This is a genomic window from Streptomyces sp. NPDC048504, assembly GCF_043200035.1.
Lineage (GTDB): Bacteria > Actinomycetota > Actinomycetes > Streptomycetales > Streptomycetaceae > Streptomyces.
The window spans coordinates 168819-223752 of the sequence record NZ_JBICXA010000009.1 but is presented as its reverse complement, the minus strand read 5'-3'; the positions used below and the strand labels follow the sequence as shown (position 1 = coordinate 223752).

54 protein-coding genes, 1 pseudogene and 1 riboswitch (1 of these 56 running past the window's edge) are annotated in these 54934 nt (G+C 70.5%); of the genes and pseudogenes, 26 read left to right on the top strand and 29 right to left on the bottom strand.

The features are described 5' to 3' along the window. Positions 1–320: 320 nt before the first annotated feature. Complete coding sequence (locus tag ACGFY9_RS23690) at positions 321–1343, bottom strand: peptidoglycan-binding protein (RefSeq protein WP_393757081.1); 1023 nt, start codon at positions 1341–1343, stop codon at positions 321–323. Positions 1344–1500: 157 nt separating this feature from the next. Here ACGFY9_RS23690 and ACGFY9_RS23685 point away from each other — a divergent pair, with 157 nt between their 5' ends. Continuing rightward, a complete protein-coding gene (locus ACGFY9_RS23685; protein ID WP_393757079.1) occupies positions 1501–3582 on the top strand; it encodes a DHA2 family efflux MFS transporter permease subunit in 2082 nt (693 codons plus the stop codon). Here ACGFY9_RS23685 and ACGFY9_RS23680 read toward each other — a convergent pair. Both ACGFY9_RS23680 and ACGFY9_RS23675 read right to left on the bottom strand, forming a co-directional pair. Beyond that, positions 3575–4066, bottom strand: coding sequence for a GNAT family N-acetyltransferase (locus ACGFY9_RS23680; protein ID WP_393757077.1), 492 nt, complete (start codon positions 4064–4066; stop codon positions 3575–3577). The two genes, ACGFY9_RS23685 and ACGFY9_RS23680, sit on opposite strands and share 8 nt — an antisense overlap. Positions 4067–4076: 10 nt before the next feature. Continuing rightward, entirely contained in the window at positions 4077–4703 is a 627-nt protein-coding gene (locus tag ACGFY9_RS23675; protein WP_393757075.1) for a dihydrofolate reductase family protein, read from the bottom strand. Between the two features lie 179 nt (positions 4704–4882). Between ACGFY9_RS23675 and ACGFY9_RS23670 the strand changes: the two genes are divergently transcribed. Both ACGFY9_RS23670 and ACGFY9_RS23665 read left to right on the top strand, forming a co-directional pair. Next, positions 4883–5530, top strand: a complete 648-nt coding sequence (locus tag ACGFY9_RS23670; protein WP_393757073.1) for a hypothetical protein — start codon at positions 4883–4885, stop codon at positions 5528–5530. A 5-nt stretch (positions 5531–5535) separates the two neighbouring features. After that, the gene (locus ACGFY9_RS23665) at positions 5536–6270 is read left to right on the top strand and encodes a hypothetical protein (RefSeq protein ID WP_393757071.1); all 735 of its coding nucleotides are present in this window, start codon (positions 5536–5538) and stop codon (positions 6268–6270) included. Positions 6271–6288: 18 nt separating this feature from the next. Here the strand turns inward: ACGFY9_RS23665 and ACGFY9_RS23660 are convergent, their stop codons facing one another. Then, the gene (locus ACGFY9_RS23660; protein ID WP_393757069.1) at positions 6289–6705 is read right to left on the bottom strand and encodes a DUF1992 domain-containing protein; all 417 of its coding nucleotides are present in this window, start codon (positions 6703–6705) and stop codon (positions 6289–6291) included. Between the two features lie 82 nt (positions 6706–6787). Here ACGFY9_RS23660 and ACGFY9_RS23655 point away from each other — a divergent pair, with 82 nt between their 5' ends. After that, on the top strand, positions 6788–7180 hold the full coding sequence (locus tag ACGFY9_RS23655; RefSeq protein ID WP_019060401.1) for a hypothetical protein: 393 nt from the start codon (positions 6788–6790) through the stop codon (positions 7178–7180). A gap of 25 nt (positions 7181–7205) precedes the next feature. Here the strand turns inward: ACGFY9_RS23655 and ACGFY9_RS23650 are convergent, their stop codons facing one another. After that, on the bottom strand, positions 7206–7895 hold the full coding sequence (locus ACGFY9_RS23650; protein ID WP_393757067.1) for an O-methyltransferase: 690 nt from the start codon (positions 7893–7895) through the stop codon (positions 7206–7208). A gap of 73 nt (positions 7896–7968) precedes the next feature. Next, entirely contained in the window at positions 7969–9117 is a 1149-nt protein-coding gene (locus ACGFY9_RS23645; protein WP_393757065.1) for a DUF2330 domain-containing protein, read from the bottom strand. Positions 9118–9391: 274 nt separating this feature from the next. Here ACGFY9_RS23645 and ACGFY9_RS23640 point away from each other — a divergent pair, with 274 nt between their 5' ends. Then, the gene (locus tag ACGFY9_RS23640) at positions 9392–11452 is read left to right on the top strand and encodes a bifunctional glycosyltransferase 87/phosphatase PAP2 family protein (protein ID WP_393757063.1); all 2061 of its coding nucleotides are present in this window, start codon (positions 9392–9394) and stop codon (positions 11450–11452) included. 406 nt (positions 11453–11858) lie between these two features. Here the strand turns inward: ACGFY9_RS23640 and ACGFY9_RS23635 are convergent, their stop codons facing one another. After that, positions 11859–12314: an ATP-binding protein gene (locus ACGFY9_RS23635; protein ID WP_393757061.1), complete on the bottom strand. Its 456-nt coding sequence runs from the start codon at positions 12312–12314 to the stop codon at positions 11859–11861. A gap of 98 nt (positions 12315–12412) precedes the next feature. Here ACGFY9_RS23635 and ACGFY9_RS23630 point away from each other — a divergent pair, with 98 nt between their 5' ends. Both ACGFY9_RS23630 and ACGFY9_RS23625 read left to right on the top strand, forming a co-directional pair. Further along, positions 12413–13276: a Scr1 family TA system antitoxin-like transcriptional regulator gene (locus ACGFY9_RS23630; RefSeq protein ID WP_393757059.1), complete on the top strand. Its 864-nt coding sequence runs from the start codon at positions 12413–12415 to the stop codon at positions 13274–13276. Beyond that, positions 13233–13445 (top strand): DUF397 domain-containing protein, encoded by a 213-nt coding sequence (locus ACGFY9_RS23625; RefSeq protein ID WP_393757057.1) that lies wholly within the window; start codon positions 13233–13235, stop codon positions 13443–13445. Before ACGFY9_RS23630 ends, ACGFY9_RS23625 begins: the two co-directional genes overlap by 44 nt. Here ACGFY9_RS23625 and ACGFY9_RS23620 read toward each other — a convergent pair. Further along, positions 13429–14322: an SDR family oxidoreductase gene (locus ACGFY9_RS23620; RefSeq protein WP_393757055.1), complete on the bottom strand. Its 894-nt coding sequence runs from the start codon at positions 14320–14322 to the stop codon at positions 13429–13431. The two genes, ACGFY9_RS23625 and ACGFY9_RS23620, sit on opposite strands and share 17 nt — an antisense overlap. Positions 14323–14477: 155 nt before the next feature. Here ACGFY9_RS23620 and ACGFY9_RS23615 point away from each other — a divergent pair, with 155 nt between their 5' ends. Further along, positions 14478–15377, top strand: a complete 900-nt coding sequence (locus tag ACGFY9_RS23615; protein WP_393757053.1) for a LysR family transcriptional regulator — start codon at positions 14478–14480, stop codon at positions 15375–15377. On the opposite strand, the gene ACGFY9_RS23610 is transcribed toward ACGFY9_RS23615, so the two are convergent. Further along, entirely contained in the window at positions 15361–16530 is a 1170-nt protein-coding gene (locus tag ACGFY9_RS23610; protein ID WP_393757051.1) for a steroid 3-ketoacyl-CoA thiolase, read from the bottom strand. The two genes, ACGFY9_RS23615 and ACGFY9_RS23610, sit on opposite strands and share 17 nt — an antisense overlap. A 231-nt stretch (positions 16531–16761) precedes the next feature. Between ACGFY9_RS23610 and ACGFY9_RS23605 the strand changes: the two genes are divergently transcribed. Then, complete coding sequence (locus tag ACGFY9_RS23605; protein ID WP_393757049.1) at positions 16762–17997, top strand: cytochrome P450; 1236 nt, start codon at positions 16762–16764, stop codon at positions 17995–17997. An 86-nt stretch (positions 17998–18083) separates the two neighbouring features. Here ACGFY9_RS23605 and ACGFY9_RS23600 read toward each other — a convergent pair whose 3' ends face one another. The 8 genes from ACGFY9_RS23600 to ACGFY9_RS23565 all read right to left on the bottom strand — a co-directional run bounded on the left by ACGFY9_RS23600 (position 18084) and on the right by ACGFY9_RS23565 (position 25771). After that, positions 18084–18668 carry a TerD family protein gene (locus ACGFY9_RS23600; RefSeq protein WP_393757047.1) on the bottom strand — a complete coding sequence of 195 codons (585 nt, stop codon included), beginning with the start codon at positions 18666–18668 and terminating at the stop codon, positions 18084–18086. A gap of 67 nt (positions 18669–18735) precedes the next feature. Further along, positions 18736–19428, bottom strand: a complete 693-nt coding sequence (locus ACGFY9_RS23595) for a YoaK family protein (RefSeq protein ID WP_393757045.1) — start codon at positions 19426–19428, stop codon at positions 18736–18738. A gap of 71 nt (positions 19429–19499) precedes the next feature. Next, positions 19500–19916: a transglycosylase SLT domain-containing protein gene (locus ACGFY9_RS23590; protein WP_393757043.1), complete on the bottom strand. Its 417-nt coding sequence runs from the start codon at positions 19914–19916 to the stop codon at positions 19500–19502. 340 nt (positions 19917–20256) lie between these two features. Beyond that, positions 20257–21093 (bottom strand): ECF transporter S component, encoded by an 837-nt coding sequence (locus ACGFY9_RS23585; RefSeq protein WP_393757041.1) that lies wholly within the window; start codon positions 21091–21093, stop codon positions 20257–20259. Further along, the gene (locus ACGFY9_RS23580; RefSeq protein ID WP_393757039.1) at positions 21090–22781 is read right to left on the bottom strand and encodes an ABC transporter ATP-binding protein; all 1692 of its coding nucleotides are present in this window, start codon (positions 22779–22781) and stop codon (positions 21090–21092) included. Before ACGFY9_RS23580 ends, ACGFY9_RS23585 begins: the two co-directional genes overlap by 4 nt. Then, positions 22778–23935 carry a CbiQ family ECF transporter T component gene (locus tag ACGFY9_RS23575; protein ID WP_393757037.1) on the bottom strand — a complete coding sequence of 386 codons (1158 nt, stop codon included), beginning with the start codon at positions 23933–23935 and terminating at the stop codon, positions 22778–22780. Before ACGFY9_RS23575 ends, ACGFY9_RS23580 begins: the two co-directional genes overlap by 4 nt. Beyond that, on the bottom strand, positions 23928–24530 hold the full coding sequence (locus tag ACGFY9_RS23570; RefSeq protein ID WP_393757035.1) for an SCO2322 family protein: 603 nt from the start codon (positions 24528–24530) through the stop codon (positions 23928–23930). The genes ACGFY9_RS23575 and ACGFY9_RS23570 overlap by 8 nt, the downstream gene beginning before the upstream one ends. Further along, positions 24527–25771 carry a prenyltransferase/squalene oxidase repeat-containing protein gene (locus ACGFY9_RS23565; RefSeq protein WP_393757033.1) on the bottom strand — a complete coding sequence of 415 codons (1245 nt, stop codon included), beginning with the start codon at positions 25769–25771 and terminating at the stop codon, positions 24527–24529. Before ACGFY9_RS23565 ends, ACGFY9_RS23570 begins: the two co-directional genes overlap by 4 nt. A gap of 89 nt (positions 25772–25860) precedes the next feature. Beyond that, positions 25861–25994, bottom strand: a riboswitch (cobalamin riboswitch). 59 nt (positions 25995–26053) lie between these two features. Between ACGFY9_RS23565 and ACGFY9_RS23560 the strand changes: the two are divergent. Continuing rightward, positions 26054–26734: pseudogene (locus ACGFY9_RS23560) on the top strand (phosphotransferase); the annotation flags it as partial. Here the strand turns inward: ACGFY9_RS23560 and ACGFY9_RS23555 are convergent. Further along, entirely contained in the window at positions 26625–27569 is a 945-nt protein-coding gene (locus tag ACGFY9_RS23555) for a helix-turn-helix domain-containing protein (protein ID WP_393757031.1), read from the bottom strand. The pseudogene ACGFY9_RS23560 and the gene ACGFY9_RS23555 sit on opposite strands and share 110 nt — an antisense overlap. A gap of 145 nt (positions 27570–27714) precedes the next feature. Between ACGFY9_RS23555 and ACGFY9_RS23550 the strand changes: the two genes are divergently transcribed. After that, positions 27715–28440 (top strand): alpha/beta hydrolase, encoded by a 726-nt coding sequence (locus tag ACGFY9_RS23550; protein ID WP_393757029.1) that lies wholly within the window; start codon positions 27715–27717, stop codon positions 28438–28440. 12 nt (positions 28441–28452) lie between these two features. Here the strand turns inward: ACGFY9_RS23550 and ACGFY9_RS23545 are convergent, their stop codons facing one another. Beyond that, on the bottom strand, positions 28453–29577 hold the full coding sequence (locus ACGFY9_RS23545; RefSeq protein WP_393757415.1) for a PP2C family protein-serine/threonine phosphatase: 1125 nt from the start codon (positions 29575–29577) through the stop codon (positions 28453–28455). Between the two features lie 211 nt (positions 29578–29788). Between ACGFY9_RS23545 and ACGFY9_RS23540 the strand changes: the two genes are divergently transcribed. Continuing rightward, positions 29789–31933 (top strand): ATP-binding protein, encoded by a 2145-nt coding sequence (locus ACGFY9_RS23540; protein WP_393757027.1) that lies wholly within the window; start codon positions 29789–29791, stop codon positions 31931–31933. Positions 31934–31939: 6 nt separating this feature from the next. Here ACGFY9_RS23540 and ACGFY9_RS23535 read toward each other — a convergent pair whose 3' ends face one another. Both ACGFY9_RS23535 and ACGFY9_RS23530 read right to left on the bottom strand, forming a co-directional pair. After that, positions 31940–32386: a nuclear transport factor 2 family protein gene (locus ACGFY9_RS23535; RefSeq protein ID WP_393757025.1), complete on the bottom strand. Its 447-nt coding sequence runs from the start codon at positions 32384–32386 to the stop codon at positions 31940–31942. A gap of 42 nt (positions 32387–32428) precedes the next feature. Continuing rightward, positions 32429–33454, bottom strand: coding sequence for an MBL fold metallo-hydrolase (locus tag ACGFY9_RS23530; RefSeq protein ID WP_393757413.1), 1026 nt, complete (start codon positions 33452–33454; stop codon positions 32429–32431). A gap of 125 nt (positions 33455–33579) precedes the next feature. On the opposite strand from ACGFY9_RS23530, the gene ACGFY9_RS23525 reads away from it, so the two are divergent. Continuing rightward, positions 33580–35037 (top strand): aldehyde dehydrogenase, encoded by a 1458-nt coding sequence (locus tag ACGFY9_RS23525; protein ID WP_393757023.1) that lies wholly within the window; start codon positions 33580–33582, stop codon positions 35035–35037. A 7-nt stretch (positions 35038–35044) separates the two neighbouring features. Then, positions 35045–35278 (top strand): ferredoxin, encoded by a 234-nt coding sequence (locus ACGFY9_RS23520; protein WP_393757022.1) that lies wholly within the window; start codon positions 35045–35047, stop codon positions 35276–35278. 139 nt (positions 35279–35417) lie between these two features. On the opposite strand, the gene ACGFY9_RS23515 is transcribed toward ACGFY9_RS23520, so the two are convergent. Together ACGFY9_RS23515 and ACGFY9_RS23510 are read right to left on the bottom strand one after the other, a co-directional pair. Then, entirely contained in the window at positions 35418–36041 is a 624-nt protein-coding gene (locus ACGFY9_RS23515; protein WP_393757020.1) for a 1,4-alpha-glucan branching protein, read from the bottom strand. A 7-nt stretch (positions 36042–36048) separates the two neighbouring features. After that, entirely contained in the window at positions 36049–36681 is a 633-nt protein-coding gene (locus ACGFY9_RS23510) for a TetR family transcriptional regulator (RefSeq protein WP_365299915.1), read from the bottom strand. Between the two features lie 210 nt (positions 36682–36891). Between ACGFY9_RS23510 and ACGFY9_RS23505 the strand changes: the two genes are divergently transcribed. Genes ACGFY9_RS23505 through ACGFY9_RS23495 form a run of 3 tightly spaced genes read left to right on the top strand, consistent with a single transcriptional unit; the run spans position 36892 to position 40093 of the window. Further along, the gene (locus tag ACGFY9_RS23505) at positions 36892–38301 is read left to right on the top strand and encodes a glycosyltransferase family 4 protein (RefSeq protein WP_393757017.1); all 1410 of its coding nucleotides are present in this window, start codon (positions 36892–36894) and stop codon (positions 38299–38301) included. Beyond that, positions 38295–39029, top strand: coding sequence for a class I SAM-dependent methyltransferase (locus tag ACGFY9_RS23500; RefSeq protein ID WP_318016035.1), 735 nt, complete (start codon positions 38295–38297; stop codon positions 39027–39029). Before ACGFY9_RS23505 ends, ACGFY9_RS23500 begins: the two co-directional genes overlap by 7 nt. Continuing rightward, positions 39026–40093, top strand: coding sequence for a prenyltransferase/squalene oxidase repeat-containing protein (locus ACGFY9_RS23495; protein WP_393757015.1), 1068 nt, complete (start codon positions 39026–39028; stop codon positions 40091–40093). The genes ACGFY9_RS23500 and ACGFY9_RS23495 overlap by 4 nt, the downstream gene beginning before the upstream one ends. Positions 40094–40275: 182 nt before the next feature. Here ACGFY9_RS23495 and ACGFY9_RS23490 read toward each other — a convergent pair whose 3' ends face one another. Then, positions 40276–40566, bottom strand: a complete 291-nt coding sequence (locus ACGFY9_RS23490) for a hypothetical protein (protein WP_393757013.1) — start codon at positions 40564–40566, stop codon at positions 40276–40278. 143 nt (positions 40567–40709) lie between these two features. On the opposite strand from ACGFY9_RS23490, the gene ACGFY9_RS23485 reads away from it, so the two are divergent. Beyond that, the gene (locus ACGFY9_RS23485; RefSeq protein ID WP_393757011.1) at positions 40710–41285 is read left to right on the top strand and encodes a hypothetical protein; all 576 of its coding nucleotides are present in this window, start codon (positions 40710–40712) and stop codon (positions 41283–41285) included. Between the two features lie 18 nt (positions 41286–41303). Here ACGFY9_RS23485 and ACGFY9_RS23480 read toward each other — a convergent pair whose 3' ends face one another. The 3 genes from ACGFY9_RS23480 to ACGFY9_RS23470 form a co-directional block, all read right to left on the bottom strand. Further along, complete coding sequence (locus ACGFY9_RS23480; protein ID WP_393757009.1) at positions 41304–42308, bottom strand: LLM class F420-dependent oxidoreductase; 1005 nt, start codon at positions 42306–42308, stop codon at positions 41304–41306. Positions 42309–42427: 119 nt separating this feature from the next. Beyond that, positions 42428–43198: a hypothetical protein gene (locus ACGFY9_RS23475; protein ID WP_393757007.1), complete on the bottom strand. Its 771-nt coding sequence runs from the start codon at positions 43196–43198 to the stop codon at positions 42428–42430. A gap of 86 nt (positions 43199–43284) precedes the next feature. Then, positions 43285–44199: an N-acetylmuramoyl-L-alanine amidase gene (locus ACGFY9_RS23470; protein ID WP_393757005.1), complete on the bottom strand. Its 915-nt coding sequence runs from the start codon at positions 44197–44199 to the stop codon at positions 43285–43287. A 112-nt stretch (positions 44200–44311) separates the two neighbouring features. Here ACGFY9_RS23470 and ACGFY9_RS23465 point away from each other — a divergent pair, with 112 nt between their 5' ends. Beyond that, a complete protein-coding gene (locus ACGFY9_RS23465) occupies positions 44312–45289 on the top strand; it encodes an alpha/beta fold hydrolase (RefSeq protein WP_393757003.1) in 978 nt (325 codons plus the stop codon). Between the two features lie 2 nt (positions 45290–45291). Here the strand turns inward: ACGFY9_RS23465 and ACGFY9_RS23460 are convergent, their stop codons facing one another. Together ACGFY9_RS23460 and ACGFY9_RS23455 are read right to left on the bottom strand one after the other, a co-directional pair. After that, positions 45292–45942, bottom strand: coding sequence for a class I SAM-dependent methyltransferase (locus tag ACGFY9_RS23460; protein WP_393757001.1), 651 nt, complete (start codon positions 45940–45942; stop codon positions 45292–45294). Positions 45943–46264: 322 nt separating this feature from the next. After that, positions 46265–47998, bottom strand: a complete 1734-nt coding sequence (locus tag ACGFY9_RS23455; protein ID WP_393756999.1) for an MFS transporter — start codon at positions 47996–47998, stop codon at positions 46265–46267. A 214-nt stretch (positions 47999–48212) separates the two neighbouring features. Between ACGFY9_RS23455 and ACGFY9_RS23450 the strand changes: the two genes are divergently transcribed. From ACGFY9_RS23450 to ACGFY9_RS23420, 7 genes are all read left to right on the top strand, one after another. Then, complete coding sequence (locus ACGFY9_RS23450) at positions 48213–49412, top strand: lipid-transfer protein (RefSeq protein ID WP_393756997.1); 1200 nt, start codon at positions 48213–48215, stop codon at positions 49410–49412. 111 nt (positions 49413–49523) lie between these two features. After that, positions 49524–51128, top strand: coding sequence for an MFS transporter (locus ACGFY9_RS23445; RefSeq protein WP_393756995.1), 1605 nt, complete (start codon positions 49524–49526; stop codon positions 51126–51128). Positions 51129–51201: 73 nt separating this feature from the next. Beyond that, positions 51202–51750, top strand: a complete 549-nt coding sequence (locus ACGFY9_RS23440) for a SigE family RNA polymerase sigma factor (protein WP_393756993.1) — start codon at positions 51202–51204, stop codon at positions 51748–51750. Next, positions 51750–52580 (top strand): hypothetical protein, encoded by an 831-nt coding sequence (locus tag ACGFY9_RS23435; protein ID WP_393756991.1) that lies wholly within the window; start codon positions 51750–51752, stop codon positions 52578–52580. Before ACGFY9_RS23440 ends, ACGFY9_RS23435 begins: the two co-directional genes overlap by 1 nt. 39 nt (positions 52581–52619) lie before the next feature. Beyond that, the gene (locus ACGFY9_RS23430) at positions 52620–53366 is read left to right on the top strand and encodes a GNAT family N-acetyltransferase (RefSeq protein ID WP_393756990.1); all 747 of its coding nucleotides are present in this window, start codon (positions 52620–52622) and stop codon (positions 53364–53366) included. Between the two features lie 91 nt (positions 53367–53457). Next, positions 53458–53943, top strand: coding sequence for a hypothetical protein (locus tag ACGFY9_RS23425; RefSeq protein WP_393756988.1), 486 nt, complete (start codon positions 53458–53460; stop codon positions 53941–53943). 284 nt (positions 53944–54227) lie between these two features. Then, on the top strand, positions 54228–54934 hold the 5' portion of the coding sequence (locus ACGFY9_RS23420) for a class I SAM-dependent methyltransferase (RefSeq protein ID WP_393756986.1). The gene runs 58 nt beyond the window's last position; 707 of the gene's 765 nt are visible here — the first part of the coding sequence; it begins with the start codon at positions 54228–54230; its stop codon lies off the right edge, out of view.

The window sequence follows — 54934 nt, the reverse complement described above, 5'->3', positions numbered from 1 at the left end:
CCAGCGGCGTTGTCGTCGGTTGTCGACGCTCTGCGTCGACGCCCTCCTCCGCCTTGCAGCTGCACGCGCCAGGCCCCGCTCACCGGCGCTGATGAGGCCTGCCTATTGCCCGCGACCTGATCCGCCGGACAGGCCCTAGCGGCGTGCCGGGCCGGACGCCCTTCAGCCTCGGCGACTCTCGCACCCGCAGTCTTCAGCTGCGGCGCTTTCCGCACCCCTGGCAGCCTTCAGTTCCGCCCACCCGCAACCCCGGCGCCCTCCGCCAACCCCGGCGCTCTCCGCAGCCCCGGCGCCTCTAAAGCCCCCCAGCCACCGCAGCCTCACGGCTCGGTCGTCTCCGACTCCAGCCGCGCCCGCGTAGCCGCCCCGTACACCCCCAGCGTGTCGGACGTGATGCCGCGGGCCACCTGGTAGGTGCGTACCGATGTCTGGACCTGCTTGTCGAAGATGCCGTTGTCGGGGCCGGTGTAGAGCCTCAACTGGGTCAGGCGGAGCTGGAGTTCGGTTACCTCGGGGCCTTCGTCGCCGCGTTGGAGGACCGGGTTGGGGGTGGTGCTGCTCTGGCGGTCCGTGGCGGACGTGGATGTGGACGTGGTGGGGGTTGGGGTTTTGCTGGGGTTCACGGAGCTGGACGTCGTAGCGGACGGGGTTGATGACGCCGTCGGGGACGGGGTCTCGCTGAGTGACGGGGTCGGGGACGCCGACGTCGGCTGTGCGGACGTGGAGCCGCTTGTGGACGGTGTTGCGGATCCCGCGCTCTTCGATGCCGTCGGGACGCTTGCTCGTACGCCCTGGGGGGCCGCCTCGTCCCGCGACGGGGGCTCGTACGAGAACATGCCGCTCGCGAAACCCGCCACCGCGGCCACCGCCACGACGGCTCCCGTGACGGCGAGGAGGACGGTGCGGCGGTTGCGGTGGCGGGGGGAGGTGTCGTCGTCCGTGGGGTGTTCCCGGGTGTCCCCGTTCCCCTTGCCGCTCCCGCCGTCCGCGAACAGGCTCAGGTCCGTCGGGGTCGGGAGGACCGATGTCTCGTGATTCTGATAAGCCGGTGCGGGCGTCACCGCTCGCAGCGGCATCGTCTCCTCGACCGCCGGCAGCCGCTGGGTCTCACCCTCGGGAGCCGTCGGTGGCACCGGTGCGGGTGTCTGTTCCTGCGGGTTGCCGTCCAGTTCCACATACGGTCTGATCCGCAGCGGGTCGAAGTCCTCCGCCGCTGCCGCCTCCGCCGTGCGCGCGTCGCGCAGCGCGTCGGACGCCCGTTGGGTGCAGGCGCAGGACGGGGAGCCGTCGGCTGCCCGGGGTGCCCCGCACTGCGGGCATATGTGGCCCTTCGCCTCGTTCACGTGTTCGTCCCTCCCCGTCGAACTCCAGAGGTTATGCGGATCTCCTTCACGCCGTCTCCTCCGACCCCCGGAATGCGAGCTTCCACTCGGACTCAACAGGCCGTAACGGGCCATACCGATCACCATGGATGTGTAACGAGAGCCTCGGGAGGTCTTCATGGCCGGCGATGCGCACGGTATGACGGGGAATGTGCAGGACGCGCAGCCACCGGAGAGGCCCCCGCGGCGGGGCGGTTCCGCCCAGGAACACGTGTCGGGCAACGTCCTCGTCTCGATCGGGGCGCTGCTCCTCGGGCTGCTGCTCGCCGCCCTCGACCAGACCATCGTGTCGACCGCGCTGCCGACGATCGTCAGCGATCTCGGCGGGCTGGAACATCTGTCGTGGGTGGTCACCGCGTATCTGCTCGCGTCGACCGCCGCGACTCCGCTCTGGGGCAAGCTGGGCGACCAGTACGGCCGGAAAAGGCTGTTCCAGATCGCGATCGTGATCTTCCTCGTCGGCTCCGCGCTCTGTGGTGCCGCACAGAACATGCCTCAGCTGATCGGGTTCCGGGCGTTGCAGGGGCTCGGCGGCGGCGGGCTGATCGTGCTGTCGATGGCGATCGTCGGTGACGTCGTCTCACCGCGCGAACGCGGGCGCTACCAGGGGCTGTTCGGCGCCGTCTTCGGCGCGACGAGTGTCCTCGGGCCGCTGCTCGGCGGGCTGTTCACCGAGCATCTGAGCTGGCGCTGGGTCTTCTACATCAACCTCCCCGTCGGTGTCGTCGCCCTCGCCGTCATCGCGACCGCCCTGCACATCCCGCGCAGGTCGACCCGGCACGTCATCGACTACCTCGGCACCTTCCTCATCGCCGCGGTCGCGACCTGCCTGGTCCTCGTCGCCTCGCTCGGCGGCACGACCTGGGGCTGGGGCTCGCCGCAGATCATCGGGCTCGCGGTGCTGGGTGTGGTGCTGATCGGGGCGTTCGTCGCCGTGGAGCGCCGGGCCGCCGAACCGGTCCTCCCGCTCAAGCTGTTCCGCGTCCGCACCTTCACCCTCGCCGCCGTCATCAGCTTCATCGTCGGCTTCGCGATGTTCGGCGCGATGACCTATCTGCCGACCTTCCTCCAGGTCGTGCAGGGCATCACCCCGACCATGTCCGGCGTCCACATGCTGCCGATGGTGTTCGGCATGCTGATCTCGTCCACCGCCTCCGGCCAGATCGTCAGCCGCACCGGCCGCTGGAAGGTGTTCCCCATCGCGGGCACCGGCATCACCGCCCTCGGCCTGCTGCTGCTCCACCAACTCGACGAGGGCAGTTCCACCGCCGAGATGAGCGCGTACTTCTTCGTCTTCGGGCTCGGACTCGGCCTGGTCATGCAGGTGTTGGTGCTGATCGTGCAGAACGCCGTCTCGTACGAGGATCTCGGCGTCGCCACCTCCGGCGCGACCTTCTTCCGGTCCATCGGGGCCTCGTTCGGCGTCGCCATCTTCGGCACGGTCTTCGCGAGCCGGCTGGGCGACAAGCTCACGGATGCTCTCCGGGGCACCTCGCTGCCGCCGGGCGTCACCCCGGACGGCCTGGAGTCGGACCCGCGCGGAATCTCCCGACTGCCGTCCGCCGTACGGCCGGAGGCCCTGCACGCCTACGCCTCGTCCATCACCGACGTCTTCCTCTACGCCGCTCCCGTCGCCCTCGTCGGCTTCGTCCTGGCGTGGTTCCTCAAGGAGGACAAGCTGCGCGGCTCGGTCACGGCCCCCGACGTCACCGAGACCCTCGCCAGCAACCCCGTCCAACGGTCCTCCTACGACGAGGTCTGCCGTGCGCTGTCCGTGCTCGGCACGCGGGAGGGGCGCCGCGAGATCTACAGGACGATCACTGCGAAAGCGGGCTACGACCTTCAGCCGGCGGCGAGTTGGCTGCTCCTGCGCATCAAACGGTACGGCTGGGCGGAACCCGGAGTGCTGGCCGAGCGCAGCACCGTGCCGCTGCCCGTCATCCTCGCCGCCGTCCGCCAGGTCGAGGAGCGCCGGCTGGCCGTACGCGAGGGCCTCGACCTCCAACTGACCGACCAGGGAAGGGAGGTGGCCGAGAAGCTGTCCCAGGCCCGCGAGGAGTCCCTCGCGGAGGCCCTGGGTGACTGGTGGGGGCCGGACCGGCCCACCGACCTGATCCAGCTGGTGAAGGAACTGAACGGCGAGTTGTGCGGGTCGGACAGCGAGCAGCCGCACAACGGGGCGGCCAAGACGCTCAGTTGAGGTTCTTGCGGAACCAGTGCTCCGCGTACGGGTCGTCGTTGTGGCGCTCGGTCTCCTCGTAGCCGAGCCGCGCGTACAGGGCGCGGGCCTCCACCAGGTCGTTCCGGGTGTCGAGGATCATCACCTTGGCGCCCAGCTCGCGGGCGGCGTCCTCGGCGGCCGTGACGAGCCTCGGGGCGCCGCCCCGGCCGCGCATCCCCTCGTGGACGAAGACCCTCGTCAGCTCGGCGGTCGTAGCGTCGAGGAGCCGTACGCCCGCCGACCCGGCCGGCGCACCCTCGTACCACCCCACCAGCAACTGGCCGCCGGGCGGGGCGAGTTCGGCGCCGGTGCGGGCGGCGATCTCGCGTTCCAGTTCGGCGGGGTCCGTGCGGTGGTTCTCGTGCAGCAGGTACCAGCGGTCGCTGACCTCGGTGTAGTACGCCCGCCAGAGTGCGGCGGCGACGGGGGAGTCGTAGGGCTCCGGGGCGATCGTCCAGGTCATGCGGACATTGTCAGGACCCGGTGGGGATGCGGCGCAACCGAATATGGGTCACCTCAGGGGAGTCCAGGACCTGCGTCTTCCGCCACTCGATGTGCGCGTCGCCCACGTTGTCGAACAGACGGCGCCCGCCGCACGCGAGGACCGGTACGACGTGCAGGAGGAGTTCGTCCAACCACCCGGCGCGGATGAACTGCTGGACCAGATCGGCCCCGCCGGCCAGGGAGACGTCCTTGTCGCCGGCCGCCTCGCGGGCCAGCTCCAGCGCGCGGCCGGGGCCTTCGGTGACGAAGTGGTAGGCCGTGCCGCCCTTCTTCACCACCGACGCGCGAGGCTGGTGCGTGACGACGAACACCGGTGCGTGGAAAGGCGGTTCGTCACCCCACGGGACCTCCCCGCTGACGAACATCCCGTGCCCCATGACCACCGGCCCCAGCCGCTCGACCCACGCGGCGAGCAGTTCGTCGTCCGGACCGCCCGCCCCGCCCGTCATCCCCTGCATTCGCCGGAAGCTCCGCAGCCCGAACACCCACGCGTGCAGCCGCTCCCCGCCGATGCCCAGCGGATGCTCCGGCCCCGACTCCGGGCCCGCGATGTACCCGTCCAGCGACATGGCCAGCCGTGCGATGACCTCACCCATGACAACAACCTCCTCGATCGGTTCTTGCCCGTACGTCGAACGGGGCGAGGCGGAATCGACACACCGGCACCATGAATTCCGCCGAGTGTGGCCGTCGTTTGAAGGGGGCCTTTGAGGCAACCCGGTAGAGGAACCGACCGGCTACGAGAGCAGGTTGGCCAAGAACCCGGAAGGCACTCATGTCCACAGGCGTGATCATCGTTTTGATCGTGATCGTGGTCGGCGTGGTCGCTGCCGCGGCCGCCCTGGCGCTGCGTGCCCGAGGCGCGACCGGCGGCTCGGGCCTGAAGCGCCGCTTCGGGCCGGAGTACGACCGGACCGTGGCCCGGCACGACGGCGACGCGAAGGCCGCCGAGCAGGAGCTCGGCGCGCGCGTCCAGGAGCACGGTTCGCTGCAGGAGCGGCCGCTGGAGTCCGCGGCCCGTGAGCAGTACCAGGCCCGTTGGGCCGCCGCCCAGGAGCTCTTCGTCGACTCGCCCCGCCAGGCCCTCTCCGACGTCGACCAGCTGCTCGGCGAGGTCGCCGGAGCCCGGGGCTTCCCCGACGTCCACGAGTACGACAAGCAGTTCGACGCGCTGTCCGTGCACCACGCGGACCACGTCCACGGTTACCGGCGCGTGCACCGCGTCGTGACCGCGCGGACGAACGGCGCACCGGAGAGCCAGGCCGGCACCGAGGAGATGCGCGAGGCCATGCTCGAAGCCCGCGCCTTCTTCGACGACCTGGTGAGCGACGACAGCCGTGGCAGTCGTAACGGCAACGGGCACGGGCGCGGCGGCCGCCACTCGATCGGATCATTCAACAAGCAGGCACTGAAGGGGAGTTGAGCTTAATGTCCGACGCGATACGGCCGACCGGCGACAACACGGACGCGAACGCGAGCACGAACGCGGAGCGGGCCGACCGCAAGGAGACCGAGAAGACCGTTGAGCAGCGTGACGCCGAGAGGGCGTCGCGTGACGCCGGGTCCGGCACCGAGCCGTTCGGCAGCACGACCGCCGACGACAGGTCGACACCGCGTGGGTCCGAGAAGGCGACACCGCTCGGGTCGTCCGACAGGACGCCGACCGCATCGACACCGACGACGACATCGACGACCTCGTCGCGCGAAGCCGACCGGGCGATCCCGAGCCCGCGCACCGGCGACACGGCCGGCACCGAGCGCTCCTCCGAGCGCACAGGCCGCACCGAGCAGTCGTCCCGCCCCGTCCACGCCCCCGAGCCCGCACCCGCCGTCGCGACCGGTGCCGCCTCCGGCGACGGACGGCGTGTCCCGCAGGACGCCGGGAACGGGAGCCTGCTGCCGCACGACGAGAGCGACAAGTTCAGCCTGCGGCTGCAGCACGCGGTCACCGGGTTCGTCGACGAGCCCCGGTCCGCCGTGGAGGAGGCCGACCACGTGCTGGAAGAGGTCGCCGCCCGCTTCACGGAGGCCGTCACCAAGCGCCGCGCCACCCTGCACGGCTCCTGGGAGTCCAAGGACGCGGACGGCTCGGAGGACACCGAGCAACTCCGCCTGGCCCTGCGGGACTACCGCGAACTGACGGAGCGCCTCCTCCACATGTGACCGGCGGAGACCGCCAGTTCAGCCTTGTCCGTCAACCGCCCGGCGCTCCCGCCACTCCCGCGCGACCTCTTCGACGTCGTACGGCTTCATTCCCAGCGGGGGGCCGGGCGGCGGCTTGAACATCATCTCGCGGATCTTCACGTTGACTTCGGTGATGATCTGCCGTGCGATCCGCTCCGAAGGGGCCGAGTACGCCGCAGCGAGGGCGTCCTCGGCCTCTTTGCGCAGGGCCAGCGTCGGCGGCAGCACGGAGATGCCCTCGCGGGCCATCTTCTGCTTGATCCACCACAGTTCGTCGTACGTCGTGTCGGCGCCGGACGGCAACGGCTTCCCCGCGCCCGGGAGTCGGGCGAACTCTCCGGCCTGCTCGGCATCCCGGATCTGCTTGTCGACCCAGGACTCGAAGGACACACCCGGTGGCTTTCGCTCGGTCATGACTTCATTGTGCCGGACGCGATGGCGCCGGGCGATTTATCATGCGCCCGCTGCTGTAAGGACACTTCATAGGGGAGCGCACGTGCTCGAACTCACCATGGCCTCGGTCTCCGGGACGGACGAGGGCGCCACGGCCGGCATGCTGATGGCCGACGCGCCCAGTGACCCGGGCGCGGTGCTGCGGGTGGGCCGCGACGAGACGGTGTGCCGACTGGTGACACCGGACGACTGGCTGTTCATCTCGCGGGTCCATCTGGAGTTCCTGTGCGGACCCGAGGGCGTCTGGCAGGTGAGCTGGCTGCGCGGCTCCCAGCCCGACCCGTCCTCCGAAGTACGCCTGATCGTCGGCGAGTACGCCCAGACCGTCGGCTACGGCGGCAGCGTGCCGTTGCCGCGCGGCGGGAGCGGCGAGATCGTCATCAAGGACCGCACCGGGCCGCGCAGCGTCAACGTCGGCTTCTATCACGAGAGTTGAGGCACCCCGGGATGAGCTGGAGAAGTTAGGCCAGCACCCGTGCCAGTGCGAAACCGTCGTAGCCCTTCTTGCCCACCGTCTGGATCGCCGTACCCGACAGGCGCGCGTGCGAGCCGATCAACTCGATCGCGGTGCGCGTGCCCTGGACGTCCGGCGACGCGTTGTCCGGGTCGGCGACCCGGCCGCCGCGGACCACGTTGTCGACGATGATCAGGCTGCCGGGGCGGGTGAGCTTGAGGGCCCACTCCACGTAGTGCGGGTTGTTGGACTTGTCGGCGTCGATGAAGACCAGGTCGAAGGGGGCTGGGTTCTCGGCGGTCCCGGCGGTCTCGTCGGCGAGTACGGCCAGGGACTCCAGGGCCGGGCCCACCCGCACCTCGACGACCTTGTCGAGGCCCGCGCGGGCGAGGTTGCGGGTGGCGACCTCGGCGTGCTTCGGGCTGTACTCCAGGGAGATCAGCCGGCCGCCGGCGGGCAGCGCGCGGGCCAGCCAGATCGTGCTGTAACCGCCGAGCGTGCCGATCTCCAGGATGCGCGAGGCACCCTGGATCTGGGCCAGGAGGTGCAACAGTTTGCCCTCGGCGGCGCTCACGGCGATCTGCGGGAGTCCGGCAGCCTCGCTGTCGCGCAGGGCGGCCTCCAACACCTCGTCGTCCGGGGCGAGTTGGCCGATGAAGTAGTCGTCGACCGCGTCCCACAGCTGCGACTCGCTCATGTGCTCGTGCCTTTCGTCATGTCCAGCAGTGCGTCAAGTGAGAGGTGCCGACCACTCGTGCCGGCTCCCCGAGTCAACTATCCGGCGCGCGCGTCGGCGGCGGTGGAAACGCCGGTGGCGGCGGGATCACCGGCCGACGCGTCCGCCGGGTCCGCCGTACGGCCAGCAGGACGCCGGTCGTCGTGAGCGCGGCCAGGCCTCCGCCGATCGTCAGCAGCCACGTCGGGACGCCCGCGACCTTGCTCAGATGGTCCTCGTAGATCACCTGCTGGAATGTCGCGTCGGTGGCGGTGCGGCGCAGCAGGTGGTCGCCGGTGATGCGCGACGGGTCGGGGAACTCCTGGTTCACGGCGGTCAGGAACGGGGTGCCCTTGGCTAGGGCGGCCAGCGGGCCCGAGGTGGTGGTGACGCGGCCCGCGTAGGCGACCTGCGGCGGTGAGCCGCCGATCGTGCCGCTGGGTTCCATCCGGTGGGCGGCGAGGATGTACAGGCCGAGCGACTGCGGGGTGGGGGCCAGGCGGGAGAGGCGCATCGGGTAGACGGGGGACTCGGCGGCGAAGGTGAGGTGCAGCGGGTCGAGGGCGCCCTGGAGCGGGGTGCCGACGGTCGCGGGGGCGAGGCGGATCGCGACGTACTCCCAGCGCTGGTCGACGTACGGCTGAAGGGCCTGGTCAAGGCGGGACGGCAGGACGAACCCGTTCGTGTGCAACCAGTCGCCGAGCGCGTCCGGGTCGGTGGCCGTCAGCCGGGCCACGTCGAAGGGGCCGAGCCGCTCACGGCCGACCACGCCCACCTCGGGGGCCGTCGCGGCGCCGGGCGGGGGGCCGCCGCCGGGGCCGCCGGAGACGAGCGGCCAGTCGCCGTCCTGGGGCCAGAAGTGATGGCGGCCGCGGTGCACGGGCGCGGTGAGCGTGTCCAGCGCGTCGAAGAGCGAGGGGTCGGCGAGCGTGGCCGTCGCCCGGTGCGGCACCGGCATGATCCACGCGGCCCGCCGCGCGTCCCCGGAGACCGTGAGCCGCATCACGATCTGCTCCTGGCGCCCGTCCCAGCGCACCACGGACGCCTCGCGTCCCACCGCCACCTGTTGCGACCCGCCCGGAACCAGGGCGCCGCAGCCGCATGCCCAGGCCGGGGACACCAGCGATCCGAGCTGCAGGGCGAACAGCGCCAGGACGACGGCCGTCACACGCGCGCGTGCCCGCCCCCGCATCGCCCTCCGCATGGATCTCCGCGTCGGCCCCCGCAACGAAACGATCAGTAAACCGATCATGTCCACAAGCTATCGGGCCCTCGGGCCGGTCGGAAGCGCGCGGTTATTTGCTGTGCCCAGGCAACCCGGGGCCGACTATCGTCGTCCGGACAAAAGGGGGGCGGCCGTCAGGTGAAGAGGGGGTTGCCTGCGTCTCTCCCGCAGGGGGTGCGAACCTCATAGGGTTCCCAGAGGGAACAACCGCGCGCGTGACGCGTGGGACGAGTGGGGCGGAGGCCTACGAGGCGTGGCGAACGTGGAGCACAGCGGGCGACCGGCGGGAGCCGCGGGAGCATTCGGGTCGAGTGCCGCCCAGACGGCCAGGGCACGGCTGCGCGTGGCGCGCCTGGGGCTGTGGCTGGTCGCCGCGGTCCTCGCCGTACGGCAGGTGGCCGTGGTCCTCAGCACCCCGCAGGGGGACCGGCTGACCGACCTGGAGACCTGGGTCGGACCGAACGGCGTCCTTCATGTGAAGGGCTCGCTGTACGACTCGACGCAGTTCACCGGCACCCCCTTCGGCGGGCTCGTCCTCAAACCGCTCACCCGGGCGGCCGAACAGGCCCTCGGCTGGGGCTGGACCTTCGGCACGCTGCTGCTGGTCGTCGCGCTCGGCCTGGTCGTCTCCCGCGCCCTGCCCAAGCCCGTCACCCGCCGTGCCTCACTGCTCGCGGCGCCCGTCGCGATCAGCCTGCTCATGCTGTCGCTGCCGGTGCGCAACACGCTCTGGCTCGGCCAGACCAGCGTCATCCCGGTCCTGCTCGTGCTGCTCGGCTGCTTCACCGTGCGCGGCGAGCGGGCCGGCGGCGTGCTGATCGGCCTCGCCGCCGCGCTCCAGCCGACCGTGCTGCTGTTCGCGCCGCTGCTGTGGTTCACGGGCCGGCGCCGGGCCGCCGTCACCTCCACGCTGACGTTCGCCGCGAGCGTGGCGATCGCGTGGGCCGCGATGCCGCACGACTCGTACACCTACTGGGTGCACCACATGGCCGGCGCCGGTCTCGGCGGCGCGGCGGACGGCCTCGGCAACCAGTCGCTGCACGGCGCGCTGCTGCGCCTCGGCCTCACCGGCCCGCTGGAGATCGGCCTGTTCCTGGCCCTCGGCGCGGCCGTCACGTACCTGGGCCTGCGCCGGGCCGTGCGGTACGCGCGGGACGGGCAGCTGCTGCTCGCGGTCGCGATCACGGGCTGCGCGGCGATCGCCGTGTCGCCGACGACCTGGCAGCACCAGCTGCTGTGGGTACTGCTCGCGGTGGTCGGCCGGGTCGGCAAGCGGGCCTCGGACCGCTTCGTGTGGCCCATCGCGGTGATCCTCGTGGTCACGCTGCCCGCGAAGATGATGCTGCCGAACATGGCGGCCCTCTACTCGCTGCGTGACAACGTAGTCCTGCTCATGGCGCTCGCCGCCGCGACCGCGATCCCGTTCCTGTCCCGCACCTCCGAGTACTACCGCCGCCCGATCCCCACGGAGTACGCCGAGCCGGTCCCGACCCGCTGGAAGCACGTCCCGCTGCTCCCGTTCCTGCGCCGCGTCCTGACCCGCCCGAACCTCCTCCTCGAACTCCTCCTGATCCGCGTCACCTACGCCGCCTACCAGCAGGTCAGACTCGCGGCGACGGGCGGCACGAACGCGGGCGGCCGGGCCACGGCGGAACACCACGGCCACGAGATCCTCTCGATCGAGCGCTTCCTGCACATCGACGTCGAGCACGCGGTCAACCACTGGGTCGTGAAGGTCGACTTCCTCAAGGACTTCTTCAACTTCTACTACGAGTCCTTCCACTTCGTGGTCCCGCTCACGGTCATGGCGGTCCTCTACTGGCGCCGCCCCGTCGACTACCGCTGGGCCCGCTCGGCCCTGGGCTTCGCCACCCTGCTCGCCCTGGTCGGCTTCTGGCTCTACCCCCTGGCCCCGCCCCGCCTGCTCCCCGGCCTCGGCATCATCGACACGGTCCACGGCGTCCAGGACTTCTCCAAGCCGGACTACGGCACCCTCACCGCCCTCACCAACCAGTACGCGGCGATGCCGTCCCTGCACTTCGGCTGGTCCCTGTGGTGCGGCGTCGTCATCTTCGCCCTCGCCCCCAAGTGGTGGATGAAGGCCCTGGGCCTCCTGCACCCGTTCTTCACCGTCTCCGCGATCGTCGCGACCGGCAACCACTGGGTGCTGGACGCGGCAGGCGGCGCGGCGGTCGTCGCCGCGGGCTTCGGCCTGGCGTACGTCTTCCAGGGGCCGAGGGCGCGGTCGTTGCGGCCGAAACCCCTTGAGATCAAACCCGAGTCGGTGAGTGCTGGTGATGTGCAGCGGTTTTAAGCGGTTTTAAGTGGTTTTAAGGGGCGCGGGGAACTGCGCGACCAGCCCTCACCGGCCCGCGGTGAAGAACTGGCCTTGCCAGAAGTGGCCGTGGGGGCCGCTCGCTTCTTGGCCAGTGTCGGGCTTCCGCGGCCCGAGTAAAGGGCGCTCCGCTGCGCTGCGCGTCGCCTGCGGCGATGGCCCTGCGGGCCACCCTTGACTAGGGCCGCTCCAGCCCGTTTCAGAAGCGAGCGAGCGGCCCTGAGGAACGGGGGCCCAGGTGGGGAGCCCGCCGGGTGGGCTGTGTCGCGGGCCGGGGTGAGGAGGCGCGCTCGCGCCTCGCCAGCACGCCGCCTCGGCTCAGCGGCCAACCCCGGGTGGGGGCTTGCTGGAAGCTGGGGGTAAATCTAACCAGTGTCTTGAGCTGTCACTGGTTAGAAGTGGCTCCGGCTTGGAGAGATGGGTGGCGCGAGCATTCGAACCACACCGCCTTTCCCCCTCCGGCCGCCCGGGTCACCCCCCACTTGTCCGTCACCGCGTCCAGGATCACGAGCCCGCGCCCGTTCTCCGACTCGGCGTCGAAGTCGGTGTGCAGATCCGGGAGTTGGGAGGAACTGTCGCTCACCTCGACGCGCACGCCGGCCGTCTGGCACAGCAACAGCAGTCCGCAGCGCCGGTCCGGAACATGCCGTACGACATTGGCGACCAGCTCCGTCATGGCGAGTTCGACGGTGTCGGACAGCTCCGGCATGCCCCACTCCAGGAGGAACGAGCGGACGATACGGCGGATGTGCCGGGCCGAGTGTTCACCCACGGTGAGGGTCATGACGTACTGCCGGCGGTAAGGAACGGCCAGCATGGCGGGGGGAATTGGTTCGTTCACACTACGAGACTGACGCCCCGTCGCTACCCTCGGCAATGGCATGAATACAACCCGTTTACGGGTGCGCATTGTCGGGAGACGGAGACAGGGGGCTTCGCGTGCACATCGCCACGCTTGATCCAGGGGCTTCGGCGCTGGACTACTACGGCTATGAACTCCGCCGCTACCGAGAGGCGGCCAGCCTCACCCAACGCCAACTCGGCGTCATCATCAACTACACCGGGTCACTGATCGGCCAGATCGAGACGGCCAAGAAGCTCCCCACGCTGGCGTTCAGCAGGGCGGTCGACGCTGCCCTCAACACCGGTGGGCTGCTGACCCGGTTGCTCGATCTCGTGCTGCGCAGTCAACTCCCCGCCTGGTTCCAGCAGGTGGCCGAGATGGAGGCGCGGGCGACTGAGATCTGCACCTTCCAGACCCAGATGGTGCATGGCCTCTTCCAGACCGAGGCCTACGCCAGCGCCACGCTCGCCACGATGGACGAGACCGACCTGGAAGACCGCACCGCCGTACGACTGGCGCGTCAGCGCATCCTGAAGAAGGAATATCCGCCGGTCGCGTGGATGATCCTCAGCGAGTCTGCGCTGTACCAGGAGATCGGCGGCCCAAAGGTCATGCGCGGCCAACTGGCCCACCTGTTGTCATTCGAGAACAATCCTCGGATCAACATCCAGATCCTGCCGTTCTCGGCGGGGGCGCACGCAGGGCTCACGGGCTCGTTTACCCTCTTTCGCTTCGACAACGATCCGACCATCAGCTACACCGAGGGCTACGGCAGCGGGCATCCGACCGCCAACCCGGACACCGTCAAGGACTGCTCTCTCCGTTACGATCACCTGCAAGCCGCCGCCCTCTCCATCCGAGATTCGGCGGAGCTGATCCGGCGCGTGATGGAGGAACGTTATGGGGAACAACGCGATGCCGACGGGGACTCAGTGGCGGAAGTCCAGCTACAGCAGTGACCAGGGCGGCGAATGCATAGAGATCGCCGAAACCCCCTGCACCACTACCCCGAACACCCCCACCACCCTCGTCATCCGCGACTCCAAGACCCCGGCGGGCCCGATCCTCACCCTCGGTCCCGCCGCGTTCACGAGCTTCGTCAACTGGTCCGCTACGACGGCTGGTTGACCTCGAAGTAGTAGTCGTTGTCGAGGTCCGCGAGCAGGCCGATTCGGGTCGGGGTCCAGCCGAACCGCTCCCGGGTGAGAGTGCTCGTGCCGACCAGGTCGGACGAGTAGAAGTGGCCCAGCCAGCCGAAGTGGGTTCCGGCCTCCTCGACCGGCACGCTCTTCACCGGTAGGTCCAGCCGCTTGCCGATGACCTCGGCGATCTCGCGTACGGGGACGCCCTCGTCGTCGACCGCGTGCAGGACCGTGCCCGCGGGGGCGTTCTCAAGGGCCAGCCGGAACAGCACAGCCGCGTCGTCGCGGTGGACGGCGGCCCAGCTGTTCGTGCCCTCGCCGGGGTACGCGGAGACGCCCTTGGCGCGGGCGATCTCGATGACACCGGGGACGAAGGCGTGATCCCCCTCGCCGTGCACCTGCGGCAGCCGGATGACCGAGGAACGGACGTCCCGCGCCGCCGCCGTCAGGGTCGTCACCTCGGCCGGGAGGCGGAGCAGGTCGGGGCGGGCGGTGGGGTCGGGTACGTCGTTCTCGGTCCGGCCGTGGCTCACCACGGAGCTGATGACGAGGGGGCGGTCAGAGCCCGCGAGGGTCTCGGTGAGGGCTTTCACCGCGCTCAGGTCGATCGCCACGCAGGCGGCGTAGTTCGAGAAGTCGTGGATGAAACCGGTGTGGATCACACCGTCGGACGCCGACGCGCCCGCGCGGAGGGCGTCGAGGTCCTCCAGCGAACCCCGGTGCACCTCCGCCCCCGTCGCCGCGAGCCGTTCGGCCGACGCGTCGGAACGCGCCAGGCCCAGCACTTGGTGGCCGTTGCCGAGCAGTTCGCGGACGACCGCGCTGCCCACGAATCCGGTCGCTCCGGTGACGAAAACACGCATGACGAAATCACCCAGATCTAAGTCGGGTCGGAAAATTCGGTGTGCCTTCAGCCTGCGCCCGCCGCACCCCGCCCGTCCAAGGCCGACTCCGGAAGACGTGATTCAGTTCCGGTATCAACGCAGCTCGCGCGGTTGTGCCGTCGTACAGTCGAGGTATGAGTGACCTGGACCTGCGCCTCGTCCGCTACTTCACCGTCGTCGCCGAGGAACTGCACTTCGGGCGGGCGGCGGCCGTTCTGCATCTCGCGCAGCCGTCTCTCAGTCGTCATGTCCGGCGTCTGGAGGGCGAGTTGGGTGTCCAGCTCTTCGACCGGACCGCGCAGGGCACTCAACTCACCGAAGCGGGGCGGGCGTTCCTGCCCCGGGCCCAGGCGCTGTTGCGGTCGGCGGAGGAGGCGGCGGCCGTGGTCCGGGAGGTCGCGCAGCCGAGCCGGGTCGTCGTCGGGTTCATGACCGGGCTCATCATCACCCCGGCGGTGCGTGCGCTGCGCGCCGGGCACCCGGAGGCCGACGTGCACAGCCGTTTTCTCGGCTGGGGCGAGCTGCCGTCGGCCCTGCTGGAGCACCGGGTCGACGTGGTGGTGGGCCGATTCCCGTTCGCCACCGAGGGGTTGAGCGTCAGTGTCCTTTGCGAGGAGCCTCGCGTGCTGCTGATGCCGGTCGGTCACCGGCTGGCCGGCAAGGAGCGCGTCAGCATCGACGACATCGCCGACGAGCCCGTACCCCGGTTCCCCGACGAGGAGTTCAACGCGTTCTGGCGCGTCGACCCCCGCCCGGACGGCCGCCCCGCGCCGGACGGGCCGTTCGTCCGGGAGTTGGAGGACAAGCTCGAAGCCATCGCGGCGGGCGAGGCGGTGGCGATCGTTCCGGCGGGCGCCGTCAGAAAGGGCCTGCGGCTCGATCTGACGACGGTCCCGATCGACGGCGTGGCCCCGGTCCCGGTCGTGCTGGCCGTTCGCGCGGGCGAGGAGAGCCGCCCACTCCTCGCGGCCTTCCGCGCCTGCGCCGAGGAGCACCTGCACCCCGCCAACTGGCTTGCTACAGACGCTGAATGATCGTCCCCGTCGCCAGCGCCCCGCCCGCGCACATCGTGATCAGCGCGAACTCCTTGTCGGAGCGCTCCAGTTCATGCAGGGCCGTGGTGATCAGCCGTGCGCCCGTCGCCCCCACCGGATGGCCGAGGGCGATCGCACCGCCGTTCACGTTGACCTTCTCCAGGTCCTGTTCGAAGACCTGCGCCCAGCTCAACACCACGGATGCGAACGCCTCGTTGATCTCGACGATGTCGATGTCCTTGAGCGTCATGCCCGCCTTGCCGAGCACCGCCCGCGTCGCGTCGATCGGCCCGTCGAGGTGGAAGTGCGGGTCCGATCCAACCAGCGCCTGAGCCACTATCCGCGCCCGGGGCCGCAGCTTCAGCGCCCGCGCCATCCGCTTCGACGCCCACATGATCGCCGAGGCGCCGTCGCTGATCTGCGAGGAGTTGCCCGCCGTATGCACGGCGGTCGGCATCACCGGCTTCAACTTCGCCAGCGCCTCCATCGACGTGTCGCGCAGGCCCTCGTCGCGGTCGACGAGCCGCCACATGCCGAGCCCGGCGCGCTGTTCGTCCTCCGTCGTCGGCACCTGGACGGCGAACGTCTCCTTCTTGAACCGTTCCTCGGACCAGGCGATCGCCGCCCGCTCCTGTGAGATGAGGCCGAGCGAGTCGACGTTCTCGCGGGTCAACCGCCGGTTGCGGGCGATGCGTTCGGCGGCCTCGAACTGGTTGGGCAGGTCCACGTTCCACTCGTCCGGGAACGGTTTCCCCGGCCCGTGCTTCGACCCCGACCCCAGCGGCACCCGTGACATCGCCTCGACGCCACAGCTGATCCCGACGTCGATGACGCCCGCCGCGATCATGTTGGCGGTCATGTGCGAGGCCTGCTGCGAGGAGCCGCACTGACAGTCGACCGTGGTCGCCGCTGTCTCATACGGCAGACCCATGGCCAGCCAGGCGTTGCGCGCGGGGTTCATGGACTGTTCGCCGGCGTGGGTCACCGTGCCGCCGACGACCTGCTCGACGCAGTCGGCGTGAATGCCGGTGCGGCCGAGGAGTTCACGGTAGGTCTCGCCCAGGAGATAGGCGGGATGGAGGTTGGCGAGCGCTCCGCCGCGCTTGCCGATGGGGGTGCGTACGGCTTCCACGATGACGGGTTCCGCGACCATGGGACACGTCCTCTCCTCGTACACCGCGCGGCGCGGGCGTCCCGGCCACCCGCCACGCAAACTAGTACGCGTTCTAGTTCTGTGTGCAGTCTGCTGACAGTCCGTCCACAACCGCAAGGGTCGTGCAGGGAATTCGGGTCGCCGTGCCTCTTGCGACTTGTAGAACCCGTTATTACCTTCACGGGCATTCCCATGTTCCTGATGGACCGTCAGAAAACGGCTGGAGTGCCCATGCCCTGTCCAGCTCTCCCCGACGGGTTCGACTTCACCGACCCGGACCTGCTTCACCACCGCGTCCCGCTACCGGAGTTCGCCGAACTGCGCGCGGCCGAGCCGGTGCGCTGGATACCGCAGCCCCTCAACATCGCGGGGTTCCAGGACGAGGGCTACTGGGCCGTGACCCGGCACGCCGACGTCCGGTACGTCTCCACGCACCCGGAGATCTTCTCCTCGACCCTCAACACGGCGATCATCCGCTTCGGCGAGCACATGGACCGCGCCTCGATCGACGCCCAGCGGCTGATCCTGCTCAACATGGACCCGCCCGAGCACACCCGCGTCCGCCAGATCGTCCAACGCGGCTTCACCCCGAGGGCGATCCGCGCGCTGGAGGACCGCCTGCGCGACCGGGCCCACTCGATCGTGGCGGGCGCCCGCGCCCACTCCGGCCCCTTCGACTTCGTCACCGAGGTCGCCTGCGAACTGCCCCTCCAGGCCATCGCCGAACTCATCGGCATCCCGCAGGACGACCGCGTCAAGATCTTCGAGTGGTCCAACAAGATGATCGCGTACGACGATCCCGAGTACGCCATCACGGAGCAGGTCGGCGCCGAGTCCGCCGCCGAACTCATCGCCTACGCCATGGGGATGGCCGCCGAACGCAAGCAGTGCCCTGCCCACGACATCGTCAGCACGCTGGTCGCCGCCGAGGACGAGGGCAACCTGAACTCAGACGAGTTCGGCTTCTTCGTGCTGATGCTGTCGGTCGCCGGCAATGAGACGACCCGCAACGCCATCACCCACGGCATGCACGCGTTCCTCACCCACCCCGAGCAGTGGGAGCTGTACAAGCGGGAGCGTCCGTCGACCGCCGCCGAGGAGATCGTCCGCTGGGCGACCCCGGTCAACGCCTTCCAGCGGACGGCGACTCAAGACACCGAACTCGGCGGCAAGTTGATCAAAAAGGGCGACCGGGTCGGCATCTTCTACGCCTCCGCCAACCACGACCCCGAAGTCTTCGAGAACCCGGACCGGTTCGACGTCATGCGCGACCCGAACCCGCACCTGGGCTTCGGCGGCGGAGGCCCGCACTACTGCCTGGGCAAGTCCCTCGCGGTCCTCGAAATCGACCTGATCTTCAACGCGATCGCGGACGCGATGCCCGACCTGACGCTGACGGGCGACCCGCGCCGGCTGCGCTCGGCATGGATCAACGGGGTCAAAGAGCTTCAGGTGACCGCCGGTTGAGGTGACCCCGGTCGACCTCACAGCTCGGGCCGGCGGCATCCCGGCGCCGCCGGCCCGTCCCCTGCTCATGTCCGCAGGGCTGCCGCTTACTTCCGTACGGCGAACTTCATGAGCTCCCGCTCGTCCCCCTGCTTGATCTTGCCGGTCTCATTGATGACCTGGAGCTTCCAACTCCCGCCGTCCCGCACGGCCTTGGCGACCGCGCAGCTGTTGTGGTCGCTGAGCAGGTTGGGCCAGATCTCGGCGACCTGCTGGGTGCTGCCGCCTGTCGCGTCGTAGACCTTGAAGGCGATGTTGCGGGCCTTCTGGAAGGAACTGCCCTTCTTGTAGGCGGCTGCGACGAAGACGATCGACGTGATGTTGCCGGGTATCCGCGCGAGGTCGACGGTCACCGTCTCGTCGTCGCCCTCGCCCTTGCCGGTCTGGTTGTCACCGCTGTGCACCAGCGAGCCGTTGCCCAGCGGGTCCACGGAGTCGAGCCCGGCGAGCCGGACCGGGTCCTGGCCCTGCATCGCGATGGCGATCAGGTCGAGGTCCGTACCGGCCTTCTGGCGCAGCTTCCCGATGATGCCGCCGCTGCTGCCGACGGTGGGGTCCCAGGACGCCCCGATCTCCAGATGGGTCACTCCGTCCAGATCCGCCGGACCGTCTTCCTTCGTGAGCGTGATCATGCGTGATCGATCCTTTTGATCGTGGGACTCAGACGCACGAATTCTGCCTTCTTTACCGGGCTTTGGGCTACTCCCGTCCGGATGCGGTCATAGCGAACACCCCGGCGGCCAGAGCCGCGAGCAGGAGCGGGTAGCGCAGACCGTGGTGCAGCGTGAGCCAGGCGCCGAGGACCGCGCCGACGAGCATCGCCACGAGGGCGGCGGCGCGGCGGCGGGTGCCGGGGCCCGAGGTGTCGCCCGCGACCGAGTCGGAGATCAGGCCGGTCATGGTCATCGTCACGACCGTGGTGGTCGAGTAGTTGCTGACGCCGAGCTTGCGGACCGTGGCGTTGCGCAGGCCCATCGCGAAGGCGGTGAGGGCGATCAGGGGGTACGTCGTGGCATGCGCGTCCGGTGCCGCGAAGGCGATCACCACCGCCACACCGACCAGCAGCGCCTCCGCGCCCAGGCTTATCCGGGCCCAGGTGCGGCGGGACCCGGTGTCCATCCGGGCGGCGATCCTGCCGCCGGCCACCGCGCCCGCGGCGAAGAAACCGAGGGAGGTGAGGGTGTACGGCACCGAGAACCCGGGAGCCCCGGCGGCGGCGAAGCCCAGCACCACCACATTGCCGGTCATGTTCGCGACGAAGACATGCCCGAGGCCCAGATAACTGACGGCGTCGATCAGCCCGCTGACCACGGTCAGCCCCAGCAGCACGGCCACCAGCCGCACCCCGCGCGCTTCACGGTCGTAGGACTGGGGTGGTGTGTTCTCGGCCATGAACGCAATGTAGCGGCGGCCCCCGGTGTGCCGGGGACCGCCGCTGTGTGGTGCGTGTGTGGAGCCGGTGATCAGTACCAGCCGTTGGACTGCCAGAAGCTCCAGGCGGCCGCGGGGCTGCCGTAGCGGGAGTTCATGTAGTCCAGGCCCCACTTGATCTGGGTGGCGGCGTTGGTCTTCCAGTCGGAGCCGGCCGAGGCCATCTTCGAGCCCGGGAGGGCCTGGACCAGGCCGTAGGCGCCGGAGGAGGAGTTCGTGGCGGTGACGTTCCAGCCGCTCTCGTGCTCGACGATCTTGCTGAACGCGTTGTACTGCGCGGCGCTCGGGATCATCTTGTGCGCGATCGACTGAGCGGAGGAGGCGGAGGTCGTCGCGGCCTGGGCGGGAGCCGAGGTCAGCACGAGACCGGTGGTGGCGGCGGCCAGAGCGGCGGCGGTCAGGGCCTTCTTCGGGGAGGCGATGCGAGCGACGATGCGGGAGACGGACACGGAGAACCTGTTTCTTCGGGGACAGAGGCGTCGTACGCCTGCCGGTGTCACCGCGGTGCGCGGCGGGGGCAAAGCGTCGGCGCCGAGGCCCGTGAGGACTCGTCGGCGCCGTGCGACTGCTCCAGAGAAACACTCTCGATCCGTGTCCGCAAAGACCCCTTTTACTAGTTGTGGTCGCATGTGGGTGAAAGATGAACTGTGTGACGTGGCTCTCAAACCCCAGGTCAGAGGGTGTTTGGGGCGCGTACATGTCATGCCTAAACACTACTAATCCCAGTAGTTCGTGACATGGGTCATGTGGGCCGCTTCACCACCCCTGTGACGGCCGGTGCGCGCCGCCTCACACAGGGGGTCCGTCGAACGTGACCGGCGTCTCGAACGCCGCCCTCCGCGTGGCCCGCCGCAGCGCTTTGAGGAGCGCGGGCCCGAGCGTGAGCGTGAGCACGACGGTCACGACGGCCCGCCCCAGATCCCACCCCAGCGAGGTCGCCAGGCAGTAGGCCACGAAACGCGCCAGATTCGCGGGAACGGCGGCCTGCGGATCGAACGCGACGGACGAGGCCAGCGCCCCCATGAAGGGCCACCCGGCCAGGTTCATCGCGGTCCCGTACCCGAAGGCGGCGAGGAACCCGTAGCCCGCGAGCACCACGACCTCGCTACGGCCGCGCAGCCGCTCCCGGCCCGGCAGCAGGCCCGCGCCCATCGTGAACCAGCCCATCGCCAGCATCTGGAACGGCAGCCACGGCCCGACCCCGCCGGTGAGCAGCGCCGACGCGAACATCGTGACGTTGCCCAGCACGAACCCGAAACCGGGTCCGAGGACGCGTCCGCTCAGCACCATCAGGAAGAACATCGGCTCGACACCGGCGGTACCGGCACCGACGGGCCGCAGCGCGGCGCCGGTCGCGGCGAGCACGCCGAGCATGGCGACGGCCTTCGGACCGAGCCCGGACTCCGAGATCGCGGCGGCCGACACGGCGACCAGGAGCACCAGCAGACCCGCGAACAGCCAGGGGGCGTCCTGGGAGTGGGCGGCTACCTGCGAGGTGGGCGGGGCGAGGAAGGGCCAGGTGAAGGCGGCGACGCCGGTGACGGTGACGAGAGCGAGGGCGGCGGTGGAACGGGGGGTGAGGGGGACGGGGCGGTGATGCCTGCGCCGGGGAGGGTTCCTGCTCATGCCAGGGCCGCCCGGACCTCGGCGACCGTGAGCCACCGCTGCGGGGCCAGGATCTTCGTCGTCTGCGGGGCGAACGACGGGGACGCCACGACCACCTCCGCCGTCGGGCCGTCGGCGATCACCTCCCCGTCGGCCAACAGCACGACCCGGTGGGCGAGTTCGGCGGCCAGCTCGACGTCATGGGTGGCCAGGACGATCGCGTGCCCCTCGGCGGCCAGCGCCCGCAACACCGTCACCAGGCGGGACTTGGCCGCGTAGTCGAGACCCCGGGTCGGTTCGTCGAGCAGAAGGAGGGGCGGGCGGGCCGTCAGCACGATCGCGAGGGCGAGCGCGAGACGTTGCCCTTCGGACAGGTCACGGGGGTGGACGTCGTCCGTCACCCCGGGGAGGAGACCGGAGACCAGCGCACGGCACGTACCCGCCTCGGCGCCCGCGTCCGCGTCGGCGGCCGTGCACTCCGCGGCGACCGTGTCGGCGTAGAGCAGGTCGCGTGGTTCCTGCGGGACGAGGCCTACGCGGCGGACGAGGTCGCGGGGTGCCGTGCGGTGCGGGGTGAGACCGCCGACCCGGACCGTCCCGGAGGTCGGAGTGACCAGCCCGACAAGGGAGTTGAGGAGCGTGGACTTGCCGGCGCCGTTGCGGCCCATGAGGGCGACGGTCTCGCCGGGGGTGATGGTGAGGTCGACGTGACGGAGAGCGTCGATCTGGGCGCGGCGGACGGCGAGGGCCTGGACTTCCGCTGTGGGGGCGGGAGTTGGGGTGCTGGTCCTGCGTGCTTCTTTCCGGGCGCGCCAACGGGAGCTGCTCGGCCGGGAGTTGAGGAGCGACCTGGTGACGGGGGCGGGAGCGGGGGTGCCGCGCGTCGGTTCGCGGTCCGTGAGGCGCTCTCGCAGCTCGCCCGCCCGGCGCCGCGCGTCCCGCACGGTGAGCGGCAGCGGGGTCCACCCGGTGAGCCGGCCGAGGCCGACCACCGGTGGGAACACGGGCGATACGGCCATGATCTCCGCCGGGGTGCCGAGGACCGGGGCCGCGCCCGGCGCCGGGAGGAGGGCGACCTGGTCGGCGTACTGGATGACGCGTTCCAGGCGGTGTTCGGCGAGCAGGACGGTCGTGCCGAGGTCATGGACGAGGCGTTGGAGGACCGCGAGGACCTCTTCCGCCGCCGCCGGATCGAGGGCCGAGGTGGGTTCGTCGAGGACCAGGACCGTGGGGTGCGGGGTGAGGACCGAGCCGATCGCGACGCGTTGCCGCTGGCCGCCGGAGAGGGTGGCGATCGGCCGGTCGCGCAGCTCGGCGAGGCCCAGCAGGTCCACGGTCTCCTCCACCCTGCGGCGCATCACCTCGGGGGCGAGGCCCAACGACTCCATGCCGTAGGCGAGTTCGTCCTCGACCGTGTCCGTCACGAAGTGCGACAGCGGGTCCTGGCCCACCGTGCCCACGACATCGGCGAGTTCGCGCGGCGCGTGGGTGCGGGTGTCGCGGCCCGCCACCGTCACCCGGCCGCGCAGAGTGCCGCCGGTGAAGTGCGGGACCAGTCCGCTCACCGCGCCGAGCACCGTGGACTTGCCGACGCCCGACGGGCCGACGAGCAGCACGAGTTCGCCTTCCGGCACCTCGAAGTCGACGTGCTGGACAGCGGGTTGGGCCGCGCCGTCGTAGGTCACGGAGACGTCCTCGAAGCGGATCACGACAGTTCCTTGCCGGTGGGGATGAGTGCGGGGGCCAGGCCGAGCAGGATGGCCGCGGCCGGCCAGAGGGGGAGGGTAGGCGCGGTGAGGGGGACCACGCCCGGGCTGAGTGCGGCGGGGTCGCGGGTCGCGGCGAGGGTGAGCAGCGCGGCGACGGCCACGCCGGAGGCCGTGACCAGCCAGGCTCGCAGGTCCCAGGGGTCCGGGCGGTACCGGGTGCGGAGGGTACGGCGGCCGCCCAGGCGCAGGCCCGCGAGCGCGGCGACGACCCCGGCCAGCAGCAACGGGAGTCCGTAGGCGGCTCCTTCGGCGGTGAGCAGTCCGTAGGTTCCGGCGCAGATGCCCAGCAGGCCGCCGAGGGTGAGAGCGGCGGTTGTTCGGCGTAGGGAGGCGGGGACGTCGGCGGTACGGCCGTAGCCTCGCGCGTCCATCGCCGCGGCCAGGGCGACCGAGCGTTCCAACGCGCCCTCCAGGACCGGGAGTCCGACCTGCAGCAGGCCGCGCAGACCCCGGTCGGGGCGGCCTCGTAGGCGGCGGGCGGCGCGTAGGCGTTGGGCGTCGGCGATGAGGTTCGGGGCGAAGGTGAGGGCCACGACCACCGCTACGCCGGTTTCGTACAGGGCGCCGGGGAGGGACTTGAGGAGGCGGGCGGGGTTTGCCAGGGCGTTCGCCGCGCCTACGCAGATCAGGAGTGTGGCCAGTCTCAGGCCGTCGTAGAACGCGAAGAGCATTGCCTCGGCGGTTACTTGGCCGCCCAGGCGGATGCCCTGGGCCCAGTGGGGGAGGGGGGCTTCGGGGAGGGTGAAGAGGGGGTGGGTGCCGGGGATGGGGGAGCCGAGGATGGTTGCGAAGAGGAGGCGGATGAGGAGTACGGACAGGGCGAGTTTGGCGAAGGCGGTGTAGGAGCGGGACCAGGGGGCGGTGGTGCGGTGGGTTGCTACTACGTATGCCGTGACTGTGATCAGGAGGGTTAGGAGGAGGGGGTTGGTGGTGCGGGTTGCGGCTGTGGCCAGGGCCAGGGACCAGAGCCACCAGGCTCCTGGGTGCAGGGTGTTGTTGGGGGTTCGTTGTTGGCTGCTGCGCCGTGGGGGCTGGTCGCGCAGTTCCCCGCGCCCCTTAAGAAGGGGGTTGTGCGACCCGGGGTTTTTAGTCATGGGGGTGCCGTCGGCTTCGCCATACTGCTGCTGCGGCCAGTAGGGCTACTGCTGTTGCTCCTGCCAGGAGGCCGACTGATGGGCCGTGGTGGGGTGTTGGGGTCTTCTTCTGGTCGGTTACCTGGTCGGCGCAGCCCTGTTTCGGGTAGTCGGCTATTGCGCACAGTAGGGCGGCTGTGTTGTAGCGCAGGGGTTTGGCGACCGTGGCCAGGGCCTCTGCTGTTGTCGCGTCGGGGGTGACTCTCGCGCAGGCCGTGCGGAGGGCGGGGGCGTCGGAGGCTGTGCCGAAGTCGATGACCAGGGCGATGCGCTTCTTGCCTTGGGTGGCGGGGGAGTTGGCGCAGATCGCTGCGAAGTCGGGTGATGTGAGGCGGGGTTGCTTCGCGTTCGCCGAGTCCTCGCTCACCGCGAAGCGGAAGCCCTGGATGGTGCCGTCGTCCGGGCGGGTGGTGGAGGGGCCCTGCGTGGCGTAGGTCCAGTGGGTGCCGGTGCGGTCCCAGAAGGACCAGTAGCGGTAACCGGCTGCCTGGGCCTGGGTTGTTGTGCCGAGGACGAGGAGCAGGGCCGGCAGGAACAGGACGAGGCGGCGGGTCACTGTTGGTGGCCGCGCTTTCGGCCGCGGGTGATCAGGGCGGCGGCGATGATCGCGGCGAGGAGGAGGATGCCGCCGACGATCGTCCAAGTGGCGTTCAGGGAACCGTCGTTGTCGTCGGTGGCCGCGTTGTCGCTCGGGCCGGCTGTCTGCGGCTCGTCGATCGACTTCGGGGTCGGGCCCGTCGCGTTGAGCAGGGTGACGAGGTTCTGGCCGCCGAAGTCGTGGACGTCGGCGCCCTTCGCGGTGGTCGCCACGAAGACGAGTTGGGCGTAGGCGGCCGGACCGCCTTGCGTGGCCCAGGAGTTGGCGTGGGTCTCCAGCCAGCGCAGGGGCTTGGCGGCCTGGTCGTGCAGGCCGAGGGAGGACAGGGCGACGATCGCGTCGGCCGTGTTGCCGTAGTCGGGCTGGGGCTTGGCGCCGGGGAGCGCGGTGGTGAGGTGGCCGGTCCTCGCCATGGCGTGGGCGAGCCACGCGGCGCCGTTGTCCGCCACCCTGAAGGGATCGTCGCCGGACTTCTCGCACGTCGCGGGTGCGTCGGCGTCGTCCTGTCGGCTGCCGGTCAGCGACTCGCCGTAGAGGCCCAGCACGGCCGCCGCGGTCGCGTCCGCGTTGGCCGCGAGCCTGCCCTTCTTGTCCGGCTGGTAGGCGAAGGCGCCCGCGTCCGCGCCGCCGTCGCAGGGCAGCGCGAGCTTCCGCAGGGCGTCGTACGGGGACTTGCCGTCCTTCTGGAGGTTCGGCACGGTCACGCCCGCGTCCGCGAGGGCGCCGATGACGACGGAGGTGGAGTTCGCGTCGCTGGCCCCGCCGGGGGAGTAGCCCCAGCCGCCGTCGGGGTTCTGGATCGACTTCAGCCACGTGACGGCCTTGGTGACGGCGGAGTCCCCGCGGCCGTCGTTCGCGAGGGCCTGTACGGCGGCGGCCGTGCTGTTCGTGTCGACCATGACCTTGGCGTCGCAGGCCTTGGCGGGGTCGGCCCGGAACGCGGCGAAGGCGCCGTCGGCGCACTGCTGGCCGACCAGCCACGTCACCGCCTGGTCGGCGGGCTCCACGCCCACCGCGTCCTGCGCCAGCAGCGCGAGGGACTGGCGCCAGACGCCGTCGTAGGCCGGGTCGGAGGTGCCGTAGAGCCCGGCGGGTATCGCCGCGGACGGCGAGGGCGACGGACCGGCGGCGACGGCCGGGGCCGCCGCCATCACGGTGACGACGGTGGCCAGGACCGCGGCGCTGCGGCGGACGTTCATGATCGGCGGGTGCCTTCTCTGCGGGGAGCACGGCAGCGCGGGGACCCCCGGGCGGCTCGGCTCCGTATTCCTCGACGGTGCATGTGAACCGGTCACGTGCCGTACGGGGCGGTCCGGCTCACCGGGCCCCTGGGGGACCGGATCACGGTTGCGGGTCAGCGCCGGAATTGCACCGGCTTCCTCCCGTACGGGTGTGATGACGACCCGGCCACTGTACGGGGAACCTGAGCCCCCGCTGTGGGCAGGGGTTGCCCGGTCCGCCGTCCCCGGTAGGTTCTGGCCATGCCAGCCACGGGGAAAGCGCCGGGGAAGCTGATCGGCTCCGGCCGTACCGCCGACGTCTACGAGATCGACGAGGCGTGGGTGCTGCGCCGCAACCGCGAGGACTGGGGGGACGCGGCGGCCGAGGGCGCGGTGATGGAACATGTGCGGGCCCACGGCTATCCCGTGCCCCGGGTGCGCATGGAGGACCCGGGCACCTCGCGCACCTCGCGTACCGATCTCGTGATGGAGCGGCTGACCGGGCCCACCATGGTGGAGGCGTTCGTCGCGGGTGCGATCGACGCGGTGGAGGCCGGGACCGTACTCGCCTCTCTGCTACGGCAGTTGCACGCGATCCCCGGTCGGCGGCCCGGAACTCGGGTGCTGCACCTCGACCTTCACCCGGAGAACGTGCTGCTCACTCCGGACGGCCCGCGCGTCATCGACTGGGCCACGGCGGAGGACGGTGACCCGGCTCTCGACTGGGGGCTCTCCGCGATCATCCTCGCCCAGGTCGCCGTGGACGACGATCAGCCGGTCGCCGGACCGGCGCGCGCGATGCTCGTCTCGCTGCTCGCGGATCCTTCCGGGCTCACGGGGGAAGGGTTGGCGGAAGCGCGGCGGAGGCGGGCGGTGAATCCGACGATGACTCCGCGTGAGGTCGAACTCCTCGGTGTCGCCGAGGAGTTGGTGCGGTCGGTCGCGCTTCTGCCGTAGCGGTGGAGGAGGCCAGGAGGGCCAGTTTGTCGGCCGCGTCGGTGTCCGGGTCCGGGTGGTAGATGACGAGGGTCTGGCGCGGGGCGCCGTCGATGCTCAGGCGTTCGCGGTTCAGGTGGAGGGCGCCGACCTGGGGGTGGTCGAGGTACTTGGCCGCGCCCTCGCAGGACTGTACGTCGTGGCGGGCCCAGAGTCGGCTGAACAGGGGGCTGGCGAGGGAGAGTTCGCCGACCAGCTCGATGAACCGGGGGTCGTCGGTGTCGGTGCCGACCGCCTCGCGGAAGGCGGCGACGATACCTCCGCTGGAGTTCTCCCACTGCGGGTGGAGTGCCTGCTCGGCGGGGTCGAGGAACAGGGAACGCAGGCGGTTGGCGCCCGCCGTGAAGCGCGGTGACAGGGCGGTCGCGAGGGTGTTGGCGGCGAGGACGTCGAAGTAGCGGCCCTCGACCAGGGCCGGGAGCGGGAGCGTCGTGAGCAGCTTGGTGATGCTCGGCGGGACCGTCTCCCTGCGGCGCTGGGGGCGGATGCGCTGTCTGCGGGGGCCGTCGGCGCCGAGGCGCAGCAGGTGGGCCGTCGCGGTGCCGTCGAGCCGCAGCACCCGGGCGATGGCTTCGAGGACCTGCGCGGAGGGGTTGCGGTCGCGGCCCTGCTCCAGCCGCAGGTAGTAGTCGGCGCTGATGCCGGCCAGCATCGCGACCTCCTCGCGGCGCAGGCCCGGCACCCGCCGGACCCCGAAGACCGGGATACCGGCCTGTTCGGGCGTGACGAGTTCGCGGCGGGCGCGCACGTACTCACCCAGCAGGTTCGGTTCGTCGGCCATCTCCTCACTGTAGATCGGGCGGACGGGGGCCTGCCTGGTCCTGTCACCCCCAGGGTCGGCGGGGCCCTGGCTGGGGTGTGGGGCGGGCGGCAGCGTCGTCGGTGGCCATGCGGCAACCCCGGCCACCACACCAAGGAGCGACACGATGTCTACTTATCTACTGGTACACGGCGCCTGGCACAGCGGGCAGGCCTGGGACCGGGTGGTCCCGCTGCTGACGGCTGCCGGGCACCGGGTGTTCGCGCCGTCACTCACCGGCTACGGCGACAAGGCGCACCTGCTCGGCCCCGGGGTGGGCCTCGACACCCACGTCGAGGACGTCGTCGGGCTGATCACCGAGGAGGACCTCACGGACGTGGTCCTCGTGGGGCACAGTTACGCGGGGCTCGTGGTCTCGGGCGCGGCCAACACGCTCCCGGACCGGATCGCCCATCTCGTCTACCTGGACGCGATGGTCCCGGTGGACGGCGAGCGCGCGACCGACATCCTGCCCGTGACCCAGGTCCTGATCGACCTGGCCGCGCGGTCCGACACCCCCTGGCGGATTCCGCCGCTGCCCGAACTCCCGCCGCCCGGTGGCCTGTTCGGGGTCACCGATCCGGCGGACGTGGCCTGGCTGCGCACGATGGTCTCGGACCAGCCGACGCTCTGCCTCCAGCAGCCCGTACGGCTGGACAACCCCGCCGCGAACGCGATCCCCCGCACGCACATCCACTGCGTGGGCAGCGAACCGGAAGGTTTCGAGCGGCGGCCCGTCCCCGCGATCCAGCCCAACGGCACCCCGGCCCAGGTGTGGGAACTGGAGACCGGCCACGACTGCATGATCACCAAGCCGGCCGAACTCACCGACCTGCTCCTCAAGTTGGGCTGAAGCCGCCGGGCCTCAGACCCGCACCGGCGCGGTCACCCCCGTCGGCTGGCACAGGACGAGTGCCAGGTCGTCGGTGGGCGGCCCGCCGGTGTGGGCGAGCAGCCGCTCGTACAGGGCGTTCAGGGCGCCGTCCGGCGTCGGCTCGCTCAGGGCGAGGGCCGACTCGGTGAGGAGGGCGAACGGGGTGCCGTCCGGGGCGCGGGATTCGGTGAGGCCGTCCGTGTAGAGGAGGAGACGGTCACCGGGCTGGAGACGGACCCGGTACTGCCGCGGCTCCGGGTGCAGCCCCAACGGCAGGGCGGGCACCCGGGGTTCGAGCAGTTCCAGCCGCTGCCCGGAGCGAAGAGGCGCCGGATGACCGCAGTTGACCAGCCGCACCTCACCCGGCCCGAACTCCACCAGCACGGCGGTGACGAAGTCCTCCGGGGCGAGATGGGGATAGAGGCGGCTATCGATGCCCCTCGCGAGGGTCGCCAAATCCGGGGCGGTGTAGGCGAGTTCGCGGAACGCGGTGACCGTGTCGGACGCCGTGCGCAGCGCGTCGAGCCCGTGCCCGCGCGCGTCCCCGACCAGCACACGCAGGCCGTACGGCGTCACCGCGAGGTCGTACAGATCACCGCCGACGGACGACTCCCGGCTCGCGCAGTGGTACCGGGTGGAGACATGCGTCCCGGAGAGGCTGCGGGAGACGGGCCGCAGAATCGCCTCCTGGGTGATCCGGGCCACCTCCCGCGCCTCCGCGAGTCGCTCCCGCAACCGCCCGCGCTGCCACGCCGCGTACACACTGCACGCGCACCCCAGCAGCAGCCCGCCCCACCGGACGGCGAACCCGGCACTCAGCTGCGTCCCGGCGCCGAGCCCCGCCGCGAGCGCGAGCAGGATCGTCCAGCAACTGACGAAGAACGTACGCCGGGCGCCCAGGAACGTGGCGGCCATCAACGGCCCGATCGCCAGCAACGGCAGGATCGGCTGCACCCGCCCGATCAACAGCCCCGGGGCAGCCGCGAGCAGACAGCCGACGGGGGCGACGAGAAAGCCCATCGGGCAGGCGAAGAGTCCGGCCGGTGCTTTGCGGGATCCTGCCCGTACCGTGCGGACTCCCGTCGGCGTCCCGCGGACTCGGCGTCTCCCATCCATCGCGTTCACGCCATGACGATCGCTGAATTTTCGTCTCCTCACCTGTGTCAACCGGGAGTTGATCACCTCTCGATCATGGCGTGTCGAATATGGCCTGCAAGTGGTCATGAAGGGCGGCTGTTTCGGGGGTGTTGCGACTGTTCCGGGCAGCCGTGGACCGCGTTCCGGGACACGCGCGTGGAGTCGGTGGTGTGCGGACACACTGGGCCTCGTGCCGGACACGACTCACCCGAACCCCGGGGACCTCGGGAATCTGCCGCCCGAGACCCATGGTTTCGTCGGGCGGCGCACCGAACTCGCCCTGCTTCAGGCCGCGTTGGACCCGGCGGCCGGTCCTGCGGGGCGGCTGGTGAGTGTGGTCGGGGTCGGTGGGGTCGGCAAGACGCGGCTTGCCCTGCGCGCGGCGGCGGAGGTCCGGGACGCGTATCCCGATGGTGTGTGGTTGACCGAGTTGTCGCCCTTGCGTACGCCTGGGCTCGTCGACCTCGCCGTCATGGAGACCCTCCGGCTCGCCGATCAGTCGACCCGCCCCGTGATCGACGTCATCGCCGAATGGGCCCACCGCAAACGGCTGTTGATCGTCCTCGACTCCTGCGAGCACCTCCTCGCCGACTGCGCCAAGGTCGCCGCCGCGCTGCTGTCCCGGGCACCCGAGCTGCGCATCCTCGTCACCAGCCGGGAACGGCTCGCCCTGCCCGGCGAGGAGGTCCTCCACCTCGAACCGCTCCCCGTGGACGGCGGCGCCGACGAGAGTGCCCCCGCCGGTGACGCCGTGGCCCTGTTCGCCGAGCGCGCCGCCGACGCCGGACGGCCGCTGAGCGACGACGACGTAGCCGGCCGCGCGATCGCCGCCGCCGTCTGCCGGCGCCTCGACGGCATCCCCCTCGCCCTCGAACTCGCCGCCGCCCGCCTCGCCGACCTCACCCTCGACCAGCTCCACGCCCGCCTCGGCGAACGCCTGCCCTCGCCCTCAGATCTGCCCTCGCCCCTGGACCTGTTGGCCTCCGCGCCCGGTGAACGCCCGCCCCGCCACCAGACGTTGCGCACCGCCATCGGCTGGAGCCACGAACTCTGCGCGCCCCTCGAACGCCTGCTGTGGGCGCGGCTGTCCGTCTTCACCGGCGGCTTCTGCGCGGAGACCGTCCAACAGGTGTGCGCGGGCGGCCCGTTGGCACCGGAGCGGATCGCCGGGCTGCTCGCCCGGCTCGTCGCGCAGTCCATCGTCCTGCCCGACCCCGTCATCTCGGCCCGCTACCGGATGCTCGACACCGTCCGCGAGTACGGCACCGACTGGCTGCACGCCCTCGGTGAGGAACGCGCCGTACGGCGACGCCATCGCGAGTACTACGCCCGCCTCGCCCAGCAGGGCTGCGCCGAGTGGAACACCGGACGGCAGGTCGCCTGGTGCGAGCGGGTGCTGAGCGAACACGCCAATTTCCGGGCGGCAGTCGACAGCGCGCTCGCCGAACCGGACCGTACGGCCGCTGTGGAGATGGCGGGCCACGTCGGGTTCCTGTGGCGGCACTGCGGCTACCTCCGCGAGGCCCAGGCCTGCCTCGACCAGGCCCTCGCCGCCGACCCACCCCCGGGCCACGGCCGCACCCTCGCCCTGTGGTCGCGCGGGGCCGTCGCCATCCTCCAGGGCGACCAGGAGGCGGCGGCCAACTGGGCGGTCCGCTGCGCCGACGCCGCCCGCGACCAGGGCTCCCCGGTCGCCGCGGTCGCCGCCGTGTACGTGAGGGGCGGCCAACTGGCCCTCACCAGCCGCCTCGCCGAGGCGATCGACGTCCTCGCCGCCGCACCCCGACTCCCCATTCAGGACGACGCGTTCGGCGCCGCCCAGCTCCAGGTCCGGCTCGCCCTCTCCCTCGCGCACGTCCTGCGCGGCGAGTACGAGCGCGGGCGCGAGGTCTCCGACGAGGTGCGGACGGCCAGCCGGAAACAGGGCGAGTACTGGTGCGGGGCGTACGCCGACTGCCTGATCGCCCACGCGGACCTCGCGCGCGGCGACGTACCGGCCGCCGTGCGGGGCGCCCGGACCTCGATCGCCGGCCACGCCCTGCTGCACAACACGGCCGGCGCGGCCCTCTCCCTCGACGTCCTGGCCGCCGCCGTCGCGACCACCGGCGACGCCCACCGCGCCGCCCGCCTCCTGGGTATCGGCACCCGCCTCTGGGAACTCACCGGCCGCGCCCAGATGGACTCCCCGGACCTCATCGCCACCCGCCGCACCTGCGAACTCCGCGTCCGCGAACACCTCGGCGACGACGCGTACGAGACGGGATACCGGGAGGGCCTGGCGATGTCGTACGACGAGGGAATCGCGTACGCGACGAGCCGGCCGGGCGGTCGGTGAGGGGGGTCAGTGACGCGGGGTGGGGCCGCCGAACGGCAGGAACAGGGTCCGGGTCGCGATCAGCCAACTCCCGTCCACCTTGCGGAAGTTGTCCTCGTAGTGACCGACCTGGACCGGGGGACCGGCGGTGACCTGACCGCCGTGATAGCCGTCGATCCGGTACGTCGTGAAGTACGCCGTCGAGATCGCCGTGTCGGGGGAGGTGAGGCTGACGAGGACGTTCGACATCAGCCGCCGTGAGAGCCGCCCGGAGGGACGGGAACCGAAGTACTTCCGCAACGCCCCCCGCCCCTCCACGAGCCGCTCGCCGTCCGGCCACTCCCAGGTGCCGTCCTCCGTGAACAGCTCGGCGACGGAGGAGGGTTCACCGAGATCGAGTCGGCGGACGAAGTCCAGGATCACGCGCTCACAGGCGCGTTCGGCGAGGAGGCGTTGCAAAGGGTCAAGGTCCATGCGGTCGTTGGTATCAGCCGCACACGCCGGGCCACGACCGAATTACACCGCCACGTACGTCACCGGCTCGCTCCCCGTCATCTCCTCCGCCTGGCCCAGTTTGACCAGCCGGCGGAGGTGCGCCTCGGCCTCCGAGACCGCGATGTTCCTTGACTGGTAAGGGATCTGGGACCAGGGGCGGTTCCACTCCATCCGCTCGGCGACCTGCCAGGGCGTGAGGGGTTCGGAGAGGAGGGAGAGGAGGTCGGCCAGGCGGTCCTCGTGGTGGGTGAGCAACTCCCGTACGCGACCGGCCGCGTCGGTGAACGTGTGCTGGTGGGCCGGGAGCACCTCCGCCGGGGCCAGCCGGCCGACCCGCTCCAGCGAGTCGAGGTAGTCGCCGAGCGGATCGGGGAGCGTGTCGTCGTCCGGGTCCTCGTACAGGCCGATGTGCGGGGTGATCTCCGGGAGCAGATGGTCCCCGGAGAACAGGCGTCCGTGGCCCGGGAGTTGGGCCGGGTGGTTCTCCTCCAGGTGCAGGCAGACGTGGCCGGGGGTGTGGCCCGGGGTCCAGATCGCGCGCAGTCGGCGCCCTGCCAGGTCGAGGAGTTCGCCGGGGACGATCTCGCGGTCGGGCAGGGCGGGGGCCAGGCCCGGCACACTGCGCGGGCGGGCGGCGCGGAGGGGTGCGAGGTGTTCCTCGGGGGCTCCGGCCGCCGTGAGCTTCGCGGTCATGTACGCCAGCCAGCGGCCCGGTTCGGTCGAACGGGCCCGCCGTACGATCGCCGTGTCCGCCGCGTGCATCGCGAGCCACGCCCCGGACGCCTCGCGCACCCGCCCGGACAGGCCGTGATGGTCGGGGTGGTGGTGGGTGATGACCACGCCGTGGACCTCGCCGGCCGACGTCCCGCAGGCCGACAGTCCCTGGACCAGCGTGTCCCAGGAAGCCGGGTCGTCCCAGCCCGTGTCGACCAGGACCGGTCCGCGGTCGGTGTCGACGACGTAGACGAGGGTGGTCCCCAACGGGTTGTCGGGGATGGGGACTTCGATGGAGCGGACGCCGCCGCCGTGGTCGTGGACCTGCCCCATGGACGTCATGGACTCCCCAATCGCCGCCTTCCGGTCACTATACGTGGACTCCATCGACCGGAACTGGTATTCAGTCTTCGTATCTGATGGATCGTCAGACAGCGGTACCGGGGAGGCAATCGGCCATGACCGAGCTCGTGGAACACCGACAGCTGTTCATCGGCGGGGAGTTGACCGATCCCCTGGGCAAGGACGTCATCGAGGTGATCTCCCCGCACACCGAGGAGGTCATCGGACGCGTCCCGCACGCGTCCACGGCGGACGTGGACCGCGCGGTCGCGGTGGCCCGCCGCGCCTTCGACGAGGGACCCTGGCCGCGCATGACCCTCGACGAACGGGTCGCGGTCGTCACCCGCATCAAGGACGCGATCGCCGCCCGGTACGAGGAGATCGGCCGCGTCATCTCCTCCGAGAACGGGTCGCCGTACTCCTGGAGCATCCTCGGGCAGGCACTCGGCGCGATGATGGTGTGGGACGCGGCGATCACCGTCGCGAAGGGCTTCACCTACGAGGAGTATCGAGACGGCGTCCTCGGGAAGATCCTCGTCCGCCGGGAGCCAGTCGGGGTCGTGGCGGCCGTAGTCCCTTGGAACGTCCCGCAGTTCGTCGCCGCCGCCAAGCTCGCGCCCGCGCTGCTCACCGGCTGCACGGTGATCCTCAAGCCGTCGCCCGAAACGCCCCTGGACGCCTACCTGTTGGGCGAGATAGCGAAGGAGGCAGGGCTGCCGGACGGTGTCCTGTCGATCCTCCCCGCAGACCGTGAGGTCAGTGAGTACCTCGTCGGACACCCCGGCATCGACAAGGTCTCCTTCACCGGTTCGGTCCCGGCCGGCAAGCGCGTGATGGAGGTCGCGGCCCGCCATCTCACGCGCGTGACACTGGAGTTGGGCGGCAAGTCGGCGGCGGTCGTCCTGCCCGACGCGGACATCACGACCGCTGTACCCGGCATCGTCTCGGCCGCCTGGATGAACAACGGCCAGGCGTGCGTCGCCCAGACCCGCATCCTCGTACCCCGCTCGCGCTACGACGAGTTCGCGGACGCCTTCGCCCAGGCGGCGAGCGCTCTCGTGGTCGGCGACCCGCTCGACCCGGCCACCCAGGTCGGCCCGCTGGTCGCCAAGCGCCAGCAGCAGCGCAACCTCGACTACATCCGCATCGGCCAGGAGGAAGGCGCCAAAATCCTTACGGGCGGCGGCCGTCCACCCGGCCTGGACCACGGCTGGTACGTCGAGCCGACCCTCTTCGGCGACGTCGACAACTCCATGCGCATCGCCCGCGAGGAGATCTTCGGCCCGGTCATCTGTCTCCTCCCGTACGGCGACGAGACCGAGGCCGTGAAGATCGCGAACGACTCCGACTACGGCCTCAGCGGCAGCGTCTGGACCGGCGACGTCGCCCACGGCATCGACATCGCCCGCCAGGTCCGCACCGGCACCTACAACGTCAACACCTTCAGCCTTGACATGCTCGGCCCCTTCGGCGGCTACAAGAACAGCGGCGTGGGACGGGAGTTCGGGCCCGAGGGCTACTCCGAGTTCCTCGAACACAAGATGATCCACCTCCCGGCCGGCTGGGAGGGGTGACCGGACGATGGGCGACCGCTGGCAGGTAGAGGTCGACCGCTCCATCTGCATCGGCTCGGCCCAGTGCGTCCACCAGGCCCCCGACCGCTTCCACCTCGACGCGGCCATGCAGTCCCACCCGGCCGAACCGGAGACCGACGCCAACGAGCGGATCCTCGCGGCGGCGGAGGGGTGCCCGGTGGAGGCCATCATGATCACGTTGCTGGGGAGCGGGGAGCCGGTGTTCCCGCCGGAGGAGTAACTCGCCCTGGTCCAGCGGCCGGTGACCCCGGGAGTCGGGGTCGCCAGCGGGACCGGTCACCGCTGCCAGGCGCCTCCTGGCAGCGGTCGGGCGCCGGGCACTGGCCTCCGCCACCACGTGAACTACAGGGCCCGGCGGACTAGTTGGGCTGGAGCACGGCGAACAGCGCTCGGACCCGGCTGCCGTCGGCCTGCGCCCAGGCGCCGGTGACCTGGCCGATCGCGTCCTCGGGGGCCGTGGAGCCGGGGGTCAGCACCCGGTGCAGCCGCAGGGTCCGGCCGTCCGGTACGGCGAACTCGGTGGTCTCGGCCGTGTCGTCGGGCGCGCCGAGGGCGGGGATGGGCGCCGTGCCGGTCCAGGAGCGGGCGATCTCCCGGTCCGGGGTGTGGGAGACGCTCTGGGCCTGCGCCTCCAGCCGCCCCTCGATGAACGCCGTCAACCCGGCGGTCAGCACCGGGTCGTGGCAGCCGTCGTAGGCCCAGCGCGGACCGAGCACGCCGTGTTCCATGGTGCCGACGAGGGCGTGTTCGGCGCCGGGGAGCGGGGCGGCCCGGTAGGTGAGCGGCACGAGGTAGGCGCCCGGGCCGTCGGTGACGACCATGAACTCGATGCCGACCTCGCCCTCGGGGTCGTCGAGCCGGAACCCGCCGGCCTTCACCAACTCCGGTTCGGGGGAGCCGTGATACCAGGGGCGGGTGGGCAGCCAGGTGGTGAGGAGTTCGAGCTTCGTGGGCTTCAGATAGGTGCGGTGGATGATCGACATGGGGGAATTATCGGTCCCCGGCCCCGCCCGGCTCAGTGAGATCGATCAACCGGCACACCGTCTCGATGTCGATCTTCACCTGGGCGATCGACGCCCGCCCCGACAGCCAGGTGATCAGCGCCGAGTGCCAGGTGTGCTCGATGACCCGGACCGCCGACAGCTGTTCCGGCGTGGGGTGTTCGAGGCCCATCGCATCCAGGATGATCACCGTGGTCTGCCTCGACACCTGATCGACCTCGGGGGAGACGCTGCGGTCCGCGAACGTCAGCGCGCGGACCATCGCGTCGGCGAGGTGCGGCTCGCGCTGGAGCGCGCGGAAGGCCCGCATCAAGGTCTCCGCGACCCGCTCGGCCGCCGTGTCACCGCCCGGCGGCTTCTTCCGCAGCGTGCCGTGCATGTGTTCCAGCTGGTCCTGCATCGTGGCGACCAGGAGATGCACCTTGGACGGGAAGTACCGGTACAGCGTGCCGAGCGCGACCTGCGAGGACTCCGCGACCTCCCGCATCTGCACCGCGTCGAAACCGCCCCGGCTGGCCAGCTGAGCGCTCGCGTGCAGGATGCGGCGCCGCCGGGCCTCCTGCCGCTCGGTGAGGGGCGGCGAGGTCCGCGCAGTGGCTTCGGGCTTGGCTTGCGCTGGCATGGCTCCCGATCCGTGACTGTCGGTGAGGGCGGGTGATCGCACCGATCATGGCAGGGCGTCGGCCGTGGTGTGAATCACCTGATCCACTTCTCACAGCACCCGTACCGGCCGGTAGATTCAGAACCTCCTGGACGATCAAGTCTGAAACTTGTTCTAGATTAGCGTCCCGGCGTAATCTCGCGGGACAGTGCAGGGAGAAGGGGGCTCAGAGTGACCGCTGAGGCCAGTCAGGCGGGTCCCCAGGAGGACTCGGCAGCCGACGGCGAGCGACCGCTCCGTATCGCACTCCTCACCTATAAGGGGAACCCGTTCTGCGGGGGCCAGGGCGTCTACGTCCGCCACCTCTCCCGCGAACTGGCACGCCTCGGCCACCGCGTCGAGGTCATCGGCTCGCAGCCCTACCCGGTCCTCGACGAGGGCTACGACGGCATCTCCCTGACCGAGCTGCCATCGCTCGACCTCTACCGCTCACCGGACCCCTTCCGCACCCCGAAGCGCGACGAGTACCGGGACTGGATCGACGCCCTCGAAGTCGCGACGATGTGGACCGGCGGCTTCCCCGAGCCCCTCACGTTCTCGCTCCGCGCCCGCCGCCATCTCCGGGCCCGGCGCGGCGAGTTCGACATCGTGCACGACAACCAGACGCTGGGCTACGGCCTGTTGGGCGACGTCGGTGCCCCGCTGGTCACCACGATCCACCACCCCATCACCGTGGACCGGCAGTTGGAGCTGGACGCGGCCGGGAACTGGCGCCGGCGCATGTCCAAGCGCCGCTGGTACGCGTTCACGCGGATGCAGAAGCGGGTCGCCCGCCGCCTGCCCTCCGTGCTCACCGTCTCCGGCACCTCGCGCCAAGAGATCATCGACCACCTCGGCGTCCGCGACGACCGCATCCACGTCGTCCACATCGGCGCCGACACCGACCTGTTCTCCCCGAATCCGGCCGTACCGCAGGTGCCGGGCCGGATCGTGACGACGTCCAGCGCGGACGTCCCCCTCAAGGGCCTCGTCTTCCTCGTCGAGGCCCTGGCGAAGGTCCGCACCGAACACCCCGACGCCCACCTGATCGTCGTAGGAAAGCGCCCCACCGAGGGCCCGGTCGCCCAGGCCGTCGAGCGCTACGGCCTCGAAGGCGCCGTCGACTTCGTGAAGGGCATCTCGGACGCCGAGTTGGTCGACCTGGTCCGCTCGGCGGAGGTCGCGTGCGTGCCCTCGCTGTACGAGGGTTTCTCGCTCCCGGCGGCGGAGGCAATGGCCACCGGCACACCCCTCGTCGCCACGATGGGCGGAGCGATCCCCGAGGTCGCCGGACGCGACGGCGAGACCTGCCTTGCGGTACCTCCCGGTGACCCGGGCGCACTCGCGACCGCCCTGAGCCGACTCCTGGGCGACCCGGCACTCCGGGCCCGACTCGGCGCGGCGGGCCGCGAGCGCGTCCTGGCCCGCTTCACCTGGGCGAAGGCGGCGGAGGGCACGGCGGCCAGGTACCGCGAGGCGATTGCCACAGGCCCGACGGGCACCACGGCCCCGGCATCGTTGTCGCCCTCGGCAACTCCGTCTCCTTCCCCTTCTCCGACCAGTGTTACCGGCGTCTCTCCCGAAAGCAGGGCCACGTGCTGACCGTCGACTTCTCCCGGTTCCCGCTCGCCCCTGGCGACCGAGTCCTGGACCTCGGATGCGGTGCCGGGCGGCACGCGTTCGAGTGCTACCGGCGAGGGGCACAGGTCGTCGCCCTCGACCAGAACGCCGAGGAGATCCGCGAGGTCGCGAAGTGGTTCGCGGCGATGAAGGAGGCCGGCGAGGCCCCCGCCGGAGCCACCGCCACCGCGATGGAGGGCGACGCGCTCCAACTCCCCTTCCCGGACGAGTCGTTCGACGTCGTGATCATCTCCGAGGTCATGGAGCACATCCCCGACGACAAGGGAGTGCTCGCCGAGATGGTCCGGGTGCTGAAGCCCGGCGGCCGCATCGCCATCACCGTCCCGCGCTACGGCCCCGAGAAGATCTGCTGGGCCCTGTCCGACGCCTACCACGAGGTCGAGGGCGGCCACATCCGCATCTACAAGGCGGACGAACTCCTCGCCAAGATCCGCGAGGCGGGCCTCAAGCCGTACGGCACGCACCACGCGCACGGGCTGCACTCGCCGTACTGGTGGCTGAAGTGCGCGTTCGGCGTGGACAACGACAAGGCGCTGCCGGTGCAGGCGTACCACAAGCTCCTGGTCTGGGACATCATGAAGAAACCCCTCGCCACCCGGGTCGCCGAACAGGCCCTGAACCCGCTGATCGGCAAGAGCTTCGTAGCCTACGCGACCAAGCCGCACCTTCCCCTGGCGGAAGCCAAGTGACCACTCCCCGGACAGAACACCTCGTCCTGCCCGGGGTCCTCACCGCCGAGCAGGCAGCCGCGACCGTCGCCGGCATCCTCGCCGTGCAGCGGGAGGACGGGGCGATCCCGTGGTTCCGGGGCCATCACCTCGACCCGTGGGACCACACCGAGGCCGCGATGGCGCTGGACGCGGCGGGCGAGCACGAGGCCGCCGAGCGGGCGTACAACTGGCTTGCCCGGCACCAGAACGAGGACGGGTCGTGGTTCGCCGCCTACGCCGACGGTGACGCGCGGGATGTGACCGACCGGGGGCGTGAGACCAACTTCGTCGCCTATATCGCCGTGGGTGTCTGGCACCACTACCTCGCCACCGGTGACGACACGTTCCTGGACCGGTTGTGGCCCACGGTGTTCGCCGCGGTCGAGTTCGTGCTGCGGCTTCAGCAGTCGGGTGGGCAGATCGGGTGGAAGCGGGAGGACGACGGTACGGACACGGCGGACGCGCTGCTGACCGGTTCCTCCTCGGTGCACCAGGCGTTGCGGTGTGCACTCGCCATCGCCGAACAGCGTGAAGAGCCGCAGCCGGACTGGGAGTTGGCGGTCGGGGCGCTACGGCATGCCATCCGGCGGCATCCTGAACGGTTCCTGGACAAGGACCGTTACTCCATGGACTGGTACTACCCGGTGCTGGGTGGTGCGTTGACCGGTGCGGAGGCCAAGTCCCGGGTGGAGGAGGGCTGGAGCCGGTTCGTCGTGCCGGGGTTGGGTGTGCGGTGTGTCGTTCCCAACCCGTGGGTTACTGGCGGTGAGTCCGCCGAACTCGCCCTTGCGCTCTGGGTGTTGGGTGAGTCCGACCGTGCGTTGGAGATTCTCCAGTCCATTCAGCACCTGCGTGATTCTGAGAGCGGGCTGTACTGGACCGGGTATGTCTTCGACGACGATGCGGTGTGGCCTCGTGAGCTGACCACGTGGACCGCGGGGTCGTTGTTGCTCGCGGTGGCGGCGCTGGGGGGCCATGACGCGACGTGTGCGGTGTTCGGTGCGGAGCACTTGCCGTTGGGGCTGGATCCGGATTGTTGTTAGGCGCGGGCCGGTGGGGGCTGGTCGCGCAGTTCCCCGCGCCCCTAAAAGAACACGGCGGGCCTGTATTTTCTAGGCGCGCAACTCCCCGCGCCCCTCAAAGACGCGGCGGGCGTACGTTTTTAGGGGCGCGGGGAACTGCGCGACCAGCCACGACGCGCCCGCAGACAACGACCGGGCAATGCTCAGCGTGACACCCGGTTGGCGATCGCATGCCCGATGAACAGGTACACCACCGCTGCCAAGCCGTAGCCGCAGATGACGCGCGCCCACGCCTCGTCGAAGGTGAACAGGTCGCGGGACCAGCCGGCGAGCCAGTTGGCCGAGTGGTGGACGAACTGCACGAGGTCGTTCGCGCGGTTGGCGTCCAACAGGTACATCAGAATCCAGAGGGCCAGAATGAGGGCCATGATGTCGGCGATGATCACTATGACGTTGCCGACTGAATTCGAACCGCGTCGGTAGTAGGGGGACATGCCCAGCGGATTGCCGCTTCCGACGGGATGAAACCCGGCCGGATGAAACCCGTACGGTCCCGTCCGGGTGGCGCGACCGGCCCAGCCGGGTGAGGCTGCCGGGGTAAGGACACCCACTCGGGGAGAACACCCCGGAGGACCCCGTGCCCGTACCGATACGGCGCCTCTTCGTGGCGCTCACTCTGTGCTGCGCCCTGCTCGCCGGTGCCACGGCCTGCGGCAGCGCCACCGATGACGCCACGCAGGACACCGCGGCCGTCGTGGCTGCGGCCGCCGCCGCGACCCCGAGCCCCAGCACCTCCGCCGAACGGCAGAAGTTCGCCAAGACCCGCTTCGTCGCGAACGCGGGTCTCGCCGCCGGTGCCACCTACCAGTGGATCGTGAAGCCCTGGAAGGCGGGCAAGTTCAAGAAGGGCGCGAGCGGACGCAGGTTCGCGCTCATCAAGGCGGGTCTCGCGGGCGCGTTCGCGTACAACCGGCTCAAGGCGGCCACGAAGAACGCCAAGGGCGACCCCACGCTCGCCAAGGCGGTCGCGCCGCTCAGCGCCGGCATCGACTCCCTCAAGGACCTGCCGTCCAAGCTGCGCAAGGGCGACTCCACCGACGCGACGGCGGGTTCGTTCGACGACATCATCAACAAGGTCAAGGACGCCGGGAAGAGCGCCGGTGCCGAGGTGACCGACAAGGTGCCGTCGGCAGGCCAACTGGCAGGCGGTTGACGGTGAGTTGAGCTGCTCCTAGGAGTTCAGCTCCGCCAGCACCCGCAGCGTGTGCGGGTCGGGCGCAAGGGCCAGCAGGTCCGTCACCGGGCCCTTGCGCCACAACTCCAGCCGTTCCGCGATCCGTTCACGCGGTCCGACGAGCGAGATCTCGTCGGCGAACGCGTCCGGCACGGCGAGCACGGCCTCCTCCCGACGACCCGCGAGGAACAACTCCTGTATCCGCCGGGCCTCTTCCTCGTACCCCATGCGCGCCATCAGATCGGCGTGGAAGTTACGGGCCGCGTGCCCCATCCCGCCGATGTAGAAGCCGAGCATCATCTTCACCGGGAGGAGGCCTTCGGCGACGTCGTCGCAGACCTTCACCTGCGCCATGGGCGCGACGAGGAAGGAATCGCGGAAGACGGTGGTCCCGTAGACCTCGGGGCGGCTCGGCGACCAGTACAACGGCAGCCACCCGTCCGCGATTTCGGCGGTCTGTGCCACGTTCTTCGGGCCCTCCGCCCCGAGCAGCACCGGCAGGTCCGAACGGAGCGGGTGGGTGATGGACTTGAGCGGCTTGCCGAGCCCGGTGCCGTCCGCGCCCCGGTACGGATGCGCGTGGAACCGCCCGTCCACCTCGACCGGCGCCTCCCGCCGCAGCACCTGCCGTACGACCTCGACGTACTCCCGGGTCGCGGTGAGCGGCGACTTGGGGAACGGACGCCCGTACCACCCCTCCACCACCTGCGGTCCCGACAGCCCGAGCCCGAGCAGCACGCGCCCGCCGGAGAGATGATCCAGCGTGAGCGCGTGCATCGCGGTGGTGGTCGGCGAACGTGCCGCCATCTGCGCAACGGCCGTACCCAGCTTGATCGTTGAGGTCTGCGCCGCGATCCAGGTCAGCGGGGTGAAGGCGTCGGACCCCCAGGACTCGGCCGTCCACACGGAGTCGTACCCGAGCCGCTCGGCCTCCTGGGCCAGCGGCACATGGTCGGCGGAGGGCCCGCGCCCCCAGTACCCGAGTGCGAGACCGAGCCGCATATCGCCTCCACAGCAACTGATCTGACGGCCTGTCAGTCAATCGATCGACGGCTGCGACTGTACGACAACGGCCCCCCACCCGGAAGGGCGAGGGGCCGTTGTGAACGCCGGCGGGGGGCTCAGCCGCGCTGGATCCCCGACGTGTCCTGCAGGACACCGCGACGGCCGTCCTGGGTCTGCGCGACGAGCGCCGGACCACGCTGCTCCACGGCCAAGTACCAGGTACCCGGCGCCAGTTCGGCGATCGGCGACGGCGAACCGTCCTCCGCGAACAGCGGCCGGGCCACCGGCACCGCGAACCAGAACGGCGAGAAGTCCGCGGCCGGAGCCGGCGCGGGCTGCCCGAACGGCTGCGCGGCCTGCGCCTGTTGCGGCGGAGTGCCGTACGACGGCTGCGGCGCACCGGCGCCCGGGTAGCCGTAACCACCGGGCGGCTGGGCGCCGTAGGGCTGCGGGGCGGCCGGCTTGGGGGCCGGGATGAGGGCGGCCTGGAGGGCCGGGACGAGAGGCGTGGCGATGGCGCCGCCGGCCATGACGAGGGCGGCGATGAAGCCGAGGATGAGGCCGGCACCGGCGCTGACGTTGTCGCCGACGTCCACCAGCGTCCAGAACAGGGCCCACGCGGTGAGAACCGTGAACGCCACGCCGACTGTCCCGAGGTCCAGCCCCACGACCTTGCGCGGCTGCGGCAGACAACGGTTGACGACGACGAGAGCGGCACCGATGACGCCGCCCATGTAGGTGCCGAGGCCGTTACCGAGGCTCGTCCACGCGGTTACGTTCAGGTCGAACCCGTTGGCCGTGTAGAACTTGAGGAACGACGCGATGAAGAGCAATACCGCTGCTCCGATCACCACGCCGTCGCCTCGTGTGAGGGAGCGGATATTCACTTCAGGTCCTTCGTAGGTCGTCTCGTCGTCGGTTGACCCTATCGTCCACCCTGTCAGGGTGTCCGCCCGGATCAGCCCACTGATCGCTACCCGCGCAGGAAACTCACGATTCCCTCAGAGATCCCCTGCGCCGCCTTCTGTCGCCAGGCGCCGTTCGTCAGCAGTGCAGCATCATTGCTATCGCGCATGTTGCCGCACTCGATGAACACCTTGGGAACCGTTGACAGATTGAGACCGCCCAGGTCCTTACGCGTGACGAGACCGGTGCCTTCGCCGATGTAATTGGAGAACTGTTCGCCCGTCGCGCGACGGTAGTCGCCCGCGATGCCCTTCCCGAGGGTGGCCGAGGGGCCGACGATGGCGCGGGTGTCGGCGCCGCCCGCGTGCACGGAGCCCGGCAGGATCACATGGAAACCCCGGTCGCCGGCCGGTGCGCCATCGGCGTGGATGGAGATCGCGGCGTCCGCGTGCGCGTCGTTCCCGATCCTGGCCCGCTGGTCCACGCACGGTCCCCAGGACGGCGAGTCACCGTCGTGCGTCAACTTCACCGTGACGCCCTGCTGTTCGAGGATCGCCTTCAGCCGGTGGGACACGTCCATCGTGAACTGGGCTTCCGAGTAACCCGCGTTGGTCGACGTCCCGGTCGTGTCGCACTCCTTCCAGTTCGTGCCGATGTCCACCTTGCGGTTGATCTCGGCGCTGTGCTGGAAGTTGGTGACGTTGTGCCCTGGGTCGATGACAACGACCTTGCCCTTGAGGGGACTTGGCCCCGGCGGCTTGTCGTCGTTGGACGCGGTGCCCGTCGGGGACACGGGCGCGCTGGACGAGGCGGCGGAGGCGGAGGACGCGTTGCCCGAGCTGCCGCCGGGGCCGCCGACGGCCTCGTACACGAACCACCCGATCAGCGCCCCCGGGACCAGCGCGGCCAGCGCCACGGTCAGGGGCCCTCGGCGGGGACGGCGGGGCTGCGGGGGATCGAAGTCCGGACCTACGTACGACACGGAAGCCACCCTAGCTGCCTCTATGGGCGGGTTTGCTGAACCGGCAACAGGAGTCGCGCGCCGTCACGCCCCCGACGGACGATCGAAGGACCAGCCCCGTCCCGGAGGACTCATGACCATGGTCAAGGACGTCACGCACCGACTCGTCCCCGCCCCCGCAGGCCGCGTCCACCTCGTGGAACAGGGCACCGGCCCCCTGGTCCTCCTGGTCCACGGCTTCCCGGAGTCCTGGTACTCGTGGCGCCACCAGCTCCCGGCGCTGGCCGCGGCGGGCTACCGCGCGGTCGCCGTCGACGTACGCGGCTACGGCCGCTCCTCACGCCCCGACGACGTGTCGGCGTACCGGATGCTCGACCTGGTCGACGACGCCGTGGCGGTCGTGCACGCGCTCGGCGAGCGGTCGGCGGTGATCGTCGGCCACGACTGGGGCGCGGGCATCGCGGCCCACTCCGCCCTCCTCAGGCCGGACGTCTTCCGGGCCGTAGGACTGTTGAGCGTCCCTTACGCGCCCCGCGGCGGCCCGCGCCCCAGCGAGATCTTCGCGGGGATGGGCGGGGACGAGGAGTTCTACGTCTCGTACTTCCAGCAGCCGGGCCGGGCGGAGGCCGAGATCGAACCGGACGTACGCGGCTGGCTGGCAGGTTTCTACGCCGCGTTCTCCGCGGACACGATGCCCGCACCCGGCACGCCCGACCCGCACTTCGTGAGCAGGGACGGCGGCACCCTGCGCGACCGCTTCCCGACCGAGCCGCCCGCATGGCTCGGCGCGGACGAACTGGATGTCTACGCGGGCGAGTTCGAGCGCACGGGCCTGACGACCGCCCTGAACCGCTACCGCACCATGGACCGGGACTGGGAGGACCTGGTGGCGTACGACGGCGCACCCATCACCCAGCCGTCCCTGTTCCTGGGCGGCTCCCTGGACGCGTCCACCACCTGGCTGTCCGACGCGATCGCCGCGTACCCGGTGACCCTGCCCGGCCTGCGCGGCTCGCACATCCTGGAGGGCTGCGGCCACTGGATCCAGCAGGAGCGCCCGGCGGAGGTCAACCAGCACCTGCTCAACTGGCTGGCCGGGCTGCCGGGTTGACCTCAGATACCGGTACCGGTGCGCCGTAGGACGCGGAGCGAGTCGGTCACCGAGACCTCGGCGAACGCGCCGGACTCCAGCGCCCGCAGATACACCCGGTACGGGGCCTGCCCGGTGAACTCGTCCTCCGGCTCCGGGAACACGTCATGGATGACCAGCAGCCCGCCCTCGGCGACATGGGGCGCCCAGCCCTCGTAGTCCCCGTTCGCATGCTCGTCGGTGTGCCCACCGTCGATGAAGACGAGGCCGAGGGGCGTGCCCCAGATCCGCGAGACCTGCGGCGACCGCCCGACGAGAGCGACCACGTGCTCCTCCAGCCCGGCCTTGCGCAGGGTCCGCCGGAAGGTAGGCAGGGTATCCATCAGCCCGATCTCCGGGTCGACGGTCTCCGGGTCGTGATACTCCCAGCCCGGCTGCTGCTCCTCGCTACCCCGGTGATGGTCAAGGGTGAGCGCGGTGACGCCGGCCTCACGGGCAGCATCGGCAAGGAGGATCGTCGAACGCCCGCAGTACGTCCCGACTTCGAGCAGAGGGAGGCCGAGGCCTCCGGCTTCGACGGCGGCGTCATACAGGGCGAGCCCTTCACCGACCGGCATGAACCCCTTCGCTGCCTCGAACGCGGCGAGGATCTCGGGCTTGGGTGCCGGGGGCATGGGGTTCCTCTCGATAGGGGTGCGAGCACATGCTCCCGCACCCCCTGTCGAGCGATTCGACAGGGGGTGCGTGTGGCTTTTGCTTTTAGGGGCGCGGGGCTGTGTCGATCTGCGGCTCCGCCGCGCGGGCGCGACCAGCCACCGAACGGCTCGTCGGGGGTGCGGCGGCGTTTTTAGGGGCGCGGGGCTGTATGGATTTGCGGCTCCGCCGCGCGGGCGCGACCGCCCGCCGAACGGCTCGACAGGGGGTGCGGCGTGGCTTTTAGGGGCGCGGGGAACTGCGCGACCAGCCCCCACGCACCCGCAGGCGACGAACGACCGACTACGCGCTAACGGTCTCGCCGGGCAACGACAGATCCAGGTCAACCGCGACGGAGTCCCCCGCGTGCGTCGCAGACGAGGCCAACGGACCATGCCCGGAAGCCCGCGCCGCCAGCACATACGCCCCCTGAGACGGCACCGCGAGCACGTAACTCCCGTCCTCCTCGGACAGCGTCGCCCCGGCCTGCCGCCCACGACGGTCGATCAGCGTGACCTTGGCCCGGGCGACAGGCGACCCGTCCGCACCGAGAACCCGCCCCCGGAACCCCCGCAGAACCTCCTCGGCCAAGTCAAGGTTGGCCTCCTCCTCGCTGCTGAAGTTCAACTGCGGCGCCCGATTCGGCTTGGGAAGGAACAGCGCCATCAACAGGCCGACAGCAACCGCACCCGTAGCGATCAGGAACGAGACGTGGAACCCGTGCATGGTCGGGATGGCAACCCCGCCCACATGGTTCGCGGTGTTCGCCAGCACCATCCCGATCACCGCACTGGAGACGGACGTACCGATGGACCGCATAAGGGTGTTGAGCCCGTTCGCCGCACCGGTCTCCGACGCCGGCACCGCACCCACGATCAGCGCGGGAAGCGACGAGTACGCAAGGCCGATGCCCGCGCCCAGGACGACCGCGATGACGAGGCTCTGCCAGGCCGCACTCATCAGGCCGAGCCCCGCGCCGTAGCCGATGCCGATGATCAGCATGCCGAGGATCAGGGTGACCTTGGGACCGTACTTCGCCGAGAGACGGGCGTACACGGGGGCCGTGAACATCATCGTCAGGCCGAGCGGCGCGACCAGCAGACCGGCGGTGACCATCGACTGGCCGAGGCCGTAGCCCGTGGACTTCGGCAGCTGGAGGAGCTGGGGCAGGACGAGGGAGACGACGTAGAAGGAGACGCCGACCATGATCGAGGCGAGGTTCGTGAAGAGGACCGCCGGACGGGCCGTGGTGCGCAGGTCGACCAGCGGGGCCTTCAGGCGCAGCTCCATCACGCCCCACAGGAGCAGGACGACGGCTGCCGCGCCGAACAGGCCGAGCGTGGTGCCGGAGGTCCAGCCCCAGTCGCTGCCCTTCGTGATCGGCAGGAGGAAGAGGACGAGACCGGCGGAGAGACCGATCGCGCCGAGCACGTCGAAGGTGCCCTCGGCGCGCATCGGGGACTCCGGTACGACGAGGAGGGTGAGGCCGATCGCGAGGACACCGAGGCCGGCGGCGCCGTAGAAGAGGGCGTGCCAGTCGGCGTGCTGCGCGACCAGGGCGGCCAGCGGCAGGGCGAGGCCGCCGCCGACGCCGATCGAGGAACTCATCAGGGCCATCGCCGAGCCGAGCTTCTCGCGGGGCAGCATGTCGCGCATCAGGCCGATACCGAGAGGTATCGCGCCCATCGCGAAGCCCTGGAGCGTACGGCCCGCGATCATCGTGAGCAGGTCGCTGGTGAGAGCGCTGACCAGCGCTCCTACGACCATGATGGCCAGGCTGGTGATCAGCATCCGGCGCTTGCCGTAGAGGTCGCCGAGACGGCCCATGATCGGCGTGGCGACGGCTCCGGAGAGGAGGGTCGAGGTCAGGACCCAGGTGGCGTTGCTGGGCTCGGTGCTCAGCAGCTGCGGCAGGTCCTTGATGACCGGGACGAGCAGGGTCTGCATCACCGCGACAACGATGCCCGCGAAGGCGAGCACCGGCACGACGGCGCCGGACGGCCTCCGTGCGGGCTGGTCGGTCGACGTGTGCGTCATTGAGTGAGGCCTCCAGGCCTGAGAGGGGGTGGAGCCGGTTGATCCGTGCGGATAAGTGCACGTGATCCGTGCGGATAAGTGCACGGTAAACCTCGTATGCATGGGCAACTATTCCGATGCTTCGGCGTGCTAACGAATCCTTGACCGTCCCATGAATATCTGACCCGCCGTCAGGTCTGGTCATTCACTGGAACGTGTTCTAATCTCGCCCGCCATGAAGGCCTATGTCGCAGGCGTCGGGATGACGAGGTTCGAGAAGCCCGAGACCCGGGAGTGGCAGTACTGGGACATGGTCCGCGAGGCGGGGAACGCCGCCCTCGCGGACGCCGGGATCTCCTACGCCGAGGTAGAACAGGTTCCCGTCGGCTACTGCTTCCAGCCCTCCACCGCCGGCCAGCGCGCCGCCTATGAACTAGGTCTCACCGGCATCCCCGTCTACAACGTCAACAACAACTGCGCCACCGGCTCGACCGCCCTGATGCTGGCCCGGCAGCTCGTCGAGGGCGGCGCCGCCGACTGCGTGCTGGCGTTGGGCTTCGAGAAGATGAAGCGGGGCGCGCTGAGTGGGGGAGCGGACGGCGGCGACTTCGCCACCTCCCCCGTCGCCCGGCACTACGGCGTCATGGCCGCCCGCCACGGCTTCGAGGTGACCCCGCCCACCGCCCAGATCTTCGGCGACGCGGCCCGCGAACACATGGAGAAGTACGGCACCACCGAGGCACAGCTCGCCGCCGTCGCCGCCAAGAACCACCGGCACTCCGCCCACAACCCCTACGCCCAGTTCCAGGACGTCTACGACGTCGACGACATCCTCGCGGCCCGTACCGTCCACCACCCGCTCACGAAACTCCAGTGCTCACCGACCTCGGACGGCGCCGCGGCGGCCGTCGTGGTCTCCGAACGCTTCGCGGAGCGGCGGGAGTTGGGCGCGGGTGCGGGCTCGCTGGTCGAGATCGTCGCCCAGGCGATGACCACCGACACCGAGGACTCCTTCGCCTCCGGCTCGTGCATCGACGTCGTCGGCCAACCGATGTCCCGGGCCGCTGCCCGCCAGGTCTACGAACGGTCCGGACTCGGCATCGACGACGTGGACGTCGTAGAACTCCACGACTGCTTCTCGGTCAACGAACTGCTGACGTACGAGGCGCTCGGCATGTGCGAACCCGGGGAGTCCGGGAAGCTCGTCGAGTCCGGGGGGACGACCTACGGCGGACGGTGGGTGGTGAACCCGTCCGGCGGGCTGATCTCCAAGGGGCATCCGCTGGGGGCCACCGGGATCGCCCAAGTCGCCGAACTGGTCTGGCAGTTGAGGGGGACGGCGGGGAATCGGCAGGTGCCGGGAGCCGAGGTGGGACTCGCGCACAACATCGGGCTGGGCGGGGCCGCCGTGGTGACCTTGCTGCGGACGGCGTAGGTCCTGTGGTGTAGGTCCTACGGGGTCCTGTGGTCTAGGACCTGCGGCCGTCCCGCGACCCGGGCGAAATGCCGATGCAAGGGGCACGGGCCGGTTGAGAGTATGACCACCATGTCCCGAGCCGCTGACGTCTCCCGAATATCCCGCCTGTTCCGCCGCGGCGCCGCACCGCCCGCCTGGCTGGTCGTGGCCCTCGCGTGCGCCGGGCAGTTCCTCGTCGTGCTCGACGTCTCCGTCGTCAACGTGGCACTGCCGTCGATGCGGGCCGACCTCGGGATGAGCGCGCCCGGGCTGCAGTGGGTCGTCAACGCGTACGCCATCGCCTTCGCCGGGTTCATGCTCCTCGGCGGACGGGCCGGAGACCTCTACGGCCGCAAGCGGATGTTCCTGGTCGGGCTCGCGCTGTTCACCCTGGCCTCGCTGTGCGGCGGACTGGCCCAGGACGGCTGGCAGCTGCTGCTCGCCCGGGCCGTCCAGGGACTGGGGGCCGCTGTGCTGGCACCCTCGACACTCACCATCGTCACCTCGGCGGTCGCGGAGGGCGCGGCCCGCGCACGGGCCATCGCCACCTGGACCGCGGTCGGTGCCGGAGGTGGGGCCGCGGGCGGACTCGTCGGCGGGGTCCTCGTGGACACCCTGTCCTGGCGGTGGGTGCTCCTCATCAACGTGCCCGTCGGCGCGGTCGTCCTCCTCAGCTCCCTGCGCCGGCTCCCGGAGAGCCGCGCCGGAGACCGGCGACGGCTCGACCTGCCCGGCGCCGTCCTGGTCACGGCGGGGCTCGGCGTCCTGGCGTACGGCATCTCGCAGACCGAGGCCGAGGGCTGGACGGCCGCGGCCACCCTGGTGCCACTGGCCGCCGGACTCGCGCTCATCGCGCTCTTCCTCGTCGTCGAAGCGCGTACGGCGGCCCCGCTGATGCCGCTCGGACTGTTCCGGGCACGGGCGGTGTCGTCGGCGAACGCGGCGATGTTCCTGTCCGGCTCCGCGATGTTCTGCATGTGGTTCTTCATGACCTTGTACGCGCAGAACGTGCTCGGCTACACCCCGCTGGAGGCGGGGCTCGCGCTGGTGCCGAGTTCGTTGGCGGTCCTCCTCGGCTCCAAGTCGGCACCCCGCTTCATGCCGGTGCTCGGCGCGCGCAACGTGGCCGTCATCGGGACACTGCTCGCGGCGGTGGGCTTCGGCTGGCAGTCCCTGATGACCGCGCGCGGCGACTACCTCACCGAGATCATGTTCCCCGGAATCCTGATGATGCTGGGTGCGGGTCTGACGGCCACGCCGCTCGCCGCACTCGCCACGTCCGGGGCCGCGCCGGGGGAGGCCGGGCTGGTCTCCGGGCTGATCAACACCTCGCGCACGATGGGCGGTTCGCTGGGGCTCGCCGTGATGTCGACGATCGCGGCGGCACGTACGGCGCGTGCGGCGGGCGGCGGTGGCGGTACGCCGGAGGCACTGACCGAGGGGTACGCGCTGGCGTTCCGTACGGGGGCGGGGGTGCTGCTCGGCGGGGTGGTGCTGATGGTGGTGTGGCTGCCGTGGGGGAAGGGGGCTGGGCCTGCCGTGGCGGGGGTGAGCGGGGTGAGCGCGAGTGCGGACGGGGAGGTCGTGGTGGACGGGGATGCCGTGGTGGGCGCGGAGGGCGCGGCCTCCAGAAGTGCGGAGGGCGCGGCCTCCAGAAGTGCCGAGGGCACGGCTTCCACGAGTTTCGAGAAGTGAGGCAAGGGTTTTCGAGAAGTGAGGCAACGGTCCGGGCGGCTCATGGACTCCTTTAGACATCTAGGAGGTGCCCATGGGGGATCGCAAGCAGGCTCGGGAGGCTCGGGATGACGGGTTCCAGAGCTTTGTCATCGGCCGCTGGCCGCGGCTGATGCGGACGGCATTTCTTCTGACGGGGGAGCAGCACGCCGCGGAGGATCTGGTCCAGTCGACGCTCGAACAGACCTTTGTGGCCTGGCGCAAGGTCGGCACGGCCGACGATCCGGAGGCGTACGTACGGCGCGTGATGATCAACGCACACGCACGCAAACACCGCAGACGGCTCAAGGAGTTCCTGGCGCCCAAGGACGACTCGGGCCTGGCGCGCGAGATCGCCGACACCGGTGACCGCATCGCCCAGGCCGAGGACCGCAGCGCCCTGTTGCAGGCACTGGCCCAACTGCCGCCCAGGCAGCGGGAAGCGGTGGTGCTGCGGTACTGGGAGGACCTGACCGAGACACAGACGGCCCAGGCGATGGGCTGCTCGGTCGGCGCGGTGAAGAGCAACGCGGCCAAGGGGATCGCGAAACTCCGCGCCATACCGGGACTCGCCGAGATGGTGACGCAGGGAGGGCGGAAGTGATGAGCGCGGACCGGGAGACGAACCAGACCATGACGGACAGAGACATCGCCCTCCTGCTGGCCGACGCCGCGGACGAGGTCGAGATCGGCATAGCCCCCTACCAGGCGGTGATCCGCGGCGGCCGCCGACGCCGGGCCCGCCGCTGGGCACTCGCGACCGCCGCGGCCCTGGTGATCACGGGCACGTCGGGCACGCTGGCGCTGGCCGGCCTGCGCGACGGGAACGGGATCGAGGTGTCGCCGGCGGTGACACAGCGGGCGACCGAGCCGTCGACACCCGAGGAGCGGCATGTGTACGCGCCGCAGGAGACCGTCCTCGGCACGGGCGATGTCGGTGGCAAGGAGTGGTGGGTCACCGTCGACGAGTGGGGTGCCCCGCGCGACGAGGGGGAGGCCTGGGCCCAGTTGCAGCGCATGAAGGCGTACGGCGAGGTGCCGGTGGACGTGAGCAAGTCGTCCCAACTGGTCGGTAAAACCTCGTTCTTCACGCGCCGGAGCATCGGAGACGGGAAGCCGGCCTTCCTCACGCAGAACTCGGTCGACACGAAGGACATCATGGCGGGCACCGACCTCGAATCGGTCGCGCTCTCCCTGGACCCGAAGCACACCACCCCGCAGCGCCTGGTGATCGGCCAGGTCGCCAAGACCGCCCAGGAGGTCACGTGCAGCTGGAAGGACGGCAGGTCGACCGTCGCCCGCAGGGTCGCGGAGGGCGCCGACGTCAACAGCGACGAATCGGCGATCCGGCCGGCGGCCGGTTCATCGTCCAACTGGTTCGTGTGCATCGGGCCGGAGGGGACGACGTTCGACTCGGTGAAGGTGACGAAGTAGCGCCGCAGTAGGTGAACTGAACTGACTCTGAAGCAGGGCGTGTTGGCCCTGAGGGTGTTCGTGACGCGCGGCGGTGGATGTCGGGTCGACAACGCCGAGGCCTGCCTCACCTATCAGGTCCACCCCGACCACGCCGGGCTGATCGACGAGGTGATCGACTGGTACGACGGTACGGCGGCGGGCATCGAGCGGACGGTGAAGCCCAGCGCCGCGGACGGCTTCGCCCTGAAGCGATGGGCGGCGCACGGCTACGAGACCGACTCGGCCGCGCTCGGCGACACCGGGTCCTGGACCCAGCTCAACGAGCGGGACCTGACGGATGTGGAACAGCCGGTGCTTCCAGCCGGGTTCAGGTTCCGCACCGCCGACGAGGCCGGCCCCGAAGCCGCGGTCCAGGCCCATCTCGACGCCTGGACTCCCTCGGCATACTCGGCCGAGAGCTACGAGGGTGTCCGGCGGGCACCGAGATACCGGGGCGACCTGCACATCCTGGTGGAGGCACCGGACGGAACGATGGCCTCCTCGACGATCATGTGGCTCGACGAGGCGAACAGGACCGCCGAGTTCGAACCGGTCGGGACGCATCCGGAGTACCGGCGCCTGGGATTGGCAAGGGCGATGCTCCTGCACGGGATGCGCCGGGCCCGAACGGCCGGGGCCACGCACATGACGGTCGCCTGCCTGGGCGCGCCGGGGCATCCCCGGGCACGCGGGCTGTCCTACGGCCTCGGGTTCCGGGAGCTGTCGCGGGACGCGCCGCTTGTCAAGGCCGGGGTTGTGGACTGAGGGGGTGTCCGGGTCGGGTCGGGGGGTGCCTCCACGGGGTTGTCAAGGAAATCGGGCTGCGCTCGGGCGGGCTGGTGGGCAGCATGGCGGGATGCCGGATCTGCTGTGGGATGACGTCAGGGACTTCTTCGACCCTGAACTGATGGGTGCCCTGCCGGACGTGTGCGTGGCAGGTGCCTCGGTCGAGGACTGGCAGGTCGTGTTCGACCTGGTTCGGTCGAGCGGATGGACGTGGGAGTACTCGGTGGGCGGAGTCGCCGGGTCACTGCCGTCGGCGGCGGAGGTGCTGTCGCGTCCCGCTGACGCGGAGACGGTCGATCTGCAGGTCTGGCCGGTCCCGGATGTGCTGGTGATCTTCCGTCCGATGTCCGGTGACGAGATTGACTTCGACTTCGACCTTCACGAACTGCAGGGCCAGGCGGGAGTGGACGTTCTGTGCGACTTCTTGTGCACGATCGGCCGCCGACTGGGCAAGCCGGTGGCCATGACCGCCGAAGGCGATTACGGGAATCCGGTACTCGGGTTCGACCCAGTGATCGACCGCGTGGTGCTGTTGGCGGACCCACTGCTCAGCTGACCGCGGTGGCCGGCCGGGACCGGCAGAGGGTGCCGTCCCGGCCCGGTCCCCCCGGATCCGATGCTTGAAAAGTAGGGCCGGGCGTGGCTGGGATTGGGGCCCTGGTGGCCTTCGGGTGGGGTGCCGACGGGATTTGGGCCTCTCCCTGGAATGGTGGCCTTCTGGGGCCGACTCTCGCCTCGTGCAAGGGTGTTGGCGGCATTCGTGTGAGCGTCCCGGATCCGCGCTGACCTGGGCCTTGGACCCGTTCGCTCCTACGATCGGCGCATCTGAGAGGGGGCCGGATGGACCGGACGGATCGGAACCGGCGTGGGCGTGACATTCGGACGGTCGACGACGTACTCCGGCTCCTGGACGGGCTGTTCGCGCCGGAGGCTGATCGTTGGACCTCCGGGGCTGCCTCCTGGTGGGACGGGTTCTATGCCGACCGTGACAAGCCGGTGCCGTTCTTCGTGGCCAAGCCGGACGAGAACCTGGTCGGGTATGTCGACCGGGGGCTGATAGGCGGGGGTGGCCGTGCTCTGGACCTGGGGTGCGGCCCTGGGCGCAACGCCCTTCAACTGGCCGCGCGGGGCTTCGCGGTGGACGGGGTGGATCTGTCGCCTAGGGCTGTCGCTTGGGCGGAGGAGCGGGCGCACGTCTCGGGAATCCGGGCCCGATTCCACTGCGGGGACGCCTTCGCCCTCGCCCGTACCCAACTCCCCGGCCCCTACGACCTCGTCTACGACTCCGGCTGTTTTCACCATCTGCCCCCGCACCGGCGCATCAGCTACCTCGCCCTGCTGGACCAAGTCCTCGCACCCGGCGGGCACTTCGCGCTCACATGCTTCGCTGCCGGAGGCATGGGCTCCGAGCTGCCCGGTGCCGAGCTCTATCGCGGCTCCGGGCTTCAGGGCGGGTTGGCCTACACAGCTGATGAACTGCGGTGGATATTCGGGGAGTTGGAGGTGGTCGAGCTGCGTCGGATGCGGGATGAGCCGGACGCGTCGCC

Excerpts from the sequence above, each read along its gene's own strand:
- ACGFY9_RS23685 (WP_393757079.1), top strand. The coding sequence starts at position 1,501 with ATGGCCGGCGATGCGCACGGTATGACGGGGAATGTGCAGGACGCGCAG.
- ACGFY9_RS23680 (WP_393757077.1), bottom strand. The coding sequence starts at position 4,066 with ATGACCTGGACGATCGCCCCGGAGCCCTACGACTCCCCCGTCGCCGCC.
- ACGFY9_RS23675 (WP_393757075.1), bottom strand. The coding sequence starts at position 4,703 with ATGGGTGAGGTCATCGCACGGCTGGCCATGTCGCTGGACGGGTACATC.
- ACGFY9_RS23670 (WP_393757073.1), top strand. The coding sequence starts at position 4,883 with ATGTCCACAGGCGTGATCATCGTTTTGATCGTGATCGTGGTCGGCGTG.
- ACGFY9_RS23665 (WP_393757071.1), top strand. The coding sequence starts at position 5,536 with ATGTCCGACGCGATACGGCCGACCGGCGACAACACGGACGCGAACGCG.
- ACGFY9_RS23660 (WP_393757069.1), bottom strand. The coding sequence starts at position 6,705 with ATGACCGAGCGAAAGCCACCGGGTGTGTCCTTCGAGTCCTGGGTCGAC.
- ACGFY9_RS23650 (WP_393757067.1), bottom strand. The coding sequence starts at position 7,895 with ATGAGCGAGTCGCAGCTGTGGGACGCGGTCGACGACTACTTCATCGGC.
- ACGFY9_RS23645 (WP_393757065.1), bottom strand. The coding sequence starts at position 9,117 with ATGCGGAGGGCGATGCGGGGGCGGGCACGCGCGCGTGTGACGGCCGTC.
- ACGFY9_RS23625 (WP_393757057.1), top strand. The coding sequence starts at position 13,233 with ATGCCGACGGGGACTCAGTGGCGGAAGTCCAGCTACAGCAGTGACCAG.
- ACGFY9_RS23620 (WP_393757055.1), bottom strand. The coding sequence starts at position 14,322 with ATGCGTGTTTTCGTCACCGGAGCGACCGGATTCGTGGGCAGCGCGGTC.
- ACGFY9_RS23615 (WP_393757053.1), top strand. The coding sequence starts at position 14,478 with ATGAGTGACCTGGACCTGCGCCTCGTCCGCTACTTCACCGTCGTCGCC.
- ACGFY9_RS23610 (WP_393757051.1), bottom strand. The coding sequence starts at position 16,530 with ATGGTCGCGGAACCCGTCATCGTGGAAGCCGTACGCACCCCCATCGGC.
- ACGFY9_RS23605 (WP_393757049.1), top strand. The coding sequence starts at position 16,762 with ATGCCCTGTCCAGCTCTCCCCGACGGGTTCGACTTCACCGACCCGGAC.
- ACGFY9_RS23600 (WP_393757047.1), bottom strand. The coding sequence starts at position 18,668 with ATGATCACGCTCACGAAGGAAGACGGTCCGGCGGATCTGGACGGAGTG.
- ACGFY9_RS23595 (WP_393757045.1), bottom strand. The coding sequence starts at position 19,428 with ATGGCCGAGAACACACCACCCCAGTCCTACGACCGTGAAGCGCGCGGG.
- ACGFY9_RS23585 (WP_393757041.1), bottom strand. The coding sequence starts at position 21,093 with ATGAGCAGGAACCCTCCCCGGCGCAGGCATCACCGCCCCGTCCCCCTC.
- ACGFY9_RS23575 (WP_393757037.1), bottom strand. The coding sequence starts at position 23,935 with ATGACTAAAAACCCCGGGTCGCACAACCCCCTTCTTAAGGGGCGCGGG.
- ACGFY9_RS23565 (WP_393757033.1), bottom strand. The coding sequence starts at position 25,771 with ATGAACGTCCGCCGCAGCGCCGCGGTCCTGGCCACCGTCGTCACCGTG.
- ACGFY9_RS23555 (WP_393757031.1), bottom strand. The coding sequence starts at position 27,569 with ATGGCCGACGAACCGAACCTGCTGGGTGAGTACGTGCGCGCCCGCCGC.
- ACGFY9_RS23550 (WP_393757029.1), top strand. The coding sequence starts at position 27,715 with ATGTCTACTTATCTACTGGTACACGGCGCCTGGCACAGCGGGCAGGCC.
- ACGFY9_RS23545 (WP_393757415.1), bottom strand. The coding sequence starts at position 29,577 with ATGGATGGGAGACGCCGAGTCCGCGGGACGCCGACGGGAGTCCGCACG.
- ACGFY9_RS23535 (WP_393757025.1), bottom strand. The coding sequence starts at position 32,386 with ATGGACCTTGACCCTTTGCAACGCCTCCTCGCCGAACGCGCCTGTGAG.
- ACGFY9_RS23530 (WP_393757413.1), bottom strand. The coding sequence starts at position 33,454 with ATGGGGCAGGTCCACGACCACGGCGGCGGCGTCCGCTCCATCGAAGTC.
- ACGFY9_RS23525 (WP_393757023.1), top strand. The coding sequence starts at position 33,580 with ATGACCGAGCTCGTGGAACACCGACAGCTGTTCATCGGCGGGGAGTTG.
- ACGFY9_RS23520 (WP_393757022.1), top strand. The coding sequence starts at position 35,045 with ATGGGCGACCGCTGGCAGGTAGAGGTCGACCGCTCCATCTGCATCGGC.
- ACGFY9_RS23515 (WP_393757020.1), bottom strand. The coding sequence starts at position 36,041 with ATGTCGATCATCCACCGCACCTATCTGAAGCCCACGAAGCTCGAACTC.
- ACGFY9_RS23510 (WP_365299915.1), bottom strand. The coding sequence starts at position 36,681 with ATGCCAGCGCAAGCCAAGCCCGAAGCCACTGCGCGGACCTCGCCGCCC.
- ACGFY9_RS23490 (WP_393757013.1), bottom strand. The coding sequence starts at position 40,566 with ATGTCCCCCTACTACCGACGCGGTTCGAATTCAGTCGGCAACGTCATA.
- ACGFY9_RS23480 (WP_393757009.1), bottom strand. The coding sequence starts at position 42,308 with ATGCGGCTCGGTCTCGCACTCGGGTACTGGGGGCGCGGGCCCTCCGCC.
- ACGFY9_RS23465 (WP_393757003.1), top strand. The coding sequence starts at position 44,312 with ATGACCATGGTCAAGGACGTCACGCACCGACTCGTCCCCGCCCCCGCA.
- ACGFY9_RS23460 (WP_393757001.1), bottom strand. The coding sequence starts at position 45,942 with ATGCCCCCGGCACCCAAGCCCGAGATCCTCGCCGCGTTCGAGGCAGCG.
- ACGFY9_RS23455 (WP_393756999.1), bottom strand. The coding sequence starts at position 47,998 with ATGACGCACACGTCGACCGACCAGCCCGCACGGAGGCCGTCCGGCGCC.
- ACGFY9_RS23450 (WP_393756997.1), top strand. The coding sequence starts at position 48,213 with ATGAAGGCCTATGTCGCAGGCGTCGGGATGACGAGGTTCGAGAAGCCC.
- ACGFY9_RS23445 (WP_393756995.1), top strand. The coding sequence starts at position 49,524 with ATGTCCCGAGCCGCTGACGTCTCCCGAATATCCCGCCTGTTCCGCCGC.
- ACGFY9_RS23440 (WP_393756993.1), top strand. The coding sequence starts at position 51,202 with ATGGGGGATCGCAAGCAGGCTCGGGAGGCTCGGGATGACGGGTTCCAG.
- ACGFY9_RS23435 (WP_393756991.1), top strand. The coding sequence starts at position 51,750 with ATGAGCGCGGACCGGGAGACGAACCAGACCATGACGGACAGAGACATC.
- ACGFY9_RS23425 (WP_393756988.1), top strand. The coding sequence starts at position 53,458 with ATGCCGGATCTGCTGTGGGATGACGTCAGGGACTTCTTCGACCCTGAA.